The sequence below is a fragment of the Pseudomonas lundensis genome (genome assembly GCF_002269125.1).
Lineage (GTDB): Bacteria > Pseudomonadota > Gammaproteobacteria > Pseudomonadales > Pseudomonadaceae > Aquipseudomonas > Aquipseudomonas lundensis_A.
The window spans coordinates 57,672-115,342 of record NZ_NQKI01000011.1 but is presented as its reverse complement, the minus strand read 5'-3'; the positions used below and the strand labels follow the sequence as shown (position 1 = coordinate 115,342).

The following is a 57,671-nucleotide window of genomic DNA, read 5'->3' as shown; positions in this document are numbered from 1 at the left end:
GCTCAGGTCAATACCCTCACAGCTCGTATCGACGCCATACTCCCCCTGCTCAAACGCTTCCGCCAATCCGTCCTCGCCGCAGCGGTTTCCGGTCGACTGACGGAGGAGTTTCGTGCCTGTACGCCCACGCAACAGCCCCGTCCTCTCCCGACTAAATACTCACTACCCCAAGAGGAGCTGGCCGCATTTGCTATCGATCAAAAAATGCCGCAAGGATGGGTATGCGTGAGCGCCGCTGATGTGTGTAGCTCGGTAAGGGATGGCACACATGACACCCCAAATTACCATCAGGTCGGGATCCCGCTCGTCACATCAAAAAATATTGGAAACGGTTATGTCGATATATCTGGTGCGAAACTCATATCGCAAATAGATCACCTCGAAATCAGCAAGCGCTCCTTGGTCGAGCCGGGAGATGTCCTGTTTTCAATGATTGGAACAGTGGGGAACTGTTGCGTCGTACGGAAAGAAGATGGTGAGTTCAGCATAAAAAATGTTGGATTATTTAAAAATAACGAAACAACAATACTTCCAAAATTCTTAGAGTGTTGGCTCAAGAGTAAGATCATGTGGGCATGGTTAGACGACCATCTCAAAGGTAGCAGCCAAAAATTTGCATCTCTGGGTACCCTTAGAGCGTTACCAGTTTTCCTTCCGAAGCTGGAGGAGCAAACCGAAATAGTTGGCCGCATCGAACAACTCTTCGCCTTCGCCGACCAACTAGAGGCCAAAGTCGCTTCTGCCAAAAGCCGTATCGACCACCTAACCCAAAGCATCCTGGCCAAAGCCTTCCGTGGCGAACTGGTGCCGCAAGACCCCGACGACGAACCGGCAAGCGTGCTGCTGGAACGCATCAAAGCCCGACGCGCCACCGCCCCAAAGGCCAAGCGTGGCCGCAAGACGTCGGCCTGAGCCCGAGTAATGAGGCAATAATAGGGCCATTCCCAAATTCCAATCCATCATGCGCCCCTATACTTAGCGGAGCAACTGATCAGCAATTTTTGGTGAGGGCCCAATCGCTTCCAGATCAATAGGGCGGTGAGCCGATAGTAATACCGGGTGGTGTTGGAGTGGTCTTTCAGGTGCTGAGTGAGAAACCAGCGCAAATGCTTGAGCTGCCAGGTCCAGGGATTGTCTCGCTGCCATCGTTGTTGAATGGCCGCTTGCATGATTCGGGCTTGCCGTAGGTGTCGTTGCTGGGTGACCTTCGAGCCGGTCAGTACGCCGCTCAGGAACAGCGCCATATCGAAGGGCTTGGTCACGCTCTACCTCCAATGTAGGCCGACACGACATCGATCCGGTTATGCCCGAGCTCCATGCTGATCTGTTGGCGCGCCTGTTGATCAAGGCCGCGGTCAATGCGATAGCAGTGGCCCCCATTGACCGGGGTGGGGTGGCTGGTGAGCTGCTCGTAACGCTCGCAGGCGTAAGCCGCTCGCAGTTCATGGAAACCCTTAAGCCCGTATTCATGCAGCGTTTTGCGGGCAGGGAGCACGGTTTGTTGCACGAACGCGGCGTAGCTTTCGTCCCGGGCCAGCAAGTTGCAGCTGCGGGGTGGCGCGGCATGATGAGCCAACTGCAGGGCTGCTTTCACCTCTGCATTGGCCACGATCCATCGCGGTGCGCAAGCGCCTGAGCGACCGCCTTTGGTGCCGTCCTGGATGTTGATGCGGCCTAAGTGTTCGGCTTCGCGTTGTAATCGTGGCAGGTTAGCTAGGATCGCTTCGCGCAGGCGCATGCCGGTTGCTCGGGCCAACAGGACAATCGCGGCCACCCGCTCGTGGTGCTGTTCGCAAAGCGCCTCGAGTACTCGCCGCACCTGTTGATGGTCTTGGCCATCCGGCGCGCGGGTGCGTACGCTCGAGCGCTGCTGACCTAACGCCTGGCTTGGACTGGCGATCCGAACGTTATGATCACAGCGCAGCGCAGCGAGGGTTCGGTTGACGCTGCTGAGGCGGTTCTGCGCGGTGGCGATGCAGAGTTCACCTTGTTGGATCTGCTGGCGCAGGTACGCGGCGTAGTCTTGCAGTGTCCGTCGATCGATCTGACGCGCATCGTTGTAACCGGGGCCGTCCTCTGATCGACACCAACGCACGAACGCTTGCCAGCGATCACTATGCGCTTTGACCGTGGCGAAGTGGCCGCCGGCAAACAGATCTCTTAGCGCTTGTGGGCCAGCGTAGCTCAGCTGACGGCCGTAGCCAAAGTTGCGCCCATCACGCCGACCGACCAAGGCCATTGTTATCACCGTTTTCGTTTGTTTGCAGAAAGAGCAGCAGGGCTTTCCAGTAAGGGCTGAGCCTGTCCACCTGCTGCCAGCGTGTCGGGCGGACCAGGAGGGTGTTCTCCTGGTGTTGCAGCAGCGCCCCTTCCTCGCGCAGTTGCTCGATCAGCAGGGCAATGTGGACAGGCTCAGGAGGTGGTGTGGCGACAGCGGCGACAGTGGCGACAACCCGCGTCGTTTCTGGTCTGACGCGTGGCGACAGGCTGGCGACAGAGGCGGCGACACGACGCGATTCAGGTTGTAGTTGATGTTGCGCTTGGTAGCGGCGCACTGCGTCATTGAGGCGAAACATGGCGGACCTCGAAAGTTTTTCCGTCGCGGCTGCTCAGCCAGCGATGAGTGATCAGCACGACCAATAGAGAGGCGGTATGGTCAGCGCTCTTGCGGGCAAAACGCGGGCCGTTGCGATTGACATCGCGAAGGGCGAAGTGAGTCCAGCCTTTCTGCACCAGCCAGCGCAGCAGCCGATCAGCCTCTTCGCATCGGCTATTCACCGGCTCCTGTTCGGTCAGGCGCTGAATCTCGGCCAAGTAGTAATCCATCAACGTGGAAGCGCGCTGGATGTGTGCTTCGTCCAACGAACTGGCCTCTTCAACCATGGCCAGCACACCTGCGATGCGCAGTACATTCGCCGCGGCCTTGCCTGCGACAGGCTGGACGCCGGCCAGCTCGCCGAACTCGCCAGACTGACATTCGATGGTGTCGTGAATATCAATCCAGGCACGACGGGCACGGGGAGTCAGCTCCAGCGTGGCGGGATTGAGTGAGCCATCCTTGTGAAGCGACCAGGGTTGTTGCAGCAGGGCGGTGATCCGCTGTTGGTAGCGCTGGACTCTGGCATCCCGGCTCAAGTCGATCGCCTTGTAGAGCCGCTGGCCGGCCAGGCGCTCGGGCCAACTGATCAGGCAACGGCCCAGGATGCCTTGACCATTGATCACCGGGTCTTTGAACAGCTGGTTGGCAAGGTAGGGTTGCAGCATCAAATGCAGACTGAGGCGGCGGTCATAGGCCCGCAGGCTTTCGCCTGTCATGGAGCGCGCCCGGTCGATCGGGCTGCCATCCCACAGTGTCGACAAGGTGGTGATCGCCTTGAGCCGATTCTCTTTGCTCATGGTGCTGCTGCCCAAGAACTGGCCACCTTCATCATTAAACAAGCCCATGCTGGGCAAGCCATGGCACAGACTTTTGACCAGGGCCTCAATGGTGGGTTCGGCAATGATCAGTCTTGGCGGTACCGGCTCGGATGGCTCACCGCCTTCCGCCTCCGCGTGTCTCCTTGATGTTTTGGGTTTGGCCATGATGCTGGTAGCGGCACGATAGGCTTTGAGCTTTTCCTCATACAGGGTCCACTGCTGTCGTTCCCACTCGCGCGCCGCCTTCAGTGCCAGGTGATCCACCGCGCTTTTGCGATCACCCGAGGACGCCACCGTCAGTAGGTAGAGGGACAATGGATAGGTTCGGCCATCGAGTTGGACATTGGCATGACTCTGGCTCACCAGAGCAGCGCTGGCCAGCACCGATTGTGCAGCCATGGCGCAGGGCACGCCGATCACCTCGGCCAGTCGTTCGACCGCAGAGCCCAACAGTTCCCCGAGTGCTTCGACCGGGTAGGGCAGTGGCGCCTGCTGGTATTCCAGCAATGGTTGTGGTGGCTCGAACGCTTCGCACAGTTGCATCGCTATTCTCCTGAGATTATCGACTTCGTCCTCACCCATCCCGCCACGGTTGTTGAGTGTTATCAGGGATTAAGGCCCCTGCGACCTGTGAGGGTTGTCCACTAACGCGGGACTAACGGCACCTTACGACCGGGAGCTTGGGCATCTCATGATCTGGCCTCCTGAACACCGATAGCGGTGGGCGGGTGGAGGCTGCACTGGCTGACGAGACCGATACCGCGAGATCCTGAGTCAGGTGAAGGCAGCGAGGTGATGACCGGGGCATGCCTGACTGTCAGTCAGGGGCAGTCCATTTCATGGGCTGCGGCACCGTCATCGGCATCGCTGTGGCGAGTGAGCATTCGGTGTTTGTCACGCCGATTGTCACGAGGGGGAAAGCCGCAAAGGCCCGTGCGAGCAGGGCTGCAGCAGTGTGATATGCGCCCGTCTCTTTAGGAGGCAAAGAGACGGGCAACAGGTTGGCGCAAGAAATGGCCAAGCGGATAAGTTGCTGCAGAGCAGCCAGGAGAAGGCCTGAATTGCCGCAGTGGGCATTCTGGAAAAGTGGGCATCCATCACATCGCTGTGACCGTGCGAGCCGCCGGACGCTAATCGCACTTGGGGGTGAACCACCACGGTGTGGCGTAGCCTCAAAGGTTCTGGCTACCTGGGTGCTGTCGAGGACAGCGCTTGTACAGTTTTGGTTTAGCGCTCGTTCTGCTCGCGGTCAACAGTATTTTGGGGGCGGCTGTTGCGCCAATCGGTAGCGTTGGAAGACCTTGGAGGCCGGTGGCTTTCCATGGCCGGGTGGTCGTTCGTCGGTTTTTAATGTGAGCCTGCGTAATTGCATGGACTTGACCACCCATTTGCATTGTCACTGACCAGTCAATTGCATTCGTGCTGATCAACCGTTTGCATTCGACTTGACCAGCACACGCCGTAGTGACGACCGGCGGAGAACGGCCAAAAAGCGGACTTTCTCTGATGCAGGCTAACATCCCAAAGTGGCCTCTACCGCAGCCCAGAGAGTACTGAAAGTAATCAAGGAGCTCATCATCAACGGGGAGCCGGATAAAACTAGCAAAACCCTAATGGGCTCCCTCGCTAGCTGTCTCCGCATCCGTACAGGCGATGTCCGCATTATTTATCGGATCAACGACTCTGAGATTGTCCCGGTGCTGTGTGCAGGCACGTCGAGACGACGTAAGCGTCCGGCGAACTCATCTATGCAATGCGGCGGCGGAATCCACCAGCTGCTACCTCAAGGACATTGCACTGGGTGTTTCGGTCCCGCAGAGGACGCTTAAATGAGCGCCCTCGGCCCCCTTGTGCAGCATTCACGGCCCGGTCATGCCGTCTTGCGATAACATCACCTTTCTGCGGCTGCTACCGTTGACTGTCTGACCAAGTCATCGAGCGGCAGCCATGGCATTTCTTGATGGTCAAAGCATGCTGAAAAAGACAATTGAGTGGGATCTGGCAAGAGCACGAGCCAAGCTGATTGAGCTCATGGAACCAGGCGTACTGGGTTTTTACAACAGCGTCGAGATCACCGAAATCCTAGGCTTTGAGGGCAAAAAAATCTTCAACGTGCTAACGGTCGCGGTAGCGGAGACGGCCGAAGCGCCGAGTGAAATTGATTGGAACGCTATTCGTCTCAACCAAGATCGTCTTAAGCTCCCGAAAGTCAGCTGCTCGTTTGGCGTTATGCGGTATCGACTTTCTGCTTCCGATTTTTTACAAAGGGTTACAGAGTGTGAGCTGAGTGGTCACTGGAAGACGTCAAATGCTGATATTACATTCGGCGCTCTTGCCTCCACCCCGCCTCAGTTCATCCCACCCGATGCAGACCAACCGCACCCTTGGAACGGTATTCTCAAAAACAATTTCTTCGAGGGCTCCCATACGCTGGAGCTGTTTGACACGACGAAGGAGCACCTCCGGTTCCTGCTCGATGACTCCCGCAGGCTGACTCAGCTTGCCAAGGTCGTAGGTCAAATAGTGCCGATAAAATTGGACGGCATGTCCGATCGGCTCGGCAACATCATCATCCAACTACCCGTGACGGTGTTTTCTACTGTCGTTCGCAACTCCCCCGGCGGAGAGCATCGGCTAGGCATTGCCTGGCACCCAGACGTCACTCCCAGAAAGGTCCAGATCACCGCCGAAATTCTGGACGACGCGGCCTTGAGCAGTTTTGATTCGGCAGTGATCACTACCGGCGAAGCGACCCTTGAACTCAATGCTCGCGGGGGCGGTGGACGAATACGTATTTGGGACATGGAGAAGCGGGTACTGTTAGGTGCCACACCGGCGATGAGATTTTTCACCTCTGTCAGGATGTCGATGCGGATCGCTGGCGAAGGAGCCAGCGCCAAAAATCGCAAGTTTCGGTTCACTAATTTTGCTGGAAACGAATGCGAAAAAACGATTTTCCTCAAAGAACCATCCGAACCGGGGCAGCTCATTGGCAGCCCTCCCGAAAGGCCGCGGGAGCCATGGGTTGCTCAACGGGTGTTCAGCGATTCCATCTCAAGCCTCAGGGCGCGCAAGGAGTTCGTGCAATACGGCCTCGACGCAGATCCCAACCCACCGCAGGCACCAGTGACAGCAACAGACGTTCAGGCTGCTGATACTGGCCAGGAAGGACCGCCAGTCGACGCTCAGCCAAAGCTCAAAAGAAAGGCAGCCGCACTTGAGGACCTGCACGAGCTTATGCGCCAGCATGGTAATGAAGGTGTGTGGTTGTGGGACCCCTACCTCACTGCGGATGACGTCCTACGAACGCTTTTCTATTGCCCACATGACGGCGTTCGACTTCTTGCCTTGACTTCAGGCAAGACCATCAGTGACTCGACAAAGACTAGGGAGGACCAGGAACCCATCGATGAGCGGGAACGGCGAAGACAGGCACGTGAGAAGGCAAAGCGCGTGAAACGTCTACAAGCTGAAAAGCTGGAATCAGCAAAAGGCAACTGTCTTGGGCTTGAGCTTGAGTTTCGCATTCGCGAAGGAGGCGCAGGCTGGGCATTCCACGACCGCTTCATCATTTTCCCAAGAGCTCAGGGTTCCGCTCTGGCCTGGTCGCTGGGGACGTCCATCAATAGCTTCGGTGCTGAACACCACATACTGCAGAAAGTCACGCACGGCGAAGCAATTGCACAGGCCTTCCAGGACTTGTGGGGACAGCTTCAAGGGGAAAAGTACTTGATATGGAAAAGCGTCCCCGACACGGAGCGCGCGGTATGAAAGAACAGTCGTTACAACTCGTTAATATGCCCGAAGCTGTTTCCACCGCCTTGGAGGACAGCCATGGGACGCTCCTTGCTGCTAACCCATGTGAGGTCAAGGCTTTCAACCGAGCGCTCAATCGACTACTTTGGCACGGGAGCGAATCTGGCACTCCAGAAGAACAGGCATTGCACCGAGTTCATGCTCAACAATGGGCGCTTCGACAGCTTGAAGTGCTGCCCCTAGAACCTGACCAAAGCCTGAATCCCCTTCGGATTGTCTTGACTACCCTGTATATCGCCTCGACCTCGGCCTCAGAAGCTGCGCAGATCGTTCCACAAGCGCTCGCGCACGCTCACTTCATGAAAAGTCTGGTCACCCTGGTGGAAGAATCGTCTCCGGATATCCGCATGATATCCCGGCACCAATCGCAGCAAGAATGGCGCGACGCGCTGCAAACAGCCGATCGCGATGCCAACTACCACCGCCTTGGACAATTGACACGTCATCAAGAAGCAGACATTGCGCCGGATGCTTGCGTCGCGATCTTGCTGCTAACGGCATTTGCGCCTGCCGAAGTTTCCCGCCTGATTCAGGAAAAGCGAGATGTGCTTTTTTCGCTTGCAGTCCAACGTCTCCTTGGACCGCAATCCATTCAACTCGCTTTGTCAGTCAACGACGTTACGTTCAAATACCTCAGCGTTTGCTCCCTTGCTGATTGCCCAGTAGCACAGGTGCCAGAAGCGACAGTGGCGGACATTGCCGCGCTGCATGTTCAGGTCGCCCAGACCGAACGATGGCGAGGGTGGATCATGGACCTCGCTCGCTATCCACATGAAGGCACGGTGACAGAGATGGCGCTCCCGATCGCGCTGGCCCAGCTAACTGCCACGCACTGGGCCGCCTTCATCGATGCTGTCGAGCTCTGGACCCTACCCAAGACAGCTAACGGGGTTGCTAGGCTTCTCGTTCCTTTCATCCAGGCGATGGGAGCGGAGGAGTCGAGGGAAATGTGGCGACTTGCTTTCACACGCTGGGATAATTGGGACTACGGCCGTAAAGCGGCCGGAACGGGCCTGACAGCACCTTCGACCTGCTCTTTTGACTTCCCAGTGGCTGTTTACTACGCAAGCCTTCCTGAGCCTGAGATCAAGGCTGAGATTGAGAGACTGCAGGTGGAAATCGCGTGCGTCGAGCAGACCTGGTTTACCGACAAGAACGCACTCTTGAATGAGCGAAATCGTCTTTCCTCTCGACTACGACTCGTGCAACACGCGCTAACACTGCTACATCCACCCAATGGAGGCCCTCAAGCGCTCCCTCCTACCATAAAACCCGAGAGCGAATTCGCTGACGTTCGTTACCAATTTTTTGACGTCCATGCACTTTAGCGTTAGCAATTCTGGCTGACCGAAGGGTTAGGGCGCGTTTTTCCAAACAGCCGAGTCGGGATAGCGAACTCATGTGGGCAATAGAGCTAGAGCGCGACCAGCTCGGCGATTTTTGCCGCGATCACCGCCATTGTGTCTTCGGCAGTGTCGAAGCCGCTTCGGGACGCGAGTAAGGGGCTGACATTACGGAGAGCTTCATACGTCGTATTGTGTACGATGGGGGCGAGCTGGTTACCCGCCAGGAGTACCGAAAGCTCTTTGTCGGCGACACCCTCTTTGGGGAGGCGGGTCAGCAGCGCAGGGGTCACAAGCACAAGCCCGATTCGCGAATTCGCCAAGCCCTTGTCGATGGCGCGCATCATCGGAACGCCGAGGCCAAGGTCCTTCTCGCTGAACCAGACTTTGACACCAGCCGCCACGAGCAACGCGTGCAACTCTTTGGCTGGTCCCTGCCGGTCGTCCCACGCATGGCACAGGAAGACGTCACGAAGGTCAGGTTGCTCAGCTGCTCGCGTCTCAATAGTTTGGCGGATTGGCGTGAGTGACTGTACTTGGGCAGACGTGTACGACAGGGCTGAACCCGATTTAGACCAGCGCGGTCTTGAACTGCCACTGGGCCTGCTACCACCGTCGCGACTGTTGCCGTAGCCCCCCCCGCTGCTGGACGAGGAGTAGGACGGCGTATAACTGCGGTAGCTACTGCCGTAGCGACATGCAGGGCAGGCAGCAGCCGCTGCCGCTGAGCTATGTCCGCGTACTGGCGCTGTACATCTAGCCATGTCGTAACTCTCCCATTCGTAATTGCTGTCTGAGGTAGTGAATTTAAGCAGCTGATGCGCTCGAATGTCAGAGGGGAGCGCCATGCCGTTGCGCGTCCGTATCGACCGACCTGTTAGCCAGCTTGTAGGTCATGTCGGTCATCACACCCTAGCCGCAAGAACGATCAGTGGCAATATGATAGCGCTACTAGATGTGGCCCCTAGCCGGGTGAGCCATATCGCACAAAGACGACGCGTTGATGGAAGCATCAAGTTTCCGCATTATGCCCGTATGGTGCGACCATCTATGTGCTGAGCCAGATAGTGAATGACAACTCTCGTGCAGGCAGTGCAGAACTTCATGCCTCTCCGCAACCTATGATCGCTCCGGGTCGGTTGCAGTCCTTCAGTGCTTGGCTGACGTACTCGCGCTGAGTGGCACCCGCTGACACCCATCAACTGCAAACGACTGGTCAGTGGCAATGCAATTAGGTGGTCAAGTGAGATGCATTACGTAGAGCCCATGCGAGTGGGAATGCGGAGCCTTCCCGCTCGCGTGGGCTTGGCCGAGAAAGTCCCAAGAGAGAGGTTTGCAACGGCGACAGTCGCCACTTCTGTCGCCATGCTGCAAACCAGGTATTACGCGGGTTGTCGCCGGTGTCGCCGCTGTCGCCAAATCAACCATCACTCCATCTAGGGAGTCATTCTCGGTTACTGGCGGCGTCCGGTGAGCGTTCACCGTATCGGCACGACGTTGTGGTCCCTGGTTTGATTGATCGCAGATGCCGACAGGTTGCCAGTGGCCGCTTTCTGGATGTGTTCACTCCACCAAGCCATCATCGGACGCCGGCGCTCGATGTAGTCCGCTCGGTTGTAGGCACTTCGGACTTCGTCCTTGTCGACATGCGCCAGCGCGACTTCGATGAGCTCCGGATCCCACCCATGCTCGTTCAGGATAGTGCTGGCCATGGAGCGCATGCCGTGGCTGACCAAGCGGTCCTGGAAGCCCATGCGTTTCAACGCCATGTTGGCGGTCTGGCTGTTGGCGTGGGTGCGCGGATTTCTATCTGCCGGGAACACGTATTCCCTGTGGCCGCTGAGGGGCTTGAGCGCCTCCAGTAACGCGAGTGCCTGTTCGGTCAGCGGGATGGTGTGGGGACGACGCTTTTTCATGCGCTCCGGCGGGATGGTCCAGATGCGTTTGTCAAAGTCGATGTCTACCCATCGGGTGGTAGCCGCCTCGGCAGGACGGGTCATCGTGTGCAGTTGCCATTCGATCAGACAGCGAGTGATCCGCTTGATGCTGGCATTCGCGATTTCGATCATGAGCTCGGAAAGCTCATCGGGTCGTAGCGCGGCCATGTTCTCTTTTTTGGGCTTCTTGAATACCGCTCGAATACCACTGAGGGGGTTAGAGAAAATCAGCCCGGAGTTTACCCCGTAGGTCATGATCTCGTTGAGCCGTTGGCTCAGTCGCTTCACTGTCTCGAGACTGCCTTTGGCTTCGATGGGACGAAGGAGCTTGATGACCATCGGGGCGCTGATCTGCGAGAGAGGCGTTGTTTTCAAGTCTGGAAAAACATGCAGCGTTAGCGAGCGCCAAATGTCTTCGGCATATGCTGGCGTCACGGAGTCCTTCTTTAGCTCGAACCAGGCGGTGGCCACCTTCTCGAAGGTGTGCTCGGTCTCAGCGAGTTTGGCTTGCCTTACCTCATCGCGTTGAGCTTTGGGATCAATGCCCAGAGCGAGCAACTCACGCGCTTCTGCGGCTTTCTTCCGGGCGTTGGCTAATGAGAGGTCGGGGTATGGACCGAGTGCCATATTGATACGGCTTCTGGTCAACGGTTCGCGGTAATTGAGATTCCACATCATCGAGCCGCTGGCGCGTACTCGAAGCTGTAGGCCGTCGCCATCGCTAAGGACGAAGTCTTTACCAGTTGCCTTGACCGCCTTGAGCTGGCGATCGGAGAGACGGGTTGCTTGAGTAGGCATGGGAGCTACCTCGGGCACCGTTTTGGTATCCTAAAAATAGCACCGGGTAGCCCGGGATACCACCTGGGATACCAAACTGTCTGGAACTCCAAAAACCTCGTTGGCCCCCAATAGCGCTTAAACCCTTGATTTTGCTGGATTTCAGGCACAAAAAAAGACGTCCGTGGACGTCTTTAGATGATGAAGTGGTGGAGCCGGGGGGATTAAATAGTCGTATATAACTATCTGTTTTAACTCACTTTATTAATTGGCGTCTGCGAAGGTGCCCCCATAAGTGCCCCCGCTAACGTATTTCCGATGAGCGGCTATTTAAGGAGTTGAACTGGCGTCCTGAATTTATCGGTTTTCGGCAAGACGAGCGCCCGTCAACCACCGAGGGAATGGTCTTAGTCGTGGGCTGCATGACATCGGGTATCTGGCGATCTGGTCGCTAGGTAGCTGTTAGATGATCCTGTTGGGTTATTTAAGCGGTAACGCACCATTGGCTCATTTAGGGCGATCTGAGCTGAGGTGCGGTGTGAGACACTCAATGGTTAACTGTCACAACTGTGGCAAAGCGATGGTTCCGAGAACGATATACAGCCGTAGTTTCTGGGGCTATTCGCCTTCGTCAAATCATTGTCCGTTTTGTCTGAGTGAAAACTGGCATGGCGGAGACCTAAGGTTAGGTGCTCGTCTATTTGCGTTGGCTGGCCTGGCGTTGGGTGTTCTGGCATGTATCCTGATGGGCGCTTTACTGTTCAAAGTTCAGTGGTGGCTTGGCGTTGAGGGGCGGTGGCCTCTATTGACCCTCGGAACCTGCGCTGTGTCGGTTGGTGGGGGATATCGTTTTTACAACTGGTTCGTGGATTGCTGAAAGCAGGATTTTATCTTGCATGGTAGGCAGCGGACGGCTACAACCAGCCACCCCGCGTCTTGGTAGCATTTACATTGACAGGTTGAGTCCACAGCCAACAGGCGTCATACGATAACCTACCCGGAGATTCGATCGAAGGTAAGCGCGCTCGCTGTGTCGTTACTCAGCAAGCTAGAATGCCCGTGTGATGATGCTTTGGAGAAATGGCTTTGTTGATATTCGTACGAATGGCCGATGGTGACCCGACTTCGGTTCAGCTCATAGAGAGCAAAGTCAGGCTACGGGGGCGGCGTGAGTGGTTGTCCGTTCATCCCAAGATCCGTGTTTGCCGATTTTCTGATGGGCGTGTGGATATCAATATCGCTGATGATATCGACTCCACAACTGAAGAAATAGTTGAGCAGTTTCTGGCACATCTGGCCGATGAGGAAATTCAACAGAGTGGCGGCATCGAGTATACAAATGATGAAGCCGTTCAGTCTGATGAATTTGTTTACCCCTATGACCCCGAAAGTATTCGTATTGATACCAAACCGTTCAATATAAGTTTGGTTCATGAGATGATAGAAGAAGGCGACATAAACTTGTCGCCAGACTTTCAACGGAAGTTTGTCTGGACAGATATCGGAGCACGATCTCGATTGATCGAGTCGATAATGTTACGAATTCCGTTGCCGGTATTTTATATGGCCCAAGATCGTAATGGGGTTTTGCAGGTGGTTGATGGGCTGCAAAGATTGACTGTTATTCAGCAGTTTTTAAATAATGAGCTGCGACTTAAAGATCTTGAGTATCTAAAAAACGAAGAGGGTAAGTATTTTAGGCACGAAGATCCCAATATGTGTATTGATCAGCGTTATCGTAAGCGAGTAATGCAGACTCAGATTTTAGTTAATATCATCGATCCGCAGACACCTGTGGATGTTAAATTTGATATATTCAAGCGTATCAATCAGGGGGGGAGGCCTTTAAATGCGCAGGAAATCAGAAATTGCATGTCTTCTCCTGAAACGCGAAATTTAATCCAGGAACTTTGTGGTTCTGATGAGTTTTTAGAGGCGACTTGCCATAGTATAGGAAGCGTGAGAATGCAAGACCAAGAATTGGTTCTGCGCTTTCTTGCATTTCGCTTAACAGAATATAACTATCTTGAAGAATATTCTGGAAGTATGGACCGATTTCTCGATAAAGCAATTGACACCTTGAATGAAGCTTCCGAGGATACTCTTGAAGCTCTTAGGGAGAGCTTTATAAGCGCAATGATTAACGCAACTCATTTGTTTGGTAGTTATGCATTCAGGAAGTGTCTGCCAGAGCATTTAGAACCTGATGCCAGGCGGCGATTAATTAATAGCTCTCTGTTTACGACATGGTCACTAACTCTTGCAAATTATAGTACGGATGAGGTGCTGAATGTTCCGGAAGGAATGTTTGCGTATTATCTTGCCGAGGAGCTTGAAAGTGACTCAGATCTTTTTGATTCTGTGACATCGGGTACGAATGATCGCAGGAGAATTTTTTACGCGCTCAGCGTTTTTGAAACCATGTGTAAGGAGCACATATGATCGGTAGCTTGGGAGTAAAAAACTTTAAATGCTTTAAATCTGCCGAAATACCTTTCAAGCCTATCACGGTAGTTTGTGGCGGCAATGGCGTTGGTAAATCCAGCATGATTCAGACTCTTCTCTTGATGAGGCAAGCCGCCGATCAACTGCGCAAGCTAGACGACGCTGGCGTCTTAGCAGAAGAGTCAGACGTAGAGTTTCCGATAAAACTAAATGGTCCGTATCATTTGGCGCTTGGGAATAGCCTACGACTTACTAACGACGAATTAGAGTCTGCCGAGCTTGAAATTAAGATCAGCCCGGAAGTAAATGAGGCACCAGCAGTAGCGCTAAGATTTGTCTCGGATATAGTTAACGCAAAGGTCACAATTCAAGCACATTACCAAGGTGGTCGCTCTACCGAGATTTTCAACAAGACGGGGCTTTTGCCTATTTTTTCTGATCAGTTTCATTATCTCATTGCGGAGCGCAACGGTCCTCGTGATTTAAGTGATGTTTCGGATGAAAGTTACATTACTACCGGTCTAACTGGGGAACATACTGCTGATGCTATTGCTCGCGCAGAAGCGCAAAATCACGTAGTAGATGAAAAGTTGTGTATTGTTAGCGGTTCAAATCTATTTAAGGTGCAACTGGAAGGTTGGATGAGGTTGCTGGTTCCAAATATTCAACTTGTCACTCACCCCTATCCAGAGATTAATCGTGTCCGGTTGAGCATTGAGAAGACAGGGACGCCTGTGAACTCTCTTTCTCCAACCAGCACTGGATTTGGGATAAGTTATGTATTACCGATAATAGTTAGCGGTCTGTTGTGTCCACCAGGCGCAATGCTCATCGTAGAAAACCCGGAGGCGCACCTGCATCCAGCCGCACAGTCTGCGGTAGGCCAGTTTTTGGCGGTAGTGGCAAGTACAGGAGTGCAGGTTGTCATCGAGACGCACTCCGAAAATGTTATCAATGGTGTTCGCCTTGCTGCCATAAACGATTTGGTAAACTCCAATGATGTTGGATTGATATTTTTTTCTGCCTTGGATGGTGATACGCAGCCGAAGATTGAGTCGATTCTGGTGGATGCGTTAGCGGAATTAAGCGCTTGGCCCCGCGGTTTCTTTGATCAGCAAGGAACTGACCTTGCAGCGCTAATGGCTGCACGGAGAGCTAAAAGAGCGTCTATGGAAGCAAATAAATGACTCGGCTTGTACACCACCAAACAGATAGATATCTCAGACTGGAAACACTCCAACAAGAAAAATTTGAAGAACTTTCCGAGCGACTGATAAAGCTATACACAGATATAGTGGAGTCTGGAGAGGTTGTACGAAAGGAAGAGTCGCTTTACGAAGTGGAAATATTTCCAGGCGTTGCCCTTTGTGATTTGATTTACGGTGCCGCTGAAAGCCATCTTTCTCGTGACTGCCTCTTCGCGTTCAGATCGATGATTGACCAATCTCCGATTCTTAATCATCAAAACCTTGCTGACGCGTCAATAATTGGAACAATTGGGCTAATTCCCAGTCGAGCGGAATGTGAACTAGAAAAAAAAGAGGATTGGGTTAATTTTGTTCGTCTGGATTTGACACGAAACGAAAAAGTAGTTGAAGATTTTTATGCGGATTTTTCAATAGCTTTTCCAAGGCTAAAATTCAGCAATAAGTTTCCTGGATGCATGAATACTTTTGACGGTGGGCATAGCGCTTACTCTGGAATTATCACACGCTGCCTTGCCTCTTTAAATGATAACTGGGGTGATGCGATAGGTGGTGATTTGCCTGCATTACTGAGAACATTCTCAACTCAAAGTCGATGCCCTACCACCTTGGAAGGTGATGGCGACCGTAAAGCTATTCTTACTTTTTCCTTCCCGTTGGGTTCAGAGCGTTTTGAGTCTGTATTGTGCGAGCCTCATATGAAGCTCGAAAGCTCCGACGCGCCGGGTGATACCGAATATTATTACCATAGGATTTACTTTTGCCCGCGTGGCCATAACAGTTTTGCTGACAAAGTTCTGGTCGGTCACGCAGGTAGACACCTTTGAACCGAGCCATAATGGTGCTGGAGCGTTCGCCCTCATTTAGATGATTTAGTTGTAAAAGGCGTCTTTTATTGTATGTACTTAAGTCGTTTTTCGGCGTTTTGCTCTGGTGATTACATCTTATCAGCCGATATGTTTGGCAGTCGGTTGATGCTCACTATTAGCCGCTTTCCGCCTGTCAGAACGACGAGAGCCGGCCAAAAGCTGTCGTCCAGGCGGATCACAAATGTGCGCACGATTTAGCTTGAGTTGCCCACGGCTTCAGCTTCGTGATAGCCGCTCATGGCATTCAAAAAGCCTGCTATATCAGTGGCTCGTTTGCCTCTATCATTCCCTAGGGTCCGCTTCATTAATTCTTACGTCGTGATAGTCAGGCTAGGTCCAGTAGGATGTTGACTTGCCCGCACGAACAGACAGCCCAAAGGATAGGACATATGACAACAGCAGAGAATGGCGGCTCTATCTTCATCTCGTACGCGTGGGGCGCAGGATTCAAAAAAAAGGAATGGGTTCGGCAAGGCATTGTTGCGAGCCTAAATTGGAAGCACGACGTCTTCTGGGATCGTGACACCATTGCATTGGGCGAACTAGTCGAACGCACCATTGGTAAAGCTTTAGCAAAACGACCACTCCTCGTCCTCTGCCTCTGCGATCAAGACTACTTGGAGGCGGCTCAGAGAATTGGATCTGGCTTGCACGAAGAGCTACGCCTGTTGGCGAAGATCGCAGACGAGCCTGGAGTCAGGATTGTTCCATTGATCCTGGAATCCGGCTGTGCAGAACGTCTCCCAGCCCCTCTAATTGGTCGTCTCTATCTGAACCTGCAGCCTCTGCACAGCCTGAACCTTGACATCGGGATGACAATCTTGGGAGTGGCTGATGAATTGAGCCAGGCGCAGTTGCAAAGCGACATTAACGATCGGTTAGCAGTCTTCCATTTGAGGCAGAGAGCCCTAGGCTATCTGAGGCAACGTCCAATGACGATCTGGGGAAGTGGCCGGAATCATGAGGTGACGGTGAAGCCGGATGATGCCGCGCCTTACCTGCTAAAACCGCCTCAATGGATGTGGGAAAGCAGTAGCTGGAATTACTTGCTTGAAGATGATGAACCAACATTCTGCCCTACCAAGGGACGCTGGCATTGGGAGTACGTACAAATCTCGACAGAGATGCGCCCTCTGGGTACCGCTGTGGTGTCGGCATTCTTCCCCCAACTAACTGGAAAAAGGGAGCAGGGACTGCTGAACACAGGCGGTACGCTACTGGCCTCTAGGTTCTTTAGGATGGTTGATATTCGCGAGCCATTCACTTTCGATGCGGATGATTTGGTGAATCACCTAATTCGTGACCATGAAGGCCTCGACGTTATGAAGCAGCTACTCAATGCTGCAGAGGCCACCTCTGATAATCCTACTGATTCCAACACTATCGCTCGGCAATCCACGAATGATGCAGTAGATCACCAGGCCTATAAGTAGAACCTAGAGCTGCGGGTAGCCGGGCTTAGTTCACTTGTAGAACCTTGAGCTCCAAGTGGTAGGGGCATTGTTCCACTGGGATATTCGCATCGCAGGTCAGTCGAATGCGTTCTGTATCGCCGACAGCTAATAGTCGTGAGGTACCCTGAATCGCCCCGAAGTGTCTAGACACATCGAAGGGCTGCTTTTGGCCGCATGCTGCCCCTCACGACAGGCAGCAATCGACCCATAGCTGCCGCTCGATAGTTAACGATAACGACCGAAGCATTGACCGGGAGCAGGGCTCAATGCCAATCCTTGGGGTCGTTCTGGAATAATTCTAGTTCAAGCCGACGAAGCTCCTCAAAGCCAGAAGATCTAGTCTTGATCTCAATCCACGCCCGCGCGAATGCCGGTAGTTTTAGGTTCGCCTCAATTCCCTCCGACCAACTTTTCCATACATCCGGAGTAATTCGCCCATGCGCCCGGAGCGAAGTTTGTTCATTGGTCAAATCGACATAGCGATACAGCTCATCGAAGGCTTCTTCATATTCAGAGTCAGTTAGGATCTCTCCCATTAAAGCCTTCTTCGGCAGCTCTCCGGCCAATTCGCGGTATTCCTTTCCCAATGAATCTTCAAACTGCAACTGCGCAATCTCACGACTCGTCTTTAACTGGTGTCGTGCATACCATACGCCGATCGCAGCTACGCAGGCTGCAAGAGCCGAAACTGCGTTACCTACAGCGCTAACGATATCAGTTACATTTGACATGTTTTCCTCTTACTATAATAGTGCACTTATGAGCATGCATTTAAAGCGCCGATACTTAAAGCGTTGCAGTCAGCTTAACTTCAATGGGTTCCATTGTCGTCGAGTTCAGCCTATATTTATGCTGCGTGAACGCCGTTATCAATCATGTTCAGAAAAACAAAGGATATCCCTAGTTGTGAGCCATGCCAGCTCCGATTGCAAAGTAGTCTCAGCAGGCAACGCGTTTTCTGCATCCATTCGGCAGGGCTTGCTCCATCGCTGTCAGAAAGCACGCACGGCTGCTCTACTTCCCCTTACCGGCATATTTGATATCGGAGAAGACCATCTACTTATCCTCAAAGCTTACTGAGGCGGCTGAGCGGAGGCCACTTCAGCACAGGTCGGTTACAAGTGCTGACTTGATCGGAGTTTCCCGTCTTACATAGTGGATATGCCCACTTGCTAGCAATGGGCTGCAATGGGCACGACCCAAGTATCATTGGGGGTCAAATAGAGTTTTGATCTGCGCTATTGGATAGTCGAGCCGATCACTGTAAAATGCTGCAAGCGTGCAATATTCTTGTTGAGAGGCGTCTATTCTGTACGGGATGAATACACTTTCAATAGATAGTTCGATACTATTCGTAACTATAAGCATCAGCGCATGATCTTTAGTAAGCAGTTTTTCTGAAAGAAGACGATATTTATTTTGGGGTTCAAATGCGGTATTAATGGGTTCGATCGTATCGTTGATAAACTGCAGGGCAAGTGCGCCAGGACGCTTACCTGTTAACTGTTTATTTAATGCTCGCTTGGATAATTTCTCAACTTCCGTCCAGATCCGGACATCTCCAGCGTACACAACCCTAATACCTTTCAACCTGTCTTCTGGGCTATGACACGCTACGAAAGCAGCTACTGAGCCAGGTAGCGACTGCGCAGCGTTAACACACGCGTCCTCATCCATAGGGTCGCCAACCAAAGGACAGAAGTCTTCAGAGACAGAGAATCCGGCGCATTCTAAATTGCTTCCCTTGGCTTCGATCTCGCTGGCTAAATTAACAACGAATGTCTGAAAGCTCTTTTCGTCCGTGGGCACGGATTCAGTCAAGGTAATGGTCAAAATGCTTGCGAAATCTTTCTTGGCTGGGAGAAGCCTTCCCAGCGAAATTTTTTCCAGCAAAGCACCTATCAAACGGTGCCCGTCAGCAAGGCGTACCGCAAATCCTTTATCGCCTGCGAAGGACTTGCACTCAAGTTCAAAGGGCTCTAGGCCTCCAGGCGGATAGACCAATAAGTCGAAGGTCTCCTTACCCTTGCTTTCTTCTGGCCAATCGATAGTGCATCCCCTAAACTTGAGCACATATGCCATGTAGAGCTCATACTGCAAAGCACGCATATCGCTAGAGAGCTTGAATGCTCCCTCAAATCGTTTTTTCAGTTCCTTTGGCCCCGGCTCACCACGATCGACAGCTTCGCAGAGTTCTACTACCCGCTGAACGAATAGCATAGTCTGATACATTGTGTTCCATTCGTAACCTGCACTTAGTGCGTACTTATGCCTCTCCCAGAACGTCAGGCCAAAAGCGACAGAGCTATCTAATTCCTCTTGGCCGCCGCGACCAGCGAACTGCTTTGATAGTTTACTAATATTTTCTACGACTTTAAGCCAAGGTTTGGCTGGATATAGATTAGTCAGCCGGTTATAGATATCCGGAAAACCTAATATGGCAAGGGTGATCAAGGCGTTGTTTCCTTACATCAGCATTGGATCCGGGCGCAGCCTGAAGGGTCGCGCATCCCGAATCGCACTCTACCTCAGGGAACCTTGATACGCCAAGGTCGGTGCTGGAGGGGATTTCGATGTCTAGGCCGCGCCGACACATACGCTTCTCGGGACGCAGCATCCATCAACTTGCGTCCCCGCGCCCCCGGAAGCTCCACAACAGACAGAAGCGGCAGGCTAAATCCCGGAGGAAAACACCTCCGGGATATTCTTTTAGATGGCTGTTGCCTCTAGGACTCCTCAAGCGAGCCTGCGTCAACCGGATCGAAACCTACCTGATCTACAAAAATCATCACTGTTTCTTTAGCTTTCTCATCGTCACCCGCTACCGCCGCTGCCAAACGACCTGAATTGCCCTGAGTTTTCATAGACACATCGACTGGCTACTTCTGGCCGATTTCTGCCTGTCGTAACTGGCAGAAGTCGGCCAGTTGCAGCTAGGCAGGGATACACGCCCGCTCGCTATCATCTGCTTTTCACATGTTGATCTTGTTCCGCTCAGAGTAAAGGCTGCCGTCGTCATCTATTGTGCATCCTTTGCACGTTATGTTTTTCTGCGACTGACATGTCGTCATCCGTAGATCATCTGACGCGAGGTAGGATGACAGCGTGAGCCAGTCCACCCACTTCGTTAGATTTCCGACGGTAGAATGGTCTGAAATCGAATTCCGGGGGCTCAGCGATCGGTCACCATTTTGGCTCTTACAGCGAAGAGAGCCTTGGCCATGAGTAAAGAAGCACAGACGATAGTCACCCTGCTGGATCAGCAGTACGAGCAGTTGCTTGCGGACGCGAGATGCCTGGCCGCGAGCTATATAGATGCGTCCATGAAGATATACAAAAAGACCTGGGTTAAATCTGTCGTGGCTGCCGTTTCAATCAAGCAAACGAGCCCGAATGCGTACTCGATCTACTGGTGCAAACTGGTGCCACTGCAAGGGCAAAAAAACAAGTTCGCGCCCCTGACTATTCCCAAAGGCAACGGTAAACACAAATACCCAGCCTCCTCATTTGAGTTTGTTAAATCCCCTTACCGTGTCCTCGTTTTACAGGTTGAGGAGCGTCTGGCTGAGATTCGCAGCATCGCCAGTGAGAATCGTCAGCTGCGTCGGACGTTGGTCGCCTATGAGAAAAAGCTGTCTAGATATCAAGCGCTTGATCATGGCGACCTCTGCTCGGAGGCGTAGAGGCTGAGCATACTATAAGCAGTGCAAAACGGATCTGAACCGACTTCAATACCCGAAAGCCACGTGCAGCTTGGTCTGACGGGGCTTTCTCGTATCAGCAGTGAACTCCGGCGAGACATACTGCTGCGCTTGATCAGGGAAGGCGACGGGTTCGGGCTATAAGCAGTGTAGGGCGCTAAATCTACTCGCTGTCAGCCAGCAGGCCCATGCAGGCGGGGGCGGAGGCCGTATTTGCTATTAGCAGTGACGCTTACGACCAAGTCAGCCGGCCAGCTTTGATCTGTATTAGTAGTGAAAGGCTTCACTTTCATAAAATAAACATTGGTAGGTGCCGGCCTAGCTGGTACCCGTGTCGCGTAGCGGGTGGCGACGGTGACGCGCTACTCCTCAGTGCCCCGCTGCTTTTCGAACTCAATACGGTTCATTACGCCCATGGGGATGGGGTAGCCCTGGATATGGGTCGTGAGGGCCTCGTTGCCAGCTATCACCATGATGCAGGATAGGCCTCTGCGGAAGCGCATTCCTCGTCCCGAGTAATTGCGCGGGATGATCTCCCATGATTCGTCGTCGTAGTAAAAACCAACGATTTCTGACCAGTGCGATTTGATGCCTGCGCCCATGATGCCCAATGGTGTCAGGCAGAAAATCTCTACCTGGGTTTCCTGCCCAAGAGGTACAGCATAAACCCGACCGTTGGGCGCAATAGGTGGGAAGTACAGACCGTTACCGAGGTGACGAAATTCCATGCTTGTGCTCCGGATAGATGAAGTCGCTAGACACTCTCCGGTAGCTTTAGGAAAACCCAAGATCAGATGTTGCCAACGATTCGGCGCACGAGTTTTAGCGTACTGGGCAAGCTAGCTCGCCACATGGCGGGCGTGCATGTCGCTGATCTATACGCTTCGGCGCTCCGGTCACTTTCGCTATGGTGCGGAGATTAACAGCCCTTCCGAAGTCATCCCATGACCTCATAGGCTTGAGGAAATACTGCTTATCGCAGCAGTAGGGGCCTTGTCGATGGATTGGGTAAGCGCCCGCTGCCAAGGGGCAGCGGGCAGTTTGTTGCAGATATCTGGTCGCTCCGCTGAAGGCTCAATCGTCGCTGTGCTTTTTGCCCAGGTACGCTGCGACCATATAGCCAATTACACCTGCGATCGTCAGCGCACTGATGACGGCAAGCACGGCATATACAAGCAATTCAAAACGATCCATACCCTGACTCCTTAGTTTCGAGGTCTGCCAAGGTTAAGGGTGTCTGATCTAATCCCAAATCTGCAGTGTGATGGCTTAGCGACTGATTGCGGCGGCTTCCTTCCGCAGGCTGGCTCGGGCACCGACGTACGCATCAGTTTCCCAGATACGCAAATTCCCGAGTTCGTAGGCGACGTGATCCCGCGCTTCTAGATCCTCGATATTGGGAGCGCGCCCTCCAAGAATCGGGGCTTCATGACCGGACCACTGCTTGTAAAGCTCACATGCAAACGCTGCTCGGCAATCACAGAAGCTCAGCCCATGAAAAAGTAAAATCTCCTTGGCAGCAGGTAAGCTGTTCTGCTTCCAGAGCCGCCATGTCTGCTTTGATTGTGGATAGCGATAAACATCTTGGACGGCGGATGCCGTCTCCAAAACGGCGATCTGCTTTGGCATCGAGATGTTAATTATCCTATGTGTATGCGGCCCTTCTTTGCCGCTTTCCAGGGAAATACATCCATCTCCTTTGGCTGCCTCTAGAGCTGCTCGGGCGTCGAAGAAAACAGCTTCACGTAATGAGATGCCGAGATGCCGCACTAACATCAACACCACCGCCAGATGCTCTGATAGGCGGGTCTGAACATCTTCCACTGCGGCTTTGAACTTTGCATGTTCAAGGCTGTGTGGGGCCGTAATCCGTGCATGACCAGGAAAGCCAATATCAGGCATCACGACTTTCCAGTCACCACTGGTCGCGAGGGCCATAACTGAACTCACGGTCTCAAGAAGACCCTCCGCGGTCTGCACCGAAAGATTCCCGTGGTACACCTGCGTACAGAGTTCTTCGCCATATTGCTGGACCAGTTTTTTATTGACGAACTCCAGGATATCCATCCCATGAGACTCTTTGGCGTAAATACTAAACTGTGCCCATTGATGGTCGTGGATCATTGCCTCGTGTTGACTGAGGAGCCCGCGTCGGACTGCCTCCTTGAGGATCGCCGAACCGGCCCTGGTCAAGTCTCGATCCAAATGTGAGTGGAAACTCTGCTTCATGGTCATTCCTCCATTCAGCTCAGGTGCTGAGCTGCTAAAGGAAATGTTGAGCGAGGAAAAATATCCTGGGGTTCGATTTCGGTCGCTTTCAGCGTCTGAAATTGACGAGCCCACCCGTCCCGTAAACGGTCGTTTATGGCACACCTATTCCAGACGAGCTTCTGGGCTTGGGATTTCCCGCTTTCCTGTCACTTTTCTCATACCGAAATCAGAGTGAGAAAAACGTATGGGAAAGCGGATTGGGTACGCCCGAGTTTCGACTGATGATCAGAATCTCGATCTGCAGCGTGATGCACTTGCCCTAACTGGATGCGCTACGGTCTACGAGGAGACCATGAGTGGCAAGTCAGCGGATAGACCGGAGTTGGGGCATTGTCTCAAGGCTCTGCGCAGTGGCGACACTTTGGTCGTATGGCGACTGGACCGCCTTGGCCGCTCCTTGCCTGACTTGGTTGGGATCGTCAGTCGGCTGGAGCAGGAAGGGGTGGGGTTCGAGTCGATCAACGAGCGAGTCGAAACCACCAGCGCCGCCGGCAAGCTGATCTTTCATGTGTTCGCAGCCCTGGCCGAGTTTGAACGCAACCTGATTCGAGAGCGTACCCGCGCAGGGCTGGCGGCGGCTCGCGCTCGAGGACGTAAAGGTGGTCGTAAACCTGCGTTGGAAGATGCTCAAGTCCGCGAAATAAAGGCTTTGCTCAAAGATCCACAGATTCAGGTTAGCACTGTAGCCAAGCGATACGGGGTATCGAGAACAACGTTGTATCGGTACGTCGGTAAGACTGGGCCGAGATAACTTGCACCTGGCAGCACACGAAACTGCGACCAGGAGATTATGAGCATCAGGACACGAAGGTTGACAGAAGCGATAATTTGCACAAAAATTACGGTTGACAGTACCTGTGTTTTGCACGCTTTATGGAGAGGCCCATGCCCCCGATCCAACACCCAAGTGAGCTGGAACCGAAGCTGAAGCCGGAACACGTCGAGCTGATCTGCAATAACGCTCTGGATGCGGCTTACCGTGCGTTGGAAGTCACCTCTACGGATGACGATACCAACTGGACTATGGGAACACTTCCGTATGGCCGCGTCCACGGCCGGTTCAAACGCCTCCACCGCGATCCGGCCCTTCCGTGGCTGCTGCTCACTAACCGCACCATGGACTTCACGCTGAGTGTGAATGGCGTGCTGATGCAGGTGGTAATGGACGATCCCGAGGTCAGAAAGAAAGGGTATCGACTGCAATCCAACCGAGTTGAGCTTTACCAGGCCAGCTTGCTGGGGCCTGCGATCGACAAGAACATTACTTGGCGTTTGTATGTCGATACTGACGGCAACTTTGACGGGCCGACGCTGACTGCTTCGATTCTGGGCTTCGATACCAACCGGAACGTCGTATGTAAGTGGGTGCATGACTACGTTCCTCTGTTTGCTCCTCATACCACCGAGCTTCCACAAGAGGTGGTAATCGATGAACCATTAGTCGCTCGTCGGGACAAAGATGCAGACCAGAACGCAACACGAGATGCTGATCAGTAAATGAATGACAGAACAGGCTTTCTGCCTCTTGGCGACGAGTTTTCGCCCGACAAGCTCCGTCTCGCTAGATGCGCGGCGGGGCGTTCGCTCGCCGATATCGGAGAGCTCTTGGGCGTTACCCGGCAATACGCGCACAAGCTGGAAGTCAATGCGATTCCTTCTGGCACCCAACTCGCCCAGCTATCTGAAGCCTTGGGCGTGCGCGAGAGTTTTTTCTTCACGCCACGACGCGGTTCGGTGGAGTTGGAGCAATGCCATTTTCGAAGCGTCCGATCCTCCTCGCAGACTCTCAAGAAGACCATTGCGGCTCAGGTCGAGATGTTTGAGCTGCTGATTGACGAGTTGGATAAGGAGGTTGCCTTTCCTGCAGTGAGTTTCAGCATGCTTGAGGAGCCGGTATCCGGTATCAACAAGATCGAGCAGGTTGCTGAAAAATTTCGCCGTGAACAGGGCCTGGGGATCGGCCCCCTGTCTAGTGTTACCAAGCTGGCAGAAAAAGTTGGCGTGCTGGTGGTGAACCTGGCCGAAGCCGATGACAAGGTCGATGCGTTCTCGTTGTCCAACAAACGACCGTTGATCGTGAGGAACACCGCAAAGGTGAATCCATGCCGGCAACGTTTCGACCTTGCCCATGAAATGGGCCATTTGGTGATGCACCAAGGTATTGAAACCGGTTGCCGCCTTACTGAGGATCAGGCTAACCAGTTTGCCAGTGCTTTGTTGATGCCCCGGGCAAGTTTCGCATCAGAGTTTCCCCCTATGCGAGGCAAGTACCTGAACTGGCCGGCACTCAAGGATATGAAGCTTCGTTGGAAGGTAAGCTTCAAGGCGCTCATTTTCAGGGCTCACACCCTCGATCTGCTCACCGCCGAACAAGCTAAATCGGGCTTCACGTATCTCAATCGAAAGGGTTTCACGAAGCACGAAGAGTTTGACGAGTTGATCCCTATGGAGTCGCCTATGCTGGTACAGAGGGCGATCAATCTCTTGGATTACGGTACCTGGAAGCGGGTGTTGACAGCTGCCGGGCTTACGGCAGAGATGGTGACCAGGCAGTACATGCTGGATGTACCGTCATCTCCTTTGCGACTGGTCGAGGCTAACGTAGGTTAAGTCACGCTGAAACTGCCTGCGGCAGCCCGCGTGCCGGCACTCACATGGATGCGCATACAGCCGTCGATTATGACGCGGCAGGCGCTCGTGTAGTTTGCAACCCTAGAGGGTATCCGGGCGAAGAGACTGGCTTCCGCCCGGATTTGATCGTCACGCTTTAGCTGCGCCTTAGCTGATCAAGCGAGCCGTCTGCGGATCGTACGCGACACCGGTAATCGACCCATCCCGAATGCGCTCAACCGCTTCGTCGATCACATGCAGCGGTACCAGGAACCATTCCCTCGGCTTGACCGGATTGCCGAAGCGGTCATCGATGGTCAAGTCCAACTGCGCTGCGCCGAACAGGCGGTGGAAGATGTTTTCTAGCCGGGTGCGGTTCAGGTTGTGAAGCTTGTAAGTTGCGACCACTTCCACATCTGCCAGCAGGTAGGTGGCATCCTTCGCCGCGGCGGCGATGCGAGCTTCCACCTTGCCACCGGTCACGCCAATCTTGTGGATCAGCTCGCGGTGCTCGGCTACGAAGGGGTGGCTGGACTGGCTGCGCAGCACATAGATAGTGCCGCTTTCTATGTCGTCCGGCTCGGCTATGTCGCTAAACAGTGGGCCTGAATCTACCCTGATGAGCCGAGATCCGGCACGTCCCTCACTGTCCTTGTAGAGCGCCCGCTGCAGGGATCGTAGTAGAAGATCGCTTTCCGTCTCATTGGAGTAAATGACGCGCAAACGCCCATTCGTCTCCGCGTTCGGCGTCTTGTAGGTGTCGCCCACCTCGGCGACATAGGCAATGAGTCCGCTCAGAATGAAGAAGTCCCCGGCCTCGATGCTGGCGTTCTTACCAAAGGGCTTGGTTATCCACAGGTTTTGTTTTAGGCCGGCTTCAACCTCATCAAAAAGTGGTTTGAAGCTCTCGAAGTCTTTACATGGGGTCCGGGCGGCAATTTCTTCTGCCGCCTTTATTGCCGCACTTGAACGCACATGCCGCAGCACGGTGATGTCGTCCAGGTCGACGGGCTCACTGCCGATGCCTAGCTCGGCGAGCAAGGCGTCCTCATCCAGGTCATCCACATTTACCGTGGCTAGGGCATTACCTGGCAGTAGGCCGTGACTATCCAGGCCGGCCAGTAGGGTTTGTGCCTCCGGCAGCCTGCGTAGCTGATCCAGACGCACTGCGTACAAGCGTTCAAAGATGTCGCGATCTTCGCCATGCAGTGGGGCGCGGCCGTGGGTCTGATAGAAGCGCTGAATGTCCTCGAAGCCAGCGATGATGCGTTCTTCGCGAGGGGTTCGAGTGGCAGCCTTTAGGGGAGCGATTTCAAGGCCAAGCTCAGCGAGCAGTTCGTCCTCATCAATTTGACTCATCGATCACCCCACTTTGTTTCGCTGCCAACTCCTGAGCTTTGTAGCGCATGAAAGCAACAACGCCTTCGGCCATACGCTTTTCCCAGGCATCTGCAGAGTTGATGTCTGGAAGGCGGCCTCGCTCGCGCTTGAAAGTTCTAGCGCGATCTGTAAGTTCAACCGCCTCATCACGAGGAATGCTCACTTTCTTGGCCGCAATGCTGGCCTGCACCTGGCGTAGGGACTTCTCATCCATCGCTTTCGCCAGTACCGCATAGGCTGCCTCGAAGGGGTTGATGCGGTCGATCAGGTCAATGTCCAGCTCGCGTACGTTAACGAACTTGCGCACGCCATCCAGCAGAGCAGTGCTGCCTTGTACAACGTCACTCCCGTTGGCGTCGGCCTGAGCCAACATCAACTTGGCCTGCTGGGTAATGTTCATTGCGGCGATAGCGTGTTGGCGGATGGCTTCCTGGTCGACGTCGCTCAAGTCCGGGTAACGTTCGCGCACGATCTTGCCCATGCGCAGTTGGGTCAGCTCTTCTGGCAGGGTGTTTTCCTTGTCGAATAGGCCGCGCTCCAGCACGGTTTTATCCTGCAGGAAGCTGGTTACTACTTCGTTTAAATCTTCTTTGCAGATGCGCGTGGCTTCTGTGCTCTGCGGTGTGGTCAGGCCGTTAATCTCGACATGGAATTGGCCCGTGGTTTCATTCACGCCTAGATTAGTGCCACCTGCTTGATACCCCTCTGGCCCGTAATTGAAGCCTTCTTTCGGCCCGGTATCTTTCGGGGTGAATTCATAGCGCGGGGCCAGCACCTGTTCCATCAGCAGGCTGGCGGAAATGGCTTTGAGCATATCGTTTACCGCTTCGGCTACAGCAGCTTGATCAGCCATAGGTTCGGCGATCAGGTTGGTGAAGCGCGAGCGCTCCTTACCCTCGGCGTCGCGGGTGGCGCGGCCAATAATCTGCACGATTTCAGTCAGGCTCGAACGGTAGCCGATGGTCAGCGCATGTTCGCACCAAATCCAGTCAAACCCTTCCTTCGCCATGCCCAGCGCGATGATCACATCCACATTGTCGCGGTTGTTCTTCTGCGCCGGGTCTTTCAGTGCGCCGAGCACTTTGGAGCGTTTGCCTGGGTCGCTATCATCCACCAGGTCGGCCACTCTCAGCGTGCGGCCGTCTTTGGCTTTGATCAGGTGAAAGCCGGTGGCCGGGTCTACACCCTGCCAATCACCCAGCGCGCTCATGATCTCGTTAACCTCGTGCTCCTTGTCCTTGAGGCTCTCACGGGCATTTACGTTTGGAATGTGGACGATGGTTTTCAGCGCCGGGTCCAGCACCTTTGCGACCGCATCCACGTACCGGCCGGTGTAGAAGAAGTAGCCAATATCCAGCGACTTGAGCCAGCGATAGCCGTTGAGCTGCTCGTAATAGGTATACGTCACCGTCTCAAATTTGTTCTCTTCCGACGGAGCCAGCACGGCCTCGCTGTCTCCACGGAAGTAGGAACCGGTCATGGCAACCAGGTGCACCTTGTCGCGGTTGATAAACGCGCTCAGTTGGCTGCCCAGTTTGTTGTCTGGGTTGGCGGAAACGTGGTGGAACTCGTCGATGGCAATCAGGCGGTTATCGAAGGCGTCGATACCCAGCTCTTCCACAGCAAAGCGGAAGGTGGCATGGGTGCAGACCAACACCTTGTCGCCGCTGTTTAGGAAGGCGCGCACGGCATCTACCTTGGACTTGGCCACACGCGGCTCATCGATGCCTGGGGCATTGCACAGGTTCCACTTTGGGGCCACTTGCCAGTCCCAGTAGAAGCCATGTTGGCTCAGCGGCTCATCGGCAAAGCTGCCGCCAATGGAACGCTCCGGCACTACGACAATGGCCTGTTGCAGTCCCTGGTTATGGAGCTTGTCCAGGGCGATAAACATCAGGGCACGGGACTTACCTGATGCCGGTGGCGATTTGATCAGCAGATACTGTTCGCCGCGCTTGGTATAGGCGCGTTCCTGCATGGTACGCATGCCCAGCTCATTGGCCTTGCTGGATGCCCCAGTGCACGCGGTAGTAATGGATACCGACGGCACCGTGTAGCTGTTGGTCGGGTTGGTAGTGTTAGTCACTGTGATTCTTCCTCCATGAGGGTGCCGTCGCCTGGGTATTGTGGATGCGGCCTTTAAGGTCCGCCAACCAATCGCCGTAGCCCTCGGGTGGCGTCGCTAAGCTAGCTGGGGTGTCGCTCATGCCATTTTCCCTCGTGGCTTTTTCGGCTCAGCCTTCGGTGTATCCGTTGTCATCTTGGTGTAGAGGTCAAAGAGCTTTTCCAGGCGTTCGGTATCGTTTCTAAAACGGCGACCGATATAGATACGCTCCAGCACTTCATCGTTGCGCTCGTGGGCGTGGCGCAGGTTGTCCGGCATTGTGTCCGGGTCATACAGGTCGGCGATGGTGGCGGGAAAATGGGCTTCGCGGGCCAAGAGAATGTTCTCTGCGCAGGCTGTAAGATCTGCCTTGTTTTGCTCAGTGAGCAGAGGCATCGGGAACGTGTTGTAGCAGAGGGCTGACGAATAGCGCAGGTCTGTTTTTAGCCGTCCAGCAAGCGCTCGAACCCAAGACATATGCAACAGGCTAAGAAGAATAGACAAATGCCATACTTCTGCGTCATATATGGCCTGTGCGGAATCCCCAACTATGCAGTCGTTCGAAAGAAGGCCGAAGGGAATATACGTTCGCCGTTCAGATGAGACACGCGGAACAATTATCAGATGTGATTTGGCTTGGTGTGTATAACGGAATTGATGTGGTCGTGATGCAATACCTCGGGCGACATCGCCACCGTCCAATCGGAATCTACGAACATTGTCGATTCTATGTTTAATGGCTGGAATAGATTCTGCCAAAGGACTGCTTGGGTTATCTATCCAGAGACAGTAACGCTGCTCGCCATTCAAATAATCCTTGGAGCCATATAGCCTTTTAATTAGGTGTATCGCCTCTGGATGATTATTTACTAATTCCTTTTTTTGATCGCTTGCCAGAATCAGGTTGCCTCCATCGTAGGGGCTGTTCCCTGTAATTATTGGCATTAACTCTGAAATGGGTGAGAGGGACTGAGATACGACTATTTCGTTTCCCGAGACCAAGTAAGGTCCAATACAAGACACTTCCCTTGCAAGACCGTTTTCAGTCAGAATTTTCTGCTTTCGCCCACGCGGCCTGAGTCCGATTATAGAGCAAATAACTGCTGCGTTTTTGGTCGCATTGTTTGACCATTTGAAGTCCTTGTGAGCAAAGGAGATCTCGATCCCAAGTTTGAAAATTCGGGGCCAAAGCTGATGAACTTGTGCGCCTTGGTTCACCGAGTTTGTGACTACAAACGCGACCTCTGCAGAGTTTGAAGCGGAATATTCCGCGCCTTTCAATAGCCAAGCCGATACGTAATCTAGTTCGCCGTTTTTTTCGCGAGAGCCAAAAACACTCGCCAGCTCTGCCTTCTGTGACGGCGACTGCCCTTTACCTCCCAAATATGGTGGATTACCACAGATATATGTCTCACCGCCTGCGTTGTCAAACTCAATTTCGGCTTGGTCGAGCGGAGAGCTAAATAAGTCATCCGCAATTAGCTTAACGCCAGTATGGTGAGCATCCATCAGGCTCAACCAATCTAGGCGTAGCGCATTGCCGCACACAATCCAGTTCTGCGCATCCAGCGGTAGGAACTCGGCCAGTGCATCCTGCTGGCCGCGATACAGCACGTCGCACTGAAACTCGGCAATGATTAGCGCCAGGCGGGCAATCTCGGCCGGAAAGTCGCGCAGTTCGATGCCTCGGAAGTTTGTCAGCGGGATTTCTGATTTATTGTTGGCCTCGCTTCGACGGCGATTGATCTCCACCTCGATCTCGCGCATTTGCTTGTAGGCGATGACTAGGAAATTGCCGGAGCCGCATGCAGGGTCAAATATGCGGATGCGCGCCATACGCTTGCGAAGGTTAAGCAGCTTGGCTTTGTTGTCGCCAGCCGCCTCCAACTGAGCTCGCAGATCATCCAGAAACAAGGGGTTCAACACTTTGAGGATGTTGGGCACGCTGGTGTAGTGCATGCCCAATGCGCCGCGCTCTTCATCATCGGCCACCGCCTGGATCATGCTACCGAAAATGTCTGGGTTAATTTTTTGCCAGTTCAGGTTGCCGGCATGTAGCAGGTAGGTGCGTGCCATGCGCGTAAAGCGCGGCACCTCGGTGCTGCCAGAGAACAAACCGCCATTCACATAGGGGAATTTATTGGCCCAGCCAGGTAAGCGTGGTTCTGCATTGGCACGCTCGGCCAGCTTGATATTCATGGCGCGGAAGATTTCAGACAGCACCTGGTTGGTGTTAGAGCCGTCGCGCTCGCTGTAATGCTCAACCGTTGTGGTAAACAGTCCGTCGCCAGTGAAGATGTCGGTGTCTTCAGCAAAAAAGCAGAACACTAACCGAGACATAAAATGATTCATGTCGTGGCGGCGTTCGGTTTTAGCCCAGTCCGGGTTTTCGTTCAGCAGTTCGACGTACAGCTTGTTTAGGCGGCTGGTGGCGCGCACGTCGATGGGGTTGTCCTTAATCTCCTTGATGGTGGATATACCGGCCAGCGGCAGCAGGAAACCAAAGTGGTTGGGAAGGTCCGGGTAGTCGCAGGTGATTGTCTCACCCGTGATCAGCTCTTCGGCCTCCAATGTTTGCCCGTCGGTGGCTAGGATGAATTTGGCTTTGGCTTTTGTGGTGGCCAAGCTGGCACGCAGGGCCTTGAGTGTTTCACCCACGGTGCCGAGCTCGCACGTGGCGATATGAATGTTGCTACGCAGTAGCACGCCGCCAGGTACGTCCGAGGCGTTGTTGTTGCCAGCGCGCAGGCGCTTGAGCGCTGTTTCCTTGTTGCCGAATGCGGCCAGGAAGCTGAACGGAAACTCCTCCGCGTCAAAAGGCTCAAAGGCAAGGTCTGAGATGGCGGATTCAATTTCTACTGCATTCATGGTTTACCACTGTTCAGATCGCTGATGCGCGAAGGCGGCAGTTTTAGCCGCTAAATTTTTTGGGTAATGGTTCCATCCCGGCCTGCGCATGCCGCTCTGTCTGCTTGGCGTCAGCACTGGCAACTCAGTTCTGCTCAGCCGCATCAGTTTATGCCGGAGACCACTGGATACGACAGCCGAGCGCCCTGAGCCAATGACTAGGGAATCAATCACTAAACGATGTCGGGGATGATAAAGGAAGGCGCTTCTGTAATGCGAAAAAAACGCAGATGGCACGGCTGGCGGGATTCGTCGGATCGAGTTTACGGTAACTGTCCGTAATCCAATAAGGCTTCGATACGTTCGCTCAGGAGGTTTTGTCTCCTCCATATCTTCTCTTATCTTTTATTTTCTCTTTCTTTTTAGCGGCTCAGCCTGAGCTAGATTCCCACGCTATGTAGCTCTAGGTGAGCTACTTCGTGACCAATCACAGCTCAGGCTGATACGTATCACTCTGAGCTGTGCATAACCTCATTGTGAATTTTTGAGATGCCTGCGCAGGGTCTCACGGATACCAGGTGGCAATCGATCAAGATCGATTTGCATTGATGAGCTATCGACTTGGGCGTTACCAGAAGCTAGGTTGATTTGTATATTCAGGCGCTCGATGTTCAGTATCTGTGTACTCGCAAGATCGCCAGCGGTCATGGCTTTTTTGAGCTCAGATACTGTGTGCTGGGCGTGGCGTGGCACGTAGTCCCAGGTTACTACGGTATGCGGTAGGCCGGCCTCAGTGACCTGAACCTTTTCGTGTAGGGTGTAGTGATTAGATCGGCCGGATTTTGTTTTTGTGATAAGGCCGGCCGTTTCGAGAACCCCCAGTGCCCGTTTGACCTGTGCCAAGCTGACGCCAGACTGTTCAGAGATCCGCTCGATGCCCGGATGCGCCGTACCAGAGTAGTAATTGGCGTGTGCCTTGATTACGGCATAAACCGTAAATGCGTGGGGCCCGATTCGGGCTACATCACCCTGATCGATCATAGCCCTGAAAACATGGAACCACTGGGTCTGCGCACGCAGTGGGGTTGATACGTTAGTCATTGTTAAGCCCCCCACGCAGTTGCACACGCGGCCGGCTCAGGATCCAGGCAGATATCTCCGTGCTGAGCCAGCCAACCGATCTGCTGCTGCCTAGATCATATGGAGCAGGGAATTTTCCTGCGGCTATGTCGCGATAGATCGTGGATCTCTTTTTCCCGACCAAGAGTTCAACCTCGGGCAGGCGAAGGAAGCGCGGTTCCTCCGGGCTGGGTTCAATAGTTCGTGCTGACATTTGATTGGTGCTCAGACGGTGGCGTTGCAGCAGTCCTCAAGTACTGCAATACGCATATGTGTTGGGAGTGGCGCTCGGATTTTCCTACTGCAAAGCAGTGGCGTTTGTTGTGACCCGGGTTACGTGTCTCCGAGAATTATTGCCGGCGACAGCTGTGCGGATGACAGCTGAAGCTGTGTCTTTGGCGTGGGGGAGAGGAAAGACCCTGCTGGTACGGAATAGGAGTCCGTAGGTTTCTTAGCAGCATTGCTGCAGGTGAGCAGGTGCAGAAGGCCCTGCAAGATGCTGGCAATACCCCGATGAGGTAGCCAGAAAGTCCATTTGCTAACAGCAGATGGACTTCGGATTCTTAACGCCGTAACCGGGGCAGCGTGACGATCCCATGGAGTCCTATGAACGTCCGAGGGATGCCGAGTTTTTACCAAGCGGGGATCGGTATTGCAAGCCCAAGCGATGAGCTCAGGACTTGATCGCATCTAGATAATCTGACCAGCGCTGCATCATGTCGCGGCGCTCTGGCAGAAATGATGTTCGGTCATATGCACGGCCCAGTGGATTTTTTACCGTGTGAGCAAGCTGATGCTCCAGAAGATCGGGGCGAAATCCCAGCACCTCCGCACCTATGGTTCTTGCTGTCGCACGAAAGCCGTGCCCAGTCATTTCGTCGCCGCTGATGTCCATGCGGCGTAACGCGCTGAGTACGGCATTGTTGGACATCGGCCGGTCGCCTCCTCGTGCCGAGGGGAAGGCGTACCGATGTCTGCCGGTGAGTGGTTTCAGCTCGCGCAGAACCGCGACTGCTTGTTGGCTGAGAGGAACCAAATGATCCGGCCGATCCTGTTTGGTAGCAGTGAGCCCTTTCATCTTGTGGCCGGGAATCAACCACTCGCCCGCATCCAGATTGACCTCCGACCACTCCATGTGGCGCAGGTCTCCGGGCCGGCAGAACAGCAATGGGGCCAGTTTGAGTGCACAACAAACAGGCATTGTTCCCGTGTAGCTATCCAGTGCTTTGAGCAGTGCACCGAGTTTTTCAGGATCGGTCACGGCAGCAAAGTGTTTCACCCGCTTGGCTGGGAGCGTCCGTGAGAGATTCCCTATCTGGTTGGGCGGGGTGATGCCGGCAGCTTCGGCGAACTCAAAAATCTGTTTGTAGATCTGGGCAACACGACGCGCCGTCTCGCGAGCGCCGCGCTTGATAATGCGCTGGAGGTTTTCGACCAGCATGGGCGTGCTGATGCTGCTAATCGGGAGTTTTCCCAGCCAAGGGAAGGCATTGAGCTCAAGGCGCTGCCGTACAGTCCGGGTGTACTCCGGGTTCCAGGAGGATTCGCGAATACTGAGCCACTGCGTGGCAACCGAATCAAAAGTGTGCTGGTGATCAAGTTGGCTGACCACCTTGGCCATGCGTCTTTGCAGTGAAGGATCTTGGCCGCTGGCAAGTTGGACACGAGCGTCATCACGTTTGCGCCGAGCTTCCTGCAAGCCGACCTCAGGGTAAACACCAAGAGCCAGGCGTTTTTCCTTTCCCAGAAAACGGTATTTCAAGCGCCAGTAACGGCCTCCGTTGGGCTGCACTTCAAGGTACAGGCCCTGTTCGTCGTAGAGCCGATAGGGCTTGTCCTGGGGCTTAGCGTTGCGGCAGTTGGTGTCTTTCAGGGGCATTGGGGGCACATCCTCTCCGAGCGAGCTGATGAGCGTTTTATGCCCCCATATATGCCCCCGTCAACCGTGGGATGCCCTGGGATCAGGTGGGAATACGCGGGCAAGAAAAAAGCCGTAAAGCTTTGATTTCTCTAGGCTTTACGGCTTTTCTGGGTCTTCCTGGGAAGACTAAATGGTGGAGCCGGGGGGATTTGAACCCCCGTCCGCCAGTACTCCGCTGTCGGTACTACATGCTTAGCCGTTTCTATTAAGTTAACCCTCAGCGACCCGAAGGGCAGGGTGCTTTGGGCGAGTTGTGTAAGTTTTAGCCGCTTCGTCCACAACGTACTGCACGGCGATCCTGTTCTATATGACAATCACTTCAGGTTTACAGGCATCCCCTAGTGATTGCTGGACCCGAAGGTGCCAGGAGGATGGCTAAGGCAGCTTACGCTGCGAGAGCTTGACCCTCGTAGGTTTCGTCATTGGCAACTATAGAAAGTTGCAACAGTGGATTTACGAGTTCTGTTACCAACTCGGCATGCACCTAGAGTTTCGCAACCGGCGTCGAATCCTAAACGGCCCCGATGCTTGCTGTGTATAACCAGCAAGCTTGCGGAGTCTACGCCAATCTGACGCAGAAGGCCAACCTCAAGGCTTATTTGCTTTCACCACCTTTGTTGATGTTCTGGATACGCTGGAGCAACTGGGAGGTTGTGGAGATGCAAGCCTCGTTGTCACCCTTGGCCTGTTCGGCTTTGGCTTTCTCAACGCCGGTCTTGATGTCGTCACTGGTGTTTTCGCTGGTCTCACCCGAGGTTGCCATCGCGTCATTGATTTTCTGCAAGTTGATGGCGCACAGGTCATCTTTTGCGGGCTCATTGGCGAACACCGGAGAGGCCAACATTGCAGCAGCCACAAAAAGGCCAGCAAGCGCGGTACGTTTCATGGGGAAAACTCCTTGTGCACACGTTAGGCCCGGTGTCTCCGGGCTCGGTTATAAGCCCAAAACAGTGGGGCTCAAGCCAATTGACTATAGCCGGGCTCAAGGGTTCTGCTTTTATTTGGCCATCATCCGATTAATTTTTTTGTGCGTAAAAAAGGGCTTTCCTGCCAAGGGTTGTTCTTGAGCGGCAGGCGCATTTTTTTGAGTTTTACACACCGATGCGCAGAGCGCTTCGGCGAGTGAGGCAGGAAATGGTTTGAGCAGGCACACGCGCCGTTTGGTGTTGTCGGTAAAGTGCATGGTGGATTTGACCAGAGAGCAGGGTCGACAAATCGGTGGGCAGTTTGGCCACGTAAAGAGCAGGACGCGCCTAAGTGCAAGCAGGCGCGTCTCGTTTTGACCTGATTCCCTAGTGCTGTAGCGTTTTGGCGGTGGTTACTCGATCCACCAGATACACCAATCCGTGGTAGTCGATGCCGCCATGTTGTGTCAGACCAATCTCGCACGTACGGCTGGTGGAGATTCCCTCGCTGCACTGCTGCACCGCGTCTTTCAAGGTGCGCAGCGAGTGGGCGTTCAGCTCCGGGGTGGTAAAGCCTTTATCACCCGCAAAGCCACAGCAGTGAATGCCTTCAGGGATGACGACCTCTTGGCTGCACAACCGCGCAATGTCGATCAGGGCCTGACTTTCGCCCAAGTGTTGCGTGCTGCACGTGACGTGCACGGCAATCGGCGCTGCTTGCGGGGTGAAGCGCAACTTATCCACAAGGTGAGTGCGAATGAACCGCACCGGGTCGTACAGGTCGAGGCGGGTTTCGCCCAGGTCTTGCACCAGCCGCAGTGTGCACGGGCTGGTGTCGCAGTAGATCGGATCAAGCCCGCCACGGCTGGCGTGGAGTAGGGCGCCGATCAGTTCCTGACGTTTGTGTTCGGCCTGTTCGGCGTACCCTTTTGAGGCAAACGGCTGGCCGCAACACAGGCTGTCCAGGTTGTCCGGGAACACCACTTGGTAACCGGCTTTTTCCAAAAGGCCGCGGGTTTTATCCAGGAGCGACATTTGCTCGCGGTCGCCCGCTGCAGGGCCCATGACGCGGGATACGCATGCGGCCAAATAGACCACGCGCGGGCGCGCATCTTTGACCGGCGGGGCGAAACGTATCGCCTGCTCAGGTTGCGGCATGGCATTGGTCCACAGGGGAACGCGCCCTTTGCTGGCCCTGGTCAGCGTGGCAGACAGCCTGGCAAGACGCGGCGCACCCAGCATCATGCGCGCGCCATTGGCTACATGCAGCGTGAAGCGCGCACCTTGCAGCGTGGTCGCGAAGTGGTTGCCCAGCCAGTCGGCGGTCTTGGTGTGATCGGCTTTGCGCGCGCGCAGTTTCTTCACCAGCTCGCCCGTGTTGATACCGACCGGGCAGCGTTGGGCGCACAAACCGGTTGCGGCGCAAGTGTCGATGCCTTGGTATTCGTAGGCTTTTTCCAGCTCGCGGGTGTCCACGCCGGCGCGTTTTTTGGCCTGAATGTCACGCCAGATCACGATTCGCTGGCGCGGGCTGAGGGTCAAACCTTTAGACGGGCAGACCGGTTCGCAAAAACCGCACTCAATGCACTTATCCACAATTTCGTCAGCGGCGGGCAGCGGCTTGAGGTGTTTGAGGTGGATTTGCGGGTCTTCGCTGAGCACCACATCCGGGTTGAGAATGCCCTGCGGGTCGAGCAAGCGTTTGAGCGACCACATCAGTTGATAGGCATCGCTGCCCCATTCCAGCTCCACGAAGGGCGCCATGTTGCGGCCGGTGCCATGTTCAGCCTTGAGCGAGCCGCCGAACTCTACGGCGACCAACTGTGCCACGTCATCCATGAACGCTTGGTAGCGTGCGACTTCTTCTGGGCTGTTGAAGCCTTGGGTGAAGACGAAGTGCAGATTGCCTTCCAGCGCGTGTCCGAAAAGGATCGCTTCATCGTAGTGATGCTTGTCGAACAGCTCAATCAGACGGTTTACGCCGATGGCCAATTGTTCGACGGGGAAGGTTACGTCTTCGATGATCACTGTGGTGCCGGTTTTGCGCACAGCGCCTACGGCGGGGAAGGTATCTTTGCGAATCGCCCACAGTTTGGCGTTTTCGGCCGGGTCTTCGGTGAAATCGACTTGCTTCTCGACAGGGAATGCCGACAGTGAGCCCATGATGTGCGCCAACTGCTCGTGCAATAACGTCTGCGTGGCTGCGCGAGATTCGATCAGCAGTGCGCAAGCATTGTTCGACAGTTGCTGTACGAACGCCGGCATGCCGGGTTTTTCCTGCACAGAACGCAGGCTGCGGCGATCGAGCAGTTCAACGGCAGAAACGGGTTGGCTTTTCAACACAGTTACAGCGTTACAGCAGGTTTCCACGTCCGGAAACACGATCAGCGCCGACGCTTTGTGCGGGTGATCAATAACGGTGTCGTAGGTCACCGCGCTGATAAAACCGAGGGTGCCTTCGCTGCCCACCAACACGTGGCTGAGGATATCCAGCGGGTCGTCAAAATCCACCAAGGCGTTGAGCGACAGGCCGGTGGTGTTTTTCAGGCGGTATTTATGGCGGATTTTTGCAGCCAATTCAGTGTTTGCGCGGGTTTCGCGGGCCAATGTCTCAAGGTGTTCGAGCATGGCACCATGGCTTTGACGAAAGGCGGCAACACTGGCTGCATCCTCGGTGTCGATGCGCGTGCCGTCGGCTAGCACAACGCGCATGCCCGCCAGCGTGTGGTAAGTATTTTGTGCCGTGCCGCAGCACATGCCGCTGGCGTTATTGGCGACAATGCCGCCAATTTTGCACGCATTGATCGAGGCCGGGTCGGGGCCGATCTTGCGCCCGAACGGCGCCAGCCACGCGTTAGCCTGGGCGCCAATCACACCTGGCTGCAAACGGATTTGCATGCCCTGACTGCGAATTTCTTTAGCGTTCCAGTTATCCCCGAGCACGATCAGCACCGAGTCGCTAATAGCCTGGCCGGACAAACTGGTGCCCGATGCGCGGAAGGTCACCGAAACGTTGTCGCGCCTCGCTAAACGCAACAGTTCAACCACTTCATCTTCGGATTCAACCCGAACGACCAGTTTCGGAATCAATCGGTAGAAGCTCGCGTCGGTGCCGAATGCCAGCGTCGACAAGGCATCGGTGAAGCGCCGGTCGTGCGGGATCAGACGTTCGGCGTCGCGCATAAACGTAGCGGGCAGGCTCATGCGTCCTCCAGGATCAACACCACCAGATCTTTCGGGCCATGGGCGCCATAGGCCAGCACTTGCTCGATGTCGGCGGTTTTTGAAGGGCCGGACACCAGCAAGGCATTGGTCGGCATGCCTGCGGCCCAGTTCATTTCACGCTGCACGTGATAGAAGTTGTCGCGGATTTGACTGGCCTTGAGCAGAGCGAAATGCACGGGCGGCACCAGGCTCATCAAGCGTGGTTCTTCGGGCGTGGGCCACAGGATCAGGCTGCCGGTGGCGGCAATGGCGCCCAAGGTGGTGGTCAGGCTGGCGGGCGTGTCATTGAACAGCTCGTCTTTCCATTCCTCTACTCGACGATCGTAGGCTTTGAGTGCAGGTAGTGCGGGATTTTGCGCCCAATGTGCCGCCACTTTTTGCCCGTGTGGCGTCGTCGGGGCGATCAGCAGGCTCGGCAGCTGACGGTCGGTGACCAATTGCGCCAACAGGGCAGGCCAGCCCTGCTCGGTGCTTAGGTGAGTTTCGGTGTGCACCGCTTCCATCAACTTGCGCAGTTGCGGGATGCGCTGTTCGGGGGTGTAGGTCCAGGGTTGCGTCACCAGAACTTCGTCAAAGTTGTCAGCCACAGGTGTTGTTCCTGTCAGGCTTTTACGCAATTTAGTAAGGATGTTGTGTTTGGCGCTCATCACTGGTCTCCCGACTTTTTCGCCAAGTGCTCGCGGGCCATGTCATGCAGCGAGCGGGCAGCGGGTTTTGGGGCGCTGTGGTTTTGGGTCCATGGCCCTACATTGTTCGGCGTCAATCCGCGCAGGCGGGTGGCGGCTTTCAGGAACAAACGGTAGAGGTTGGGCGAGCTATTGAGTTTGGCCCAGGCGTTCCAGATGAAGCGCTCCTTACGCGAGTACTTGCTGCCCTGACCACGCATGATGCGTGGCTGGGTGTCTGGCGCTTTGACGTTTTCTTCCCGCAGGCGACGCAGCAAGGCCGGGATAGGAATTTTGACCGGGCAGACCTCGCCGCAGGCGCCGCAAAGAGAAGACGCACTTGGGTGATCGGGCACTTTGGCCAGCCCGACCATGTGCGGTGTGATGATCGCGCCGATAGGACCGGGGTACACCTCGCCGTAGGCATGACCACCAATGCGCGTGTAAACCGGGCAGTGATTCATGCAGGCACCACACCGAATGCAATTGAGCGTCTGGCGCAGTTCACTGTCGGCAAACGCCTGGCTACGGCCGTTATCCAGCAATACCAGGTGCACCTCTTCGGGGCCGTCGAGCTCGCCGGGTTTGCGCGGGCCGGAGATCATGTTGACGTAAGTGGTGATGGGCTGGCCAAGGGCCGAGCGGGTCAGCAGCGACACTAGCGGCACCACATCGCGCAAGTTTTCGACGACTTTTTCGATACCGGTCACCGCGATGTGCACGGGCGGCACAGTGGTCGACATACGGCCGTTGCCTTCGTTTTCAACGAGCAGCAAGGTGCCGGTTTCGGCCACGGCGAAGTTCACGCCGGAAACCCCGATGTCCGCTTCAAAGAATTTTTGTCGCAGTACACGTCGGCCAATCTGGATCAGTTGGTCGACGTCCTTGGTGTATTCCACGCCGAGTTTGTTGTGAAACAAGTCGGCTACTTGCCCGGCGTTTTTATGGATCGCGGGCATGATGATGTGGGATGGCTTTTCGTTATCGAGCTGAACGATGTACTCACCCATGTCAGATTCCAGGCATTCAATGCCTTGGGCGCCGAGCACGTGGTTCATTTCCATCTCTTCGCTGACCATCGATTTGCCTTTGATCACTTGCTTGGCCGCACGGCGACGGGCAATCGACAAGACGATCTCGTTCGCTTCCTCGACGGTCTCGGCCCAATGCACTTGCACACCGTTGCGGGTCAAGTTGGCTTCCAGGCGTTCCAGCAGGTCGGGCAGTTTGGATAAGGCGCGGGCGCGGATGGCATTGCCCAGGGCGCGCAGGTGTTCGCGTTCGTGAGCATCACTGAAGGCCACGGCGCGTTTGGTCATCAAAGAGTCCATGGCACTGCGAAAGTTATTTCTCAGTTGTTTGTCAGCCAAGGCTTCGTGGGCGCGCTCGCGGAAGTCCTCTTCGACGGCGACAGTCGGGATCAGTGTGCTGGTGCTCATTGTTCACCTCCGGTGCGCTGCCACAAGAAACTGGCCAGGTGCTGGCCACGCAGGGATTGTTTTTGTTTTTCCAGTGAGCCGTTGATGTTCATCAGGCAGCCGCAGTCGGCGGTCAGCACTTGATGCGCGCCGGTTTCAATCAGGGAGCGGGTCTTGTCGGCCACCATCGCCCCGGAAATATCCGGCATACGCACGCTGAATGTCCCACCAAAGCCGCAGCATTCACTTTCATGGCTATGGTCGATGCGTTCAACGTTGCTCAATTGGGCCAGCATTTCGCGGCCGTGCAGGTGGGTGTTCATTTCGCGCCTTGCAGAGCAGGAGGTGTGCAGTGCGACTTTGACTGGTGCGCCGTGGTCCTTGAATTGGACCTTGCACACGAACAGCAGGAATTCGGTGAGTTCGAAGGTACGTTCGGCCAGGGCGTGAACGCGCTTCAGGGTCTCGGGTTCGTCTTTGAACAAGTCTTCATAGTGCTCGCGCAACATGCCCGCGCAGGAGCCGGACGGCACCACGACCGGGTAGTCCTCGGCAAACAGGGCGAGTTGTGAGCGAGCGACGGCGCGCGCCTGTTCGGTGTAACCCGAAGTGTAGGCCGGTTGGCCGCAACAGCTTTGCCCTTGCGGGTAGTCCACTTCAATGCCTTCGCGTTCCAGCAGGTGAATCGCGTCCATGCCGGCTTCGGGGAAGAACAGGTCGACTACGCAAGTGCCAAACAGGTAAACCTTGGCCGGTTTTTGCGTGGGATAAATGCGTGGAACAGGCAGGGGCGGTGCGACACGGGTCGCGTTGGGCACGGCGTTGTAGAAAAGCTCGCTCATCAGGCGTCTCCGGGTGGTCCCGGTTTTGTGTCCGCCAAGCGTAGAAGCCAGGCAGACCGGGTCGTGAATGGCTGTCGCCGGGGCGTACCCCGGCGATTTTAACGTGCGATAACCATAGACCTATTAGTGCACCAGCATGCCGGTGAACCAGTAGGCTTGAGCCAGTGTGATCAACCCCACAATGGTGGCGAAAAACAGGCTGTGTTTCAGGGTGAAGCGGAACAAGTCGGATTCTTTACCCACCAGGCCGGTTGCCGCACAGGCGACGGCGATCGACTGCGGTGAGATCATTTTTCCGGTTACGCCGCCGCTGGTGTTGGCGGCCACCATCAAGGTATCGCTGACACCGATCTGGTGCGCGGTGGTGGCTTGCAGCGAGCTGAACAGGGCGTTGGACGACGTGTCGGAGCCTGTCAGGAATACACCCAGCCAGCCAAGAAACGGCGAGAAGAACGGGAAGGCAGCGCCCGTACCGGCCAATACAAGTGCCATGGTCGAGGACATGCCCGAGTAATTGGTGACGAAAGCGAAGGCCAGCACCATGCCGATGGACAAGATTGGCCAGCGCAGTTCGAAGAATGTCTCTTTCAAAGTGGTCAGACCAGTCTTGACGTCGATTTTCAACACCAGCATCGAGATTAGCGCCGAGAAGAAAATCGCAGTGCCGGTCGCGGATATCGGGTCGAGTTTGAACACGGCAGCAATGGCGGTCGGTGCATTGACGATTGGAGCCGTTTTGATCACCAGTTGGTCGAGGTGCGGGATCGCAAAGTTGAACACCCAGCCGTACATCGCGCCGCCTGGCGAGAACATGGCCTTGAACGGTTTTAGTGTCCAGATGGTGACCAGCACGGTCAGGATCAGGAATGGGGACCACGCTTTCAGAATTTGCATCAGGCTGTAAGGCGATGCCAGCAGGTTGCTTGGTTTGCCGAAACCACCTGCGCTGGCAGTCACGATAACGTCCGAAGTGACGCCCGCAATCTGCGCACCTGCGGTACGTTTAGGCTGCCAGACTTTCAGAAACAGGGTCAGGCTGACCAGGCTGGCGAGGGCTGAGGTGATGTCCGGCAGCTCGGGGCCAATGAAGTTGGAGGTGAAGTACTGGGTCACGGCGAAACTCAGACCGGCCACCAGTGCTGCAGGCCAGGTTTCGCGCACGCCACGCAGGCCGTCCATCATGAACACCAGCCAGAATGGTACGAACAGTGACAGCAGCGGCAGTTGACGACCGGCCATGGCGCCGATTTTGAAGGCGTCGATGCCCGTTACTTGACCCGCCACGATGATCGGAATGCCCAGCGCGCCGAACGCGACCGGTGCGGTGTTGGCGATCAGGCACAGGCCCGCGGCGTACAGCGGGTTGAACCCCAGGCCAACCAGCAGCGCGGCAGTAATCGCGACCGGGGCACCGAAACCGGCTGCACCTTCAAGGAACGCGCCGAAGCAGAAGCCAATCAACAGCACTTGCAGGCGCTGGTCATCGGTGATCGACAGGACGGAGCTGCGGATAATTTCGAATTGACCGCTTTTTACGGTGAGTTTGTAGAGGAACACCGCGGCAACGATGATCCATGCAATTGGCCAGAGGCCGTAGGCAAATCCATAGCCCGCTGCTGCGAAGGCCATGTCGACAGGCATCTGGAAGGCGAAAATCGCCACCAGAATCGACAGAGCAAGGGTGATGCTGCCGGCGACGTGCCCTTTGAGACGGAACACGGCCAGAGCCAGAAAGAAGAATACGATCGGGACGACGGCGGCGAGTGCGGACAGGCCGAGGCTGCCGAGCGGACTATAGAGCTGTTGCCAGGTTTGCATATGGGGTGGCCCCTAATTGTTATTGGTCGTTGCTGCTGGTCGCGCTTGGCTAATTGGTATTACCAATTTACAACCGCTGTCGGCTAGGTTAAAAGCCTTATGAGGGATGTGTCAATTTGCCGCCCTAAATCTTTTGTCTGACAAAACGTTGCCATGGCATCTGATGGGGTGTTTGCGTTTGCGTCTGGCAGGTGTCTGAAGTGCGCTAATCAGCGAGAATGGCGGCCTCCGGCGTGTGGTCGGGAGGGTGGAGAGAGTTATGGGGTTTGATCAGATTCGTCAGCGCCGTTTGTCTGACGATATTGTCGAGCAGCTTGAGGGCATGATCCTTGAGGGCACGTTGAAGTCGGGCGAGCGCTTACCGGCCGAGCGTGCGTTGGCTGAACAATTCGGGGTGTCGCGCCCGTCGTTGCGCGAAGCGATCCAAAAATTGTCGGCCAAGGGGTTGCTGGTCAGTCGCCAGGGTGGTGGCAATTATGTCGCGACGTCACTGGGGTCGACCTTCAGTGACCCCTTGTTGCAACTGCTTGAAAGCAACCCCGAGGCGCAACGCGACTTGTTGGAGTTTCGGCATACGCTGGAAGCGTCCTGCGCGTTTTATGCCGCCCTACGTGCCACGGACGTGGACCGTGAGCGTCTGCGCATAGCGTTTGAACGGTTGCAAGATTGCTACACGCGGGTCGATGAGGTCAGTCGTGCCGAAGAGGGCGAGGCTGACGCGAGTTTTCACTTGGCGATTGCCGAGGCGAGCCATAACGCGGTGTTGTTACACACGATTCGTGGGTTGTTTGATTTGCTCAAGCGCAACGTGGTGACCAATATCGGCGGGATGTACAAGCAGCGCAGCGAAACGCGAGACATGCTCATCAGTCAACATCGCGAATTGTACCTGGCGATTATTGAAGGGCGGGCTGAGGATGCACGAGAGGTGTCCAGTCGGCATCTGATGTATGTGCAGGAAGTCTTGGAGGAGGTACGTCAGGAAGTTCAGCGCACAGCGCGTGCTGAGCGGCGCAATGGTTTGTAAGGGGTAAAACCTTCAGCAACAACAACGCTCGCGATTGAGGTCACCCTGATAGTCGGGTTGGGCCCATCGCGAGCTGGTAGGCAGTCGAAGAGGGTTAGTCTTCCTTGCCTTTGTTGCGTACCGCGCGTTGCAGCTCGCGATCGGAGTCGCGCTCGCGTTCGGTATGACGCTTGTCGTATTCCTTCTTGCCTTTACCCAGGGCAATTTCACACTTGATCAAGTGTTTGCTCCAGTAAAGCGAGAGGCAGACGCAGGCGTAACCCTTCTGCTGCACCGAGGCAAACAGCTTTTCAAGCTCGCGCTTGTTGAGCAGCAGTTTGCGGCTGCGCGTCGGGTCGGCAATAACGTGCGTGCTGGCGGTCGTCAGTGGGGCGATGTGGCTGCCGAGCAACCAGGCTTCACCGTCCTTGAGAAGCACGTAGCTGTCGACTAACTGTGCCTTGCCTGCACGCAGACTTTTTACTTCCCAGCCGGCCAGGACCAGACCAGCCTCGAACCGATGTTCGATGAAGTAATCGTGTCGCGCCTTTTTGTTCTGCGCGATGGTCCCTGTGGGGTGTTTCTTCTGTTTAGCCATAGGGGCGGCATTATAGGCAGTTGCGAGCAAGTCGGCTACGGGCACCTGCGTGCTTGAGCGCGTAGGTTGAATCCCGGACAATGCGCCCTCTTTTTTATCGGTTGGGCGTAGTAACGATGTCGACAGACAAGGTTTCTGTCCACGGCAGTTGGGCAAGCCGTTGGGTCTTTATTCTCGCTGCGACCGGTTCTGCCGTGGGTTTGGGCAGTATCTGGAAATTCCCCTACATGGTTGGCGTCTATGGGGGTGGTGCGTTTGTGCTGGTGTTTTTGGCCTGTATCGCGCTGATCGGTGTCCCGGTCATGCTGGCTGAAACGTTGATCGGGCGGCGCGCGCGGCTTAGTCCGGCAAATGCCTTGAAGGTACTGGCGGTGGAGGCAGGCCATTCGGCGCGATGGTCTTGGTGGGCTTTCGCCGGGATGATTACGGCATTACTGATTCTATCTTTTTACAGTGTGGTCGGCGGTTGGTCGCTGGATTACATCCTCAATATGGGCAAGGGCGATTTTCAGGGCGCGACGGCCGATCAGGTGGGGGCGTATTTCGGTCACGTCATCGCTGATCCGTGGCGGCTGACCTTCTGGCATACCGCGTTTATGTTGCTTTCTGCCTATGTGATTGCCAAAGGCGTAGTGGCTGGGCTTGAGCGCAGTTTGCGCATCATGATGCCGATTCTGTTTGTGCTGCTGTTGGTGTTGCTCGGGTACAGCATGACCACCGGGCATTTCATGGAAGGCGTGCATTTTATGTTCGACTTCAACCCTGATCGCGTGATGGACGGTTTGCTCGCCGCGATGGGGCATGCGTTTTTTTCCCTCAGTGTGGGTGTGGGTTCGATCATGATCTACGGTGCTTATATGCCGAAGAATGCGTCGATATCAGGGACGGTTGTAGGCGTGGCGTTGATCGATACGTTTGTCTCATTGCTCGCTGGGCTGGCATTGTTTCCAATTGTGTTTGCATCGGGTTTGAACCCCAGTGAAGGACCGGGACTGATGTTTGTCACGTTGCCTTTTGCGTTTGGCAACGTGGCGTTTGGCCAATTGATGGGGGTGGTGTTTTTTGTGCTGGTGGCTGTTGCGGCCTGGAGTTCGGCCATTTCCCTGCTCGAACCAATGGTGGCTTATCTGGTAGAGCGAACCAAAATCCGTCGTTTGTGGGTCACTTTCTGGCTGGCGTTCAGTTGCTGGTTTGTCGGATTGGGTACGGTGTTCTCGTTCAATATCTGGAAGCAGGCCAAATTTTTCGTGAACGAAGAATCCGGTTTTCGCCTCTACCAATGGGGTGCGGAGCATGGTCTTGACTTCTTTGGTGTCGTCGATTTCCTCACCTCGCGTATCATGCTGCCTTTGGGTGGACTGTGTTTCGTAGTCTTTGCGGGCTGGATCATGGGCCGTGGTGCGGTTCGCGACGAGTTGTCGATGCGCAGCCCGGTGTTGTTCGCCTTGACTCTTTTTTTGATGCGCTATGTGGCGCCACTCGGCATCCTGATCGTGTTTGCCGCCCAGCTGTGGAAGTAACGCTGACATGACTACCCATATTCAACGCTCCGCCTTGTTGCCTTATCCCGCGCAGGCTTTGTATGACTTGGTCAATGATGTGGCCAAGTACCCCGAGTTTTTGCCGTGGTGCTCCTCGGCCGAGATCCTTGAACGTACGGAGGTGCTCATGCGCGCCAGTCTGGGCGTGGCAAAGGGCGGCTTGAGCCAGCACTTTGTGACGCGCAATACGCTGGTGCCGGGCCAGTCGATCGAGATGAACCTGGAGGAGGGGCCGTTCACCAAGCTGCATGGTGTGTGGGTCTTCAAACCGTTGGGCGAAAAAGCCTGCAAGATCAGCCTGGACATGACGTTTGACTACGCGGGCGCGCTAGTCAAAGCCACACTGGGACCCTTGTTCAATCAGGCGGCCAACACCTTGGTGGATGCGTTCTGCCAACGCGCCAAGCAACTGTATGGCTGAGTCTATGATTGCAATTGAGGTGGTGTACGCTTCGGTCGAGCGACAGCGTCTACTGGCGCTGACTGTTGCTAAAGGCACCAGCGTGCGCTCAGCCGTTTTAGCGTCGGGCTTGAGTGAAGCGTTCCCGGAACTTGATTTGGCAAATTGCCCGGTTGGAATCTTCGGTAAACAAATTAATGCCCCTGAAGACCGAGTGTTGGAAGCCGGTGATCGAGTGGAAATTTATCGACCGCTTGTGGCTGATCCCAAAGAAATTCGTCGTCAACGTGCTGCGAGAGCGGCAGAGGCCAAGCGCCTTAACCCTTCCTCATAGTTTTCGCCGACAACAAAAAGCCCGGCACGCCGGGCTTTTTTGTACCGAACGCTTATTGTTCGGTTGTATCCAGAGGTTCTGGAGTCGGGACAGGCACTGTTTCGACCCCGTCGACATCCTTCTGGATTTGATCCAGCAACGATCCAGGCTTGGCCGGGACCTCACTCTTCTCGGTTGGAGCAGCCGGCGTGGTCACATTTGCGCCGCCGTCTTTGCCGAGAATGGCTTCGTCTTTGCTGACGCCAGGCATGAAGTCGCCTGACAAGCTGACGAGCTGGTCGTTTTCATTGAAGAACACGCTGACGCGTTCCTGTTGGCGTTCACCGCCGCCTGGTTGGAGGCTATACAAATAATCCCAACGATCCGGATGGAATGTATCGGTCAGCAGGGCGTTCCCCATGATAAACCGCACTTGCCGGCGGGTCATTCCCGGGCGTAACTGGTTTATCATGTCCTGCGTGACGACATTGCCCTGCTGGATGTCGATTTTGTAAACCCCGGGGAATGAACAACCGGCGAGTGCGAGCAGTCCCACAAAGGTGAAACTGGTTAGCAAGAGCTTGGTGTTTTGCATCGGTGGGCGACTTCCACTATCTTGGCTGGGACAACGTAAACGCCGATCATACCCGTATTAAGAGAAGCTGCGAAGCGGCTTCCGCGAGAAAGCTAACCATGGTTGAAAATAGCGAACTACGTAAGGCCGGACTTAAGGTGACTCTGCCGCGAGTCAAAATTCTACAAATGCTTGATTCTGCTGATCAGCGTCACATGAGTGCCGAAGACGTTTACAAGGCGCTTATGCAGGCAGGCGAGGACGTCGGTCTGGCCACGGTTTATCGTGTGCTGACCCAGTTCGAGTCCGCCGGGCTGGTGATTCGCCACAATTTCGATGGCGGTCATGCGGTGTTCGAGTTAGCAGATGCTGACGGTGGCCACCACGACCATATGGTCAACGTTGAAAGCGGAGAAGTGATTGAGTTTTTCGATGAAGACATCGAGAAGCTGCAGCACGCAATCGCCGAGAAACATGGCGTTGAGCTGGTGGATCACAACTTGGTTCTCTACGTACGTAAGAAAACCAAGTAAGCAAGGCACGCGAATTCAGGTTCGTGAAACGATCGAAGGCGACCCAAGGGTCGCCTTCGTGCTTTCTGTGGGATGACCGTTCGTCGTTAAGCTGCCTGATTTTTTGCTGATACGACCATTTTCTTCGCGTGCGCCAAAGACTCTTTGGTCAGATCGATGCCGCCCAGCATGCGCGCAACCTCTTCCACGCGCTCTTTTTGACTCAGTTTGGATACCGCTGTACGCGTAGCCTCGCTGTCCCTAACTTTGTGCACGAAAAGATGCTGGTGGCACTGCGCAGCGACTTGAGGCAAGTGTGTGACGGTCAAGACTTGACCGCGGTCGCCGAGGCGGCGTAGCAGTTGACCTACAATCTCGGCTGTAGGGCCGCCAATACCCACGTCCACTTCGTCGAAGACCAGAGTCGGAACGCGTGAGGTTTGCGCGGTGATTACCTGAATAGCCAAGCTGATACGTGACAGTTCACCGCCAGACGCTACTTTGGCCAGCGCTTTGAGCGGCTGTCCGGGGTTTGCGCTGACCAGCAGTTCGACGTGTTCCAGGCCGAAAGGCTGTGGGTCGGTACTGTTTTGCGGCTTTAATTCAATGACGAAACGACCTCCCGGCATGCCGAGGCGCTGAATTTCTTCTTCTACAGCGCTGCCCAGGCGCGTAGCGGCCTGAGTGCGAATGTTGCTGAGTTCACGCGCGCATTCTTGATAATGACGTGCAAACGCTGTCAGCTCAGTGGCCAGCCTTTCGATGGATTCATCATTGGCGTTCAGCGTTTCCAGCTCATCCATCAATTTTTGTTGCAGGGCATAGACCTCGGCAGGTTGAACGCGATGTTTGCGTGCCATGGTATAGATGGAGTCGAGACGCTCCTCCAAATATTGCAGGCGACGCGGGTCAGCATCGAAGTGGTCGAGAAAGCGATTCAGCTCACCGACTGCTTCTTCAACCTGGATCTGGGCACTGGCAAGCAAATCAGAAGCTTCGTTCAGTGCGCTGGTATTGTTGTTGACACTGGCCAAGCGATTGAGGCTGCCGGTGAGCGTGTTAAGCACATTGCCGGAGTCGCTTTCACTGCATTGCTCGACCACTTGGCGGCAAATTGAAAGTAAAGCTTCGGCATTGGTAAGGCTTTTGTGTTCCTGCTCCAGCTCTTCCAGCTCATTTTCAGCAAGCGCCAGGCTGTCTAGCTCTTCGAGTTGATAGCTGAGCAACTGATGGCGAGCTTGCTGCTCATCGCCAGAGTTGGAAAGATGCTCAAATTCTTGTTTGCTTTGACGCCAGCGTTGTGCCGCGAGCTGTACCTGTCGGGCCAAGTCGGTCGCGCCTGCAAATTCATCAAGCAACCGACGGTGTGTTTCGGGTTTTAGCAGCGATTGATGTTCATGTTGGCTATGAATGTCGATCAACAGCTCGCCAAGGGCTTTGAGGTCGCCTTGTGGACAAGGCGTGCCGTTGATATAGCCACGGGAACGTCCCTCGCTGGTAATGACTCGCCGCAGAATGCAGGGGCCGTCATTCTCGAGATCCCGTTCGGCCAGCCATGCTTGTGCTTCGGGGATTTCTTGCAAATCGAAAGTGGCGAGAATGTCTGCCTTGTCTGCGCCAGGACGCACGACGCCACTGTCCGCGCGGTCGCCCAGCGTTAATCCCAGGGCATCGAGCATGATCGATTTGCCGGCGCCGGTTTCGCCAGTGATTACACTCATACCGCGATCGAGTTCCAGATCGAGATGTTCAACGATGGCGTAGTTGTGTACGGACAGGTGCACCAGCATGGGGGCCGCTCCAAAACGTAATGTCTGGTTATTTATACAGTGTTTTTGGGCGGACTGACAATGGGCAGGCTTAGTTCGATTTACACCGCATTTGCTATTTTTTAGGTCGTTTGGTTTTTTGGTAGAGCGTGCGCTTGATTGAGATAACTCATACCTTCCGTTTTTCTGGCTCTTGAACCTGAGAATTGCGACCCCATATACCTTGGCACAAGCGCGAACTTGAATTCGCGGACAAAGTTTGAAAGGAGAAATCTATGGCAGACGAACAGACTATGGATACGCAGAACCAAGATGCTAATCAGGCCGCCGATGCATCAGGCGAAGATCTGGTAGCCCGTGTGCAGGTGCTTGAAGAGCAACTGGCAGCCGCCAATGATCAGGCTCTGCGTGTAGCTGCCGATCTGCAGAACGTCCGCCGCCGTGCCGAGCAGGACGTTGAGAAAGCACATAAATTTGCTCTGGAAAAATTTGCTGGCGATCTGTTGCCAGTGATCGACAGCCTGGAACGTGGGCTTGAACTGTCGAGCCCTGATGACGAGAGCATTCGACCGATGCGTGAAGGTATCGAGCTGACGCTCAAAATGTTCCAGGACACCCTGAAGCGTTATCAGCTGGAGGCCATTGATCCGCACGGCGAACCGTTCAATGCCGAGCATCATCAGGCGATGGCCATGCAAGAAAGTGCTGACGTTGAGCCCAATAGCGTTCTTAAGGTGTTCCAAAAGGGTTATCAACTCAATGGCCGCTTGTTGCGCCCGGCGATGGTCGTGGTAAGCAAGGCGCCGGCGCCGGCACCGGTTTCGCCTTCAATTGATGAGCAGGCTTGAAATCGGTCGCAAGGCCCCCATTTAGAAGTCAAGCGTTTAAGTAATGCCGCAGTTGGTCATTACTGCTGCGGCAAAAAAATTCAAATTTAGGGAGAGTTAACATGGGCAGAATTATCGGTATTGACTTGGGCACCACCAACTCGTGTGTGTCTGTTCTGGAAAACGGCAAGGCCAAAGTGATTGAAAACGCAGAAGGCGCGCGTACTACGCCTTCGATCATTGCGTACGCCAACGACGGCGAAATTTTGGTTGGCCAGTCGGCCAAGCGTCAGGCAGTGACCAATCCGCATAACACCCTGTACGCGGTGAAGCGTCTGATCGGTCGTCGTTTTGATGAAGAAGTTGTACAGAAAGACATCCAGATGGTGCCTTACAAAATCGTCAAGGCAGACAATGGCGATGCTTGGGTTGAAGTGAACGGCCAAAAAATGGCTCCGCCACAAATTTCGGCTGAAATTCTGAAAAAAATGAAGAAAACCGCCGAAGACTACCTCGGCGAGCCAGTGACTGAAGCGGTTATTACCGTTCCGGCTTACTTCAACGACAGCCAGCGTCAGGCAACCAAAGACGCGGGCCGTATTGCTGGTCTGGACGTAAAACGCATCATCAACGAACCTACCGCAGCTGCTCTGGCTTACGGTATGGACAAAGCGAAGGGCGACCACACTGTCATCGTTTATGACTTGGGTGGCGGTACATTCGACGTGTCGGTAATTGAAATTGCTGAAGTTGATGGCGAGCATCAGTTTGAAGTGCTGGCAACCAATGGTGACACGTTCCTGGGTGGTGAAGACTTCGATATCCGTCTGATCGACTACCTGGTTGACGAGTTCAAGAAAGAAAGCGGCATGAACCTCAAAGGTGACCCGCTGGCGATGCAGCGTCTGAAAGAAGCTGCTGAAAAAGCCAAAATCGAACTGTCTTCGAGCCAGTCGACTGACGTGAATCTGCCTTACATCACTGCAGATGCCACTGGTCCTAAGCACTTGAACGTGAAGATCTCTCGCGCCAAGTTGGAATCGCTGGTTGAAGATCTGGTTCAGCGCACAATCGAGCCTTGCCGTCTGGCGTTGAAAGATGCCGGCATTGATGTGGGTGCTATCAACGATGTCATTCTGGTTGGTGGTCAGACCCGTATGCCATTGGTGCAGAAGCTGGTAACTGAGTTCTTTGGCAAAGAAGCACGTAAAGACGTGAACCCGGACGAAGCGGTTGCCATGGGTGCTGCTATTCAGGGCGCGGTTTTGGCGGGTGATGTTAAAGACGTACTGTTGCTGGACGTAAGCCCGCTGACGTTGGGTATCGAAACCATGGGCGGCGTGATGACGCCTCTGATCGAGAAAAACACCACGATTCCTACCAAGAAATCGCAAGTGTTCTCGACTGCAGACGATAACCAGGGCGCGGTAACCATTCACGTGCTTCAAGGTGAGCGTAAGCAAGCGGCTCAGAACAAGTCGTTGGGTAAATTCGACCTGGCTGACATTCCACCAGCTCCACGTGGCGTGCCTCAGATCGAAGTGACTTTCGATATCGATGCCAACGGCATTTTGAACGTAAGTGCGAAAGACAAGGCGACTGGCAAGTCTCAGTCCATCGTGATCAAGGCTAACTCGGGTCTGTCCGAGGAAGAGATTGCTCAGATGGTGCGTGATGCTGAGGTCAACGCTGAAGAAGACCGCAAGTTCGAAGAGCTGGCCGCTGCACGTAACCAGGGCGACGCGCTGGTTCACTCGACTCGTAAAATGATCGCTGATGCTGGCGACAAGGTTACCGAGGAAGAGAAAGCAGCGATCGAAGCCGCTGTAGTTGCTCTTGAAGCTGCTGTTAAGGGCGATGACAAAGCCGCTATCGACGCCAAGGTTGAAGAGCTGTCCAAGGTGTCGGCTCCGGTTGCTCAGAAGATGTACGCCGAGCAAGCGAACCCTGCGGACGCTGCGTCCAAGCCAGCTGACTCGGCTGAAAAAGCTGACGACGTTGTCGACGCTGAGTTTGAAGAAGTAAAAGACAACAAGTAATTAGCTTGTTTGTCGGCCGGTTGACCGTGCACATGCGGTGACTGGTAGGATGTCGCCGCGCGGGAGCTAGCTCCCGCGTTGGCGTGTCTGGAGTTGAAGAATTTTTACAGCATGCGACAAGGTCGGGTGCTGGCGGTCTGGCTCGAAACCTTCTTGTATTTCGGCCTGTAGTTACCGCTCCTGTCGGCCAACGCATTGGCTGTTAATCAGAAACCAAAATCGTTGAAAAAGACGTGAGTCGAGACTGATCTCTATCGGGCTTGGCGGGTTTGGTGAGGCTCGGGAGGGTTTTGCCGAACGTCCTTGAGAGTGCAAAGAATTATGGCAAAGCGCGACTATTACGAAATTTTGGGTGTTGAGCGCACCTCTACCGAGGTAGAGCTGAAAAAAGCTTATCGCCGTTTAGCAATGAAGCATCACCCGGATCGCAATCCAGACGACAAGGCTTCTGAAGAGCTTTTCAAAGAGGCCAATGAGGCCTATGAAGTCCTCTCGGATTCAAGCAAGCGTGCTGCTTACGATCAGTATGGCCATGCTGGCGTAGACCCGCAGATGGGTGGCGGCGGTGGTGGTTTTGGTGGGCAGAATTTCTCCGATATTTTCGGGGATGTGTTCAGTGATTTCTTTGGTGGTGGTCGTGGCGGCTCCCGGGGTGGTGCTCAGCGCGGTAGCGATTTGCGCTATACGCTGGAGCTGGACCTGGAAGAGGCTGTTCGCGGTACAACCGTCAATATCCGTGTTCCGACGCAAGTTAATTGCAAGCCGTGCGATGGCTCGGGAGCCAAGAAGGGTTCATCGCCCGTCACGTGCCCGACGTGTGGCGGCATTGGTCAAGTTCGCATGCAGCAGGGTTTCTTTGCTGTGCAGCAGACTTGTCCGCGCTGTCATGGCCAAGGCAAGATCATCTCCGACCCTTGCGACAGTTGTCACGGTGCGGGTCGTGTAGAAGAGTACAAAACCCTTTCTGTAAAAGTGCCTGCTGGCGTGGATACAGGTGACCGTATTCGTCTTTCCGGTGAAGGTGAGGCGGGCGTTCAAGGTGGCCCTACCGGCGACCTTTATGTGGTGATCGATGTGCGCGAGCACGCGATTTTTCAGCGCGATGGCAAGCATCTCTTCTGCGAAGTGCCAATCAGCGTGGCAGATGCCGCGCTAGGTGCTGAGCTTGAAGTGCCGACGCTGGATGGTCGGGTCAAGCTGAAAATTCCGGAAGGTACTCAGACCGGCAAGCAGTTCCGCCTGCGCGGCAAGGGTGTTGCGCCAGTGCGTGGTGGTGGTGCCGGTGATTTGATGTGTCGCGTTGTGGTTGAAACGCCTGTCAAATTGAGTCGTCGCCAGCGCGAGCTGATGGAAGAGTTCCGAACTACCCTCGAAGGTGATAGCAGTCATTCGCCGAATGCCACAGGCTGGTTTGAAGGCGTGAAACGCTTCTTCGGCGATTTGTAAGGGGCAGGTCATGCGACGTATTGCTGTGATGGGCGCTGCCGGGCGCATGGGCAAGACACTGGTTGATGCCGTGCAACAGCGCTCGCCGCTGGGTGGTCTTACTGCGGCGATCGTTCGTCCGGGGAGCACGTTGGTGGGTGCTGATGCTGGCGAGTTGGCTTCTCTTGGGCGGATCGGTGTGCCGTTGTCCTCCAGTCTGGAGGCGGTCATTGACGAGTTTGATGTGTTGATCGACTTCACGTTGCCGGAGGTCATGCTGAAAAACCTGGAAATTTGCCGTCGTTCAGGCAAAGCCATGGTGATTGGTACGACTGGGCTGACTCAGTCTCAAAAGCAACAGTTGTCCGAAGCGGGTCAAGACATTCCGATGGTCTTTGCCGCGAACTTCAGTGTTGGCGTCAATCTCTCGCTCAAGCTGCTTGATATGGCGGCGCGCGTGATGGGTGATGATGCGGATATTGAAATCATTGAGGCGCACCATCGTCATAAGATCGATGCGCCTTCGGGGACTGCGCTGCGCATGGGTGAAGTGATTGCGGATGCATTGGGGCGTGATTTGGAGAAAGTCGCGGTCTACGGTCGCGAAGGTCATACCGGCGCTCGTGAACGCGAAACCATTGGCTTTGCAACGGTGCGTGGCGGTGATGTGGTCGGTGATCACACGGTACTGTTTGCGACTGAAGGCGAGCGACTCGAAATTACCCATAAGGCCTCCAGTCGTATGACCTTTGCTAAGGGCGCGGTTCGGGCTGCGTTGTGGCTGGACGGGCGTGAGCCTGGTCTCTACGACATGCAGGATGTTCTCGACCTGCGTTGATCGCTCCCTGTAAAATCCGGCGGCTGGTGCGTCCGCCGCCGGATTTTTAACTGCTAAGCGATGTCCTGTCGCAATCTCGAGCCTTTTAGGCGTTTTAGCGGTAGACCAAAAAAGCATTTTTCTGTAACCTACAGCTTTAGTGTGTCCACTAAAAGCGCGCAGATTATTCGATGAAAAAGCGGGGTGACGTGTCCATACGTCACTCCGCTTTTTTACAACCTGCGATCGCCCTTTCAGGTTTTATTTACGGGAGGTCTTCTTGACTAAGCAAGCCATACTCGCCCTTGCTGATGGCAGCATTTTTCGCGGCGAAGCCATTGGAGCTGACGGTCAAACCGTTGGTGAGGTCGTTTTTAACACCGCAATGACCGGCTATCAGGAAATCCTTACCGATCCTTCCTACGCTCAGCAAATTGTTACCCTGACTTACCCGCATGTAGGCAATACCGGTACTACACCGGAGGATGCCGAGTCTGATCGTGTCTGGTCCGCAGGTCTGGTTATTCGTGATTTGCCTTTGGTTGCTAGCAACTGGCGCAACACGATGTCGTTGTCGGATTACCTGAAAGCCAACAACGTTGTGGCGATTGCAGGCATTGATACACGTCGCCTGACCCGTATTCTGCGTGAGAAAGGCTCGCAGAACGGTTGCATCATGGCGGGTGACAATATTTCGGACGAAGCTGCCATTGCAGCAGCACGAGGTTTCCCGGGCCTGAAGGGCATGGACCTGGCGAAAGTCGTCAGCACCGAGAAGGCCTACGAGTGGCGCTCCAGCGTCTGGAATCTTGCGACCGACAGCCACCCGACCCTGGATGCCTCTGAGCTTCCTTACCACGTCGTTGCCTACGACTATGGCGTGAAGTGGAACATCCTGCGCATGCTGGTGGAGCGCGGTTGCCGCGTGACGGTCGTGCCCGCTCAGACCCCGGCCAGCGATGTTCTGGCGTTGAATCCGGATGGGGTGTTCCTGTCCAACGGCCCAGGCGATCCAGAGCCTTGTGACTATGCAATCAAGGCCATTCAAGAGGTGCTGACCACCGAGATTCCGGTTTTCGGTATCTGCCTGGGTCATCAGCTGCTGGCGTTGGCCTCCGGTGCCAAGACCGTGAAAATGGGTCATGGTCACCATGGCGCCAACCACCCGGTTCAGGATCTGGATACGGGTGTTGTGATGATCACCAGTCAGAACCACGGTTTTGCGGTGGATGAAGCCACTTTGCCTGCCAACGTGCGTGCGATTCACAAGTCGCTTTTTGATGGCACGCTGCAGGGTATTGAGCTGACCGACAAGAGCGCATTCAGCTTCCAGGGTCACCCTGAAGCGAGCCCGGGCCCGAACGACGTAGCACCGCTGTTCGACCGTTTCATCAACGAGATGGCCAAGCGCCGCTAATCCGTTTCCTGTGAATGAAGTCGCCCAAGGCGGCCCCGAGCACCGGCGGCCCTTGGGGGCTTCAGGGAAAAGATTACCGGCTTGCCCACTGACCTGCGGATTTGAGTGACAAACCCATGCCAAAACGTACAGACATAAAAAGCATCCTGATCCTCGGCGCTGGCCCGATCGTTATCGGCCAGGCTTGCGAGTTCGACTACTCTGGCGCTCAGGCGTGCAAAGCCCTGCGTGAAGAGGGTTATCGCGTCATTCTGGTGAACTCCAACCCGGCCACCATCATGACCGACCCGGATATGGCTGATGCTACGTATATTGAGCCGATCAAGTGGCAAACGGTCGCCAAG

49 protein-coding genes and 1 other RNA gene (2 of these 50 cut by a window edge) are annotated in these 57,671 nt (G+C 54.8%); 22 read left to right on the top strand and 28 right to left on the bottom strand.

Going from position 1 to position 57,671, the window contains the following annotated elements:
• Positions 1 to 912, top strand: partial view of a restriction endonuclease subunit S gene (locus tag CJF39_RS09590; RefSeq protein WP_094993191.1) — the 3' portion only. The gene continues 516 nt to the left of window position 1, outside the view; only the last 912 of its 1,428 coding nucleotides appear in the window; its start codon lies off the left edge, out of view; it ends in the stop codon at positions 910 to 912.
• Between the two features lie 47 nt (positions 913 to 959).
• On the opposite strand, the gene CJF39_RS09585 is transcribed toward CJF39_RS09590, so the two are convergent.
• From CJF39_RS09585 to CJF39_RS09570, 4 genes are read right to left on the bottom strand one after another with little or no spacing between them, the layout of a single operon-like run.
• A complete protein-coding gene (locus tag CJF39_RS09585) occupies positions 960 to 1,262 on the bottom strand; it encodes a hypothetical protein (protein ID WP_094993190.1) in 303 nt (100 codons plus the stop codon).
• On the bottom strand, positions 1,259 to 2,239 hold the full coding sequence (locus CJF39_RS09580) for an integrase domain-containing protein (RefSeq protein WP_094993189.1): 981 nt from the start codon (positions 2,237 to 2,239) through the stop codon (positions 1,259 to 1,261). Before CJF39_RS09580 ends, CJF39_RS09585 begins: the two co-directional genes overlap by 4 nt.
• The gene (locus CJF39_RS09575; protein ID WP_094993188.1) at positions 2,217 to 2,576 is read right to left on the bottom strand and encodes a hypothetical protein; all 360 of its coding nucleotides are present in this window, start codon (positions 2,574 to 2,576) and stop codon (positions 2,217 to 2,219) included. The genes CJF39_RS09580 and CJF39_RS09575 overlap by 23 nt, the downstream gene beginning before the upstream one ends.
• Entirely contained in the window at positions 2,560 to 3,960 is a 1,401-nt protein-coding gene (locus CJF39_RS09570) for a YfjI family protein (RefSeq protein ID WP_094993187.1), read from the bottom strand. The genes CJF39_RS09575 and CJF39_RS09570 overlap by 17 nt, the downstream gene beginning before the upstream one ends.
• Before the next feature lie 1,404 nt (positions 3,961 to 5,364).
• Between CJF39_RS09570 and CJF39_RS09555 the strand changes: the two genes are divergently transcribed.
• Both CJF39_RS09555 and CJF39_RS09550 read left to right on the top strand, forming a co-directional pair.
• Positions 5,365 to 7,188 carry a VPA1262 family N-terminal domain-containing protein gene (locus CJF39_RS09555; protein WP_094993186.1) on the top strand — a complete coding sequence of 608 codons (1,824 nt, stop codon included), beginning with the start codon at positions 5,365 to 5,367 and terminating at the stop codon, positions 7,186 to 7,188.
• A complete protein-coding gene (locus CJF39_RS09550) occupies positions 7,185 to 8,561 on the top strand; it encodes a hypothetical protein (protein WP_094993185.1) in 1,377 nt (458 codons plus the stop codon). Before CJF39_RS09555 ends, CJF39_RS09550 begins: the two co-directional genes overlap by 4 nt.
• An 86-nt stretch (positions 8,562 to 8,647) precedes the next feature.
• Here the strand turns inward: CJF39_RS09550 and CJF39_RS23475 are convergent, their stop codons facing one another.
• Positions 8,648 to 9,340: a toll/interleukin-1 receptor domain-containing protein gene (locus CJF39_RS23475; RefSeq protein ID WP_094993206.1), complete on the bottom strand. Its 693-nt coding sequence runs from the start codon at positions 9,338 to 9,340 to the stop codon at positions 8,648 to 8,650.
• A 714-nt stretch (positions 9,341 to 10,054) separates the two neighbouring features.
• Positions 10,055 to 11,311 carry an integrase domain-containing protein gene (locus tag CJF39_RS09540; protein ID WP_094993184.1) on the bottom strand — a complete coding sequence of 419 codons (1,257 nt, stop codon included), beginning with the start codon at positions 11,309 to 11,311 and terminating at the stop codon, positions 10,055 to 10,057.
• A 1,083-nt stretch (positions 11,312 to 12,394) separates the two neighbouring features.
• Here CJF39_RS09540 and CJF39_RS09535 point away from each other — a divergent pair.
• The 4 genes from CJF39_RS09535 (at position 12,395) to CJF39_RS09520 (ending at position 17,242) form a co-directional block, all read left to right on the top strand.
• Positions 12,395 to 13,732, top strand: coding sequence for a DUF262 domain-containing protein (locus CJF39_RS09535; RefSeq protein ID WP_170942663.1), 1,338 nt, complete (start codon positions 12,395 to 12,397; stop codon positions 13,730 to 13,732).
• Positions 13,729 to 14,922 (top strand): AAA family ATPase, encoded by a 1,194-nt coding sequence (locus CJF39_RS09530; RefSeq protein ID WP_094993182.1) that lies wholly within the window; start codon positions 13,729 to 13,731, stop codon positions 14,920 to 14,922. The genes CJF39_RS09535 and CJF39_RS09530 overlap by 4 nt, the downstream gene beginning before the upstream one ends.
• Entirely contained in the window at positions 14,919 to 15,767 is an 849-nt protein-coding gene (locus CJF39_RS09525) for a hypothetical protein (protein ID WP_094993181.1), read from the top strand. Before CJF39_RS09530 ends, CJF39_RS09525 begins: the two co-directional genes overlap by 4 nt.
• 431 nt (positions 15,768 to 16,198) lie before the next feature.
• The gene (locus CJF39_RS09520) at positions 16,199 to 17,242 is read left to right on the top strand and encodes a toll/interleukin-1 receptor domain-containing protein (RefSeq protein WP_094993180.1); all 1,044 of its coding nucleotides are present in this window, start codon (positions 16,199 to 16,201) and stop codon (positions 17,240 to 17,242) included.
• A gap of 284 nt (positions 17,243 to 17,526) precedes the next feature.
• Here CJF39_RS09520 and CJF39_RS09515 read toward each other — a convergent pair whose 3' ends face one another.
• From CJF39_RS09515 to CJF39_RS09505, 3 genes are all read right to left on the bottom strand, one after another.
• Positions 17,527 to 17,994 (bottom strand): hypothetical protein, encoded by a 468-nt coding sequence (locus CJF39_RS09515; protein ID WP_094993179.1) that lies wholly within the window; start codon positions 17,992 to 17,994, stop codon positions 17,527 to 17,529.
• 475 nt (positions 17,995 to 18,469) lie between these two features.
• On the bottom strand, positions 18,470 to 19,717 hold the full coding sequence (locus tag CJF39_RS09510; protein WP_094993178.1) for a hypothetical protein: 1,248 nt from the start codon (positions 19,715 to 19,717) through the stop codon (positions 18,470 to 18,472).
• Between the two features lie 272 nt (positions 19,718 to 19,989).
• Entirely contained in the window at positions 19,990 to 20,127 is a 138-nt protein-coding gene (locus CJF39_RS09505) for a hypothetical protein (RefSeq protein WP_198833202.1), read from the bottom strand.
• 357 nt (positions 20,128 to 20,484) lie between these two features.
• Here CJF39_RS09505 and mobI point away from each other — a divergent pair, with 357 nt between their 5' ends.
• Positions 20,485 to 20,946 (top strand): conjugative transfer protein MobI(A/C), encoded by a 462-nt coding sequence (mobI, locus tag CJF39_RS09500; protein ID WP_094993177.1) that lies wholly within the window; start codon positions 20,485 to 20,487, stop codon positions 20,944 to 20,946.
• Positions 20,947 to 21,326: 380 nt separating this feature from the next.
• On the opposite strand, the gene CJF39_RS09495 is transcribed toward mobI, so the two are convergent.
• Together CJF39_RS09495 and CJF39_RS09490 are read right to left on the bottom strand one after the other, a co-directional pair.
• Positions 21,327 to 21,692 (bottom strand): hypothetical protein, encoded by a 366-nt coding sequence (locus tag CJF39_RS09495; RefSeq protein WP_094993176.1) that lies wholly within the window; start codon positions 21,690 to 21,692, stop codon positions 21,327 to 21,329.
• Between the two features lie 541 nt (positions 21,693 to 22,233).
• Positions 22,234 to 23,193: an integrase gene (locus CJF39_RS09490; RefSeq protein WP_094993175.1), complete on the bottom strand. Its 960-nt coding sequence runs from the start codon at positions 23,191 to 23,193 to the stop codon at positions 22,234 to 22,236.
• 226 nt (positions 23,194 to 23,419) lie between these two features.
• Between CJF39_RS09490 and CJF39_RS09485 the strand changes: the two genes are divergently transcribed.
• The 3 genes from CJF39_RS09485 (at position 23,420) to CJF39_RS09475 (ending at position 25,845) form a co-directional block, all read left to right on the top strand.
• Entirely contained in the window at positions 23,420 to 23,986 is a 567-nt protein-coding gene (locus tag CJF39_RS09485) for a recombinase family protein (RefSeq protein ID WP_094993174.1), read from the top strand.
• Positions 23,987 to 24,120: 134 nt separating this feature from the next.
• Positions 24,121 to 24,732, top strand: a complete 612-nt coding sequence (locus tag CJF39_RS09480; protein WP_094993173.1) for a hypothetical protein — start codon at positions 24,121 to 24,123, stop codon at positions 24,730 to 24,732.
• Positions 24,733 to 25,845, top strand: coding sequence for a helix-turn-helix domain-containing protein (locus CJF39_RS09475; protein ID WP_059399999.1), 1,113 nt, complete (start codon positions 24,733 to 24,735; stop codon positions 25,843 to 25,845).
• A 168-nt stretch (positions 25,846 to 26,013) separates the two neighbouring features.
• On the opposite strand, the gene CJF39_RS09465 is transcribed toward CJF39_RS09475, so the two are convergent.
• From CJF39_RS09465 to CJF39_RS09400, 14 genes are all read right to left on the bottom strand, one after another.
• Positions 26,014 to 27,204 carry a GIY-YIG nuclease family protein gene (locus CJF39_RS09465; protein WP_094993172.1) on the bottom strand — a complete coding sequence of 397 codons (1,191 nt, stop codon included), beginning with the start codon at positions 27,202 to 27,204 and terminating at the stop codon, positions 26,014 to 26,016.
• Positions 27,191 to 29,311: a DEAD/DEAH box helicase gene (locus CJF39_RS09460; protein ID WP_170942662.1), complete on the bottom strand. Its 2,121-nt coding sequence runs from the start codon at positions 29,309 to 29,311 to the stop codon at positions 27,191 to 27,193. Before CJF39_RS09460 ends, CJF39_RS09465 begins: the two co-directional genes overlap by 14 nt.
• 117 nt (positions 29,312 to 29,428) lie before the next feature.
• Entirely contained in the window at positions 29,429 to 32,197 is a 2,769-nt protein-coding gene (locus tag CJF39_RS09455) for a class I SAM-dependent DNA methyltransferase (RefSeq protein ID WP_094993171.1), read from the bottom strand.
• 510 nt (positions 32,198 to 32,707) lie between these two features.
• Positions 32,708 to 33,277 (bottom strand): helix-turn-helix domain-containing protein, encoded by a 570-nt coding sequence (locus tag CJF39_RS09450; RefSeq protein ID WP_249275341.1) that lies wholly within the window; start codon positions 33,275 to 33,277, stop codon positions 32,708 to 32,710.
• Positions 33,270 to 33,509, bottom strand: coding sequence for a helix-turn-helix transcriptional regulator (locus CJF39_RS09445; RefSeq protein WP_094993170.1), 240 nt, complete (start codon positions 33,507 to 33,509; stop codon positions 33,270 to 33,272). Before CJF39_RS09445 ends, CJF39_RS09450 begins: the two co-directional genes overlap by 8 nt.
• Before the next feature lie 459 nt (positions 33,510 to 33,968).
• Positions 33,969 to 35,174, bottom strand: coding sequence for a tyrosine-type recombinase/integrase (locus CJF39_RS09440; RefSeq protein WP_094993169.1), 1,206 nt, complete (start codon positions 35,172 to 35,174; stop codon positions 33,969 to 33,971).
• 173 nt (positions 35,175 to 35,347) lie between these two features.
• Positions 35,348 to 35,739, bottom strand: a transfer-messenger RNA (tmRNA) gene (gene ssrA, locus CJF39_RS09435).
• 72 nt (positions 35,740 to 35,811) lie between these two features.
• A complete protein-coding gene (locus CJF39_RS09430) occupies positions 35,812 to 36,102 on the bottom strand; it encodes a hypothetical protein (protein ID WP_094993168.1) in 291 nt (96 codons plus the stop codon).
• Between the two features lie 111 nt (positions 36,103 to 36,213).
• On the bottom strand, positions 36,214 to 36,399 hold the full coding sequence (locus CJF39_RS09425; protein ID WP_094993167.1) for a hypothetical protein: 186 nt from the start codon (positions 36,397 to 36,399) through the stop codon (positions 36,214 to 36,216).
• A gap of 109 nt (positions 36,400 to 36,508) precedes the next feature.
• On the bottom strand, positions 36,509 to 39,325 hold the full coding sequence (locus tag CJF39_RS09420; RefSeq protein WP_094993166.1) for an FAD-binding and (Fe-S)-binding domain-containing protein: 2,817 nt from the start codon (positions 39,323 to 39,325) through the stop codon (positions 36,509 to 36,511).
• On the bottom strand, positions 39,322 to 39,993 hold the full coding sequence (locus CJF39_RS09415) for a LutC/YkgG family protein (protein WP_094993165.1): 672 nt from the start codon (positions 39,991 to 39,993) through the stop codon (positions 39,322 to 39,324). Before CJF39_RS09415 ends, CJF39_RS09420 begins: the two co-directional genes overlap by 4 nt.
• On the bottom strand, positions 39,993 to 41,450 hold the full coding sequence (locus CJF39_RS09410) for a LutB/LldF family L-lactate oxidation iron-sulfur protein (RefSeq protein ID WP_094993164.1): 1,458 nt from the start codon (positions 41,448 to 41,450) through the stop codon (positions 39,993 to 39,995). Before CJF39_RS09410 ends, CJF39_RS09415 begins: the two co-directional genes overlap by 1 nt.
• The gene (locus CJF39_RS09405; RefSeq protein WP_094993163.1) at positions 41,447 to 42,271 is read right to left on the bottom strand and encodes a (Fe-S)-binding protein; all 825 of its coding nucleotides are present in this window, start codon (positions 42,269 to 42,271) and stop codon (positions 41,447 to 41,449) included. The genes CJF39_RS09410 and CJF39_RS09405 overlap by 4 nt, the downstream gene beginning before the upstream one ends.
• A gap of 123 nt (positions 42,272 to 42,394) precedes the next feature.
• Complete coding sequence (locus CJF39_RS09400; protein ID WP_094993162.1) at positions 42,395 to 44,089, bottom strand: lactate permease LctP family transporter; 1,695 nt, start codon at positions 44,087 to 44,089, stop codon at positions 42,395 to 42,397.
• A 259-nt stretch (positions 44,090 to 44,348) separates the two neighbouring features.
• On the opposite strand from CJF39_RS09400, the gene CJF39_RS09395 reads away from it, so the two are divergent.
• Positions 44,349 to 45,116 (top strand): GntR family transcriptional regulator, encoded by a 768-nt coding sequence (locus tag CJF39_RS09395; protein WP_094993161.1) that lies wholly within the window; start codon positions 44,349 to 44,351, stop codon positions 45,114 to 45,116.
• Positions 45,117 to 45,210: 94 nt separating this feature from the next.
• Here CJF39_RS09395 and smpB read toward each other — a convergent pair whose 3' ends face one another.
• Positions 45,211 to 45,693 (bottom strand): SsrA-binding protein SmpB, encoded by a 483-nt coding sequence (gene smpB / locus CJF39_RS09390; RefSeq protein WP_016783457.1) that lies wholly within the window; start codon positions 45,691 to 45,693, stop codon positions 45,211 to 45,213.
• Positions 45,694 to 45,809: 116 nt separating this feature from the next.
• Here smpB and CJF39_RS09385 point away from each other — a divergent pair, with 116 nt between their 5' ends.
• From CJF39_RS09385 to CJF39_RS09375, 3 genes are read left to right on the top strand one after another with little or no spacing between them, the layout of a single operon-like run.
• Positions 45,810 to 47,213 (top strand): sodium-dependent transporter, encoded by a 1,404-nt coding sequence (locus CJF39_RS09385; protein ID WP_094993160.1) that lies wholly within the window; start codon positions 45,810 to 45,812, stop codon positions 47,211 to 47,213.
• A gap of 7 nt (positions 47,214 to 47,220) precedes the next feature.
• Positions 47,221 to 47,655, top strand: a complete 435-nt coding sequence (locus tag CJF39_RS09380) for a type II toxin-antitoxin system RatA family toxin (protein ID WP_094993159.1) — start codon at positions 47,221 to 47,223, stop codon at positions 47,653 to 47,655.
• The gene (locus tag CJF39_RS09375; protein ID WP_170942661.1) at positions 47,648 to 47,968 is read left to right on the top strand and encodes an RnfH family protein; all 321 of its coding nucleotides are present in this window, start codon (positions 47,648 to 47,650) and stop codon (positions 47,966 to 47,968) included. The genes CJF39_RS09380 and CJF39_RS09375 overlap by 8 nt, the downstream gene beginning before the upstream one ends.
• A 52-nt stretch (positions 47,969 to 48,020) precedes the next feature.
• Here the strand turns inward: CJF39_RS09375 and CJF39_RS09370 are convergent, their stop codons facing one another.
• Entirely contained in the window at positions 48,021 to 48,542 is a 522-nt protein-coding gene (locus tag CJF39_RS09370; protein ID WP_094993157.1) for an outer membrane protein assembly factor BamE, read from the bottom strand.
• A gap of 98 nt (positions 48,543 to 48,640) precedes the next feature.
• Here CJF39_RS09370 and fur point away from each other — a divergent pair, with 98 nt between their 5' ends.
• Complete coding sequence (gene fur / locus CJF39_RS09365; RefSeq protein ID WP_047277561.1) at positions 48,641 to 49,054, top strand: ferric iron uptake transcriptional regulator; 414 nt, start codon at positions 48,641 to 48,643, stop codon at positions 49,052 to 49,054.
• An 86-nt stretch (positions 49,055 to 49,140) separates the two neighbouring features.
• Here the strand turns inward: fur and recN are convergent, their stop codons facing one another.
• Positions 49,141 to 50,823: a DNA repair protein RecN gene (gene recN / locus CJF39_RS09360; RefSeq protein ID WP_094993156.1), complete on the bottom strand. Its 1,683-nt coding sequence runs from the start codon at positions 50,821 to 50,823 to the stop codon at positions 49,141 to 49,143.
• Positions 50,824 to 51,077: 254 nt separating this feature from the next.
• Here recN and grpE point away from each other — a divergent pair, with 254 nt between their 5' ends.
• The 6 genes from grpE to carB all read left to right on the top strand — a co-directional run.
• Positions 51,078 to 51,650 (top strand): nucleotide exchange factor GrpE, encoded by a 573-nt coding sequence (gene grpE / locus CJF39_RS09355; protein WP_094993155.1) that lies wholly within the window; start codon positions 51,078 to 51,080, stop codon positions 51,648 to 51,650.
• Positions 51,651 to 51,751: 101 nt separating this feature from the next.
• Positions 51,752 to 53,668: a molecular chaperone DnaK gene (gene dnaK, locus CJF39_RS09350; protein WP_094993154.1), complete on the top strand. Its 1,917-nt coding sequence runs from the start codon at positions 51,752 to 51,754 to the stop codon at positions 53,666 to 53,668.
• Between the two features lie 321 nt (positions 53,669 to 53,989).
• Complete coding sequence (gene dnaJ / locus CJF39_RS09345) at positions 53,990 to 55,114, top strand: molecular chaperone DnaJ (protein WP_047277553.1); 1,125 nt, start codon at positions 53,990 to 53,992, stop codon at positions 55,112 to 55,114.
• 10 nt (positions 55,115 to 55,124) lie between these two features.
• Positions 55,125 to 55,931, top strand: coding sequence for a 4-hydroxy-tetrahydrodipicolinate reductase (gene dapB / locus CJF39_RS09340; RefSeq protein WP_094993153.1), 807 nt, complete (start codon positions 55,125 to 55,127; stop codon positions 55,929 to 55,931).
• Between the two features lie 259 nt (positions 55,932 to 56,190).
• Complete coding sequence (gene carA / locus CJF39_RS09335; protein WP_094993152.1) at positions 56,191 to 57,327, top strand: glutamine-hydrolyzing carbamoyl-phosphate synthase small subunit; 1,137 nt, start codon at positions 56,191 to 56,193, stop codon at positions 57,325 to 57,327.
• 116 nt (positions 57,328 to 57,443) lie between these two features.
• Positions 57,444 to 57,671, top strand: partial view of a carbamoyl-phosphate synthase large subunit gene (gene carB / locus CJF39_RS09330; RefSeq protein WP_094993151.1) — the 5' portion only. The gene runs 2,994 nt beyond the window's last position; 228 of the gene's 3,222 nt are visible here — the first part of the coding sequence; the start codon lies at positions 57,444 to 57,446; the stop codon falls past the right edge of the window.

Bases quoted from the DNA above. Each gene is read 5' to 3' on its own strand.
- CJF39_RS09445 (WP_094993170.1), bottom strand. From the start codon at position 33,509: ATGTCAGCACGAACTATTGAACCCAGCCCGGAGGAACCGCGCTTCCTT.
- CJF39_RS09580 (WP_094993189.1), bottom strand. From the start codon at position 2,239: ATGGCCTTGGTCGGTCGGCGTGATGGGCGCAACTTTGGCTACGGCCGT.
- smpB (WP_016783457.1), bottom strand. From the start codon at position 45,693: ATGGCTAAACAGAAGAAACACCCCACAGGGACCATCGCGCAGAACAAA.
- CJF39_RS09525 (WP_094993181.1), top strand. From the start codon at position 14,919: ATGACTCGGCTTGTACACCACCAAACAGATAGATATCTCAGACTGGAA.
- CJF39_RS09520 (WP_094993180.1), top strand. From the start codon at position 16,199: ATGACAACAGCAGAGAATGGCGGCTCTATCTTCATCTCGTACGCGTGG.
- CJF39_RS09530 (WP_094993182.1), top strand. From the start codon at position 13,729: ATGATCGGTAGCTTGGGAGTAAAAAACTTTAAATGCTTTAAATCTGCC.
- dapB (WP_094993153.1), top strand. From the start codon at position 55,125: ATGCGACGTATTGCTGTGATGGGCGCTGCCGGGCGCATGGGCAAGACA.
- CJF39_RS23475 (WP_094993206.1), bottom strand. From the start codon at position 9,340: ATGGCTAGATGTACAGCGCCAGTACGCGGACATAGCTCAGCGGCAGCG.
- CJF39_RS09405 (WP_094993163.1), bottom strand. From the start codon at position 42,271: ATGAGCGAGCTTTTCTACAACGCCGTGCCCAACGCGACCCGTGTCGCA.
- CJF39_RS09485 (WP_094993174.1), top strand. From the start codon at position 23,420: ATGGGAAAGCGGATTGGGTACGCCCGAGTTTCGACTGATGATCAGAAT.
- CJF39_RS09480 (WP_094993173.1), top strand. From the start codon at position 24,121: ATGCCCCCGATCCAACACCCAAGTGAGCTGGAACCGAAGCTGAAGCCG.
- CJF39_RS09555 (WP_094993186.1), top strand. From the start codon at position 5,365: ATGGCATTTCTTGATGGTCAAAGCATGCTGAAAAAGACAATTGAGTGG.
- CJF39_RS09505 (WP_198833202.1), bottom strand. From the start codon at position 20,127: ATGAAAACTCAGGGCAATTCAGGTCGTTTGGCAGCGGCGGTAGCGGGT.
- CJF39_RS09455 (WP_094993171.1), bottom strand. From the start codon at position 32,197: ATGAATGCAGTAGAAATTGAATCCGCCATCTCAGACCTTGCCTTTGAG.
- fur (WP_047277561.1), top strand. From the start codon at position 48,641: ATGGTTGAAAATAGCGAACTACGTAAGGCCGGACTTAAGGTGACTCTG.
- CJF39_RS09400 (WP_094993162.1), bottom strand. From the start codon at position 44,089: ATGCAAACCTGGCAACAGCTCTATAGTCCGCTCGGCAGCCTCGGCCTG.
- CJF39_RS09375 (WP_170942661.1), top strand. From the start codon at position 47,648: ATGGCTGAGTCTATGATTGCAATTGAGGTGGTGTACGCTTCGGTCGAG.
- CJF39_RS09440 (WP_094993169.1), bottom strand. From the start codon at position 35,174: ATGCCCCTGAAAGACACCAACTGCCGCAACGCTAAGCCCCAGGACAAG.
- grpE (WP_094993155.1), top strand. From the start codon at position 51,078: ATGGCAGACGAACAGACTATGGATACGCAGAACCAAGATGCTAATCAG.
- dnaK (WP_094993154.1), top strand. From the start codon at position 51,752: ATGGGCAGAATTATCGGTATTGACTTGGGCACCACCAACTCGTGTGTG.
- CJF39_RS09575 (WP_094993188.1), bottom strand. From the start codon at position 2,576: ATGTTTCGCCTCAATGACGCAGTGCGCCGCTACCAAGCGCAACATCAA.
- CJF39_RS09540 (WP_094993184.1), bottom strand. From the start codon at position 11,311: ATGCCTACTCAAGCAACCCGTCTCTCCGATCGCCAGCTCAAGGCGGTC.
- dnaJ (WP_047277553.1), top strand. From the start codon at position 53,990: ATGGCAAAGCGCGACTATTACGAAATTTTGGGTGTTGAGCGCACCTCT.
- CJF39_RS09515 (WP_094993179.1), bottom strand. From the start codon at position 17,994: ATGTCAAATGTAACTGATATCGTTAGCGCTGTAGGTAACGCAGTTTCG.
- CJF39_RS09415 (WP_094993165.1), bottom strand. From the start codon at position 39,993: ATGAGCGCCAAACACAACATCCTTACTAAATTGCGTAAAAGCCTGACA.
- CJF39_RS09570 (WP_094993187.1), bottom strand. From the start codon at position 3,960: ATGCAACTGTGCGAAGCGTTCGAGCCACCACAACCATTGCTGGAATAC.
- CJF39_RS09380 (WP_094993159.1), top strand. From the start codon at position 47,221: ATGACTACCCATATTCAACGCTCCGCCTTGTTGCCTTATCCCGCGCAG.
- CJF39_RS09550 (WP_094993185.1), top strand. From the start codon at position 7,185: ATGAAAGAACAGTCGTTACAACTCGTTAATATGCCCGAAGCTGTTTCC.
- CJF39_RS09450 (WP_249275341.1), bottom strand. From the start codon at position 33,277: ATGACTAACGTATCAACCCCACTGCGTGCGCAGACCCAGTGGTTCCAT.
- CJF39_RS09465 (WP_094993172.1), bottom strand. From the start codon at position 27,204: ATGAGTCAAATTGATGAGGACGAACTGCTCGCTGAGCTTGGCCTTGAA.
- mobI (WP_094993177.1), top strand. From the start codon at position 20,485: ATGAGTAAAGAAGCACAGACGATAGTCACCCTGCTGGATCAGCAGTAC.
- CJF39_RS09475 (WP_059399999.1), top strand. From the start codon at position 24,733: ATGAATGACAGAACAGGCTTTCTGCCTCTTGGCGACGAGTTTTCGCCC.
- CJF39_RS09370 (WP_094993157.1), bottom strand. From the start codon at position 48,542: ATGCAAAACACCAAGCTCTTGCTAACCAGTTTCACCTTTGTGGGACTG.
- CJF39_RS09430 (WP_094993168.1), bottom strand. From the start codon at position 36,102: ATGAAACGTACCGCGCTTGCTGGCCTTTTTGTGGCTGCTGCAATGTTG.
- CJF39_RS09395 (WP_094993161.1), top strand. From the start codon at position 44,349: ATGGGGTTTGATCAGATTCGTCAGCGCCGTTTGTCTGACGATATTGTC.
- recN (WP_094993156.1), bottom strand. From the start codon at position 50,823: ATGCTGGTGCACCTGTCCGTACACAACTACGCCATCGTTGAACATCTC.
- CJF39_RS09420 (WP_094993166.1), bottom strand. From the start codon at position 39,325: ATGAGCCTGCCCGCTACGTTTATGCGCGACGCCGAACGTCTGATCCCG.
- CJF39_RS09535 (WP_170942663.1), top strand. From the start codon at position 12,395: ATGGCCGATGGTGACCCGACTTCGGTTCAGCTCATAGAGAGCAAAGTC.
- CJF39_RS09490 (WP_094993175.1), bottom strand. From the start codon at position 23,193: ATGAAGCAGAGTTTCCACTCACATTTGGATCGAGACTTGACCAGGGCC.
- CJF39_RS09385 (WP_094993160.1), top strand. From the start codon at position 45,810: ATGTCGACAGACAAGGTTTCTGTCCACGGCAGTTGGGCAAGCCGTTGG.
- CJF39_RS09495 (WP_094993176.1), bottom strand. From the start codon at position 21,692: ATGGAATTTCGTCACCTCGGTAACGGTCTGTACTTCCCACCTATTGCG.
- CJF39_RS09425 (WP_094993167.1), bottom strand. From the start codon at position 36,399: ATGCACTTTACCGACAACACCAAACGGCGCGTGTGCCTGCTCAAACCA.
- CJF39_RS09410 (WP_094993164.1), bottom strand. From the start codon at position 41,450: ATGAGCACCAGCACACTGATCCCGACTGTCGCCGTCGAAGAGGACTTC.